Source organism: Ruegeria sp. BHSA162 (genome assembly GCF_059613385.1).
The window spans coordinates 1-55,789 of record NZ_JBXWSK010000006.1 but is presented as its reverse complement, the minus strand read 5'-3'; the positions used below and the strand labels follow the sequence as shown (position 1 = coordinate 55,789).

At 62.5% G+C, this 55,789-nt stretch carries 56 protein-coding genes, 1 tRNA gene and 1 other RNA gene (1 of these 58 cut by a window edge); 36 read left to right on the top strand and 22 right to left on the bottom strand.

Features of this window, described 5'->3' with window-relative positions:
* On the bottom strand, positions 1 to 418 hold the start of the coding sequence (gene mgtE / locus AC2FM5_RS03730; protein ID WP_170357218.1) for a magnesium transporter. The gene continues 977 nt to the left of window position 1, outside the view; 418 of the gene's 1,395 nt are visible here — the first part of the coding sequence; the start codon lies at positions 416 to 418; its stop codon lies beyond the left edge, outside the window.
* A 138-nt stretch (positions 419 to 556) separates the two neighbouring features.
* On the opposite strand from mgtE, the gene guaD reads away from it, so the two are divergent.
* Entirely contained in the window at positions 557 to 1,846 is a 1,290-nt protein-coding gene (gene guaD / locus AC2FM5_RS03725; RefSeq protein WP_170440699.1) for a guanine deaminase, read from the top strand.
* A gap of 7 nt (positions 1,847 to 1,853) precedes the next feature.
* Here guaD and AC2FM5_RS03720 read toward each other — a convergent pair whose 3' ends face one another.
* The 3 genes from AC2FM5_RS03720 to AC2FM5_RS03710 all read right to left on the bottom strand — a co-directional run bounded on the left by AC2FM5_RS03720 (position 1,854) and on the right by AC2FM5_RS03710 (position 4,509).
* A complete protein-coding gene (locus AC2FM5_RS03720; protein WP_496733989.1) occupies positions 1,854 to 3,188 on the bottom strand; it encodes an 8-oxoguanine deaminase in 1,335 nt (444 codons plus the stop codon).
* A gap of 113 nt (positions 3,189 to 3,301) precedes the next feature.
* Positions 3,302 to 4,093 (bottom strand): histidinol-phosphatase, encoded by a 792-nt coding sequence (gene hisN, locus AC2FM5_RS03715; RefSeq protein ID WP_496733987.1) that lies wholly within the window; start codon positions 4,091 to 4,093, stop codon positions 3,302 to 3,304.
* Positions 4,094 to 4,137: 44 nt separating this feature from the next.
* A complete protein-coding gene (locus AC2FM5_RS03710) occupies positions 4,138 to 4,509 on the bottom strand; it encodes a helix-turn-helix domain-containing protein (RefSeq protein ID WP_093964756.1) in 372 nt (123 codons plus the stop codon).
* A gap of 301 nt (positions 4,510 to 4,810) precedes the next feature.
* On the opposite strand from AC2FM5_RS03710, the gene AC2FM5_RS03705 reads away from it, so the two are divergent.
* Positions 4,811 to 5,767 (top strand): NADPH:quinone oxidoreductase family protein, encoded by a 957-nt coding sequence (locus AC2FM5_RS03705; protein ID WP_496733984.1) that lies wholly within the window; start codon positions 4,811 to 4,813, stop codon positions 5,765 to 5,767.
* Between the two features lie 5 nt (positions 5,768 to 5,772).
* Here AC2FM5_RS03705 and AC2FM5_RS03700 read toward each other — a convergent pair whose 3' ends face one another.
* Positions 5,773 to 6,654 (bottom strand): LysR family transcriptional regulator, encoded by an 882-nt coding sequence (locus tag AC2FM5_RS03700; protein ID WP_093965049.1) that lies wholly within the window; start codon positions 6,652 to 6,654, stop codon positions 5,773 to 5,775.
* A 196-nt stretch (positions 6,655 to 6,850) separates the two neighbouring features.
* Between AC2FM5_RS03700 and AC2FM5_RS03695 the strand changes: the two genes are divergently transcribed.
* Both AC2FM5_RS03695 and AC2FM5_RS03690 read left to right on the top strand, forming a co-directional pair.
* Positions 6,851 to 6,997, top strand: a complete 147-nt coding sequence (locus AC2FM5_RS03695; protein ID WP_496733981.1) for a DUF1127 domain-containing protein — start codon at positions 6,851 to 6,853, stop codon at positions 6,995 to 6,997.
* A gap of 173 nt (positions 6,998 to 7,170) precedes the next feature.
* Positions 7,171 to 7,908: a Bax inhibitor-1/YccA family protein gene (locus tag AC2FM5_RS03690; RefSeq protein WP_170340154.1), complete on the top strand. Its 738-nt coding sequence runs from the start codon at positions 7,171 to 7,173 to the stop codon at positions 7,906 to 7,908.
* Between the two features lie 139 nt (positions 7,909 to 8,047).
* Here the strand turns inward: AC2FM5_RS03690 and AC2FM5_RS03685 are convergent, their stop codons facing one another.
* Positions 8,048 to 8,554, bottom strand: coding sequence for a lipoprotein (locus AC2FM5_RS03685; RefSeq protein WP_170340151.1), 507 nt, complete (start codon positions 8,552 to 8,554; stop codon positions 8,048 to 8,050).
* A 219-nt stretch (positions 8,555 to 8,773) separates the two neighbouring features.
* On the bottom strand, positions 8,774 to 8,941 hold the full coding sequence (gene rpmG, locus AC2FM5_RS03680) for a 50S ribosomal protein L33 (RefSeq protein WP_007799108.1): 168 nt from the start codon (positions 8,939 to 8,941) through the stop codon (positions 8,774 to 8,776).
* A 292-nt stretch (positions 8,942 to 9,233) separates the two neighbouring features.
* Here rpmG and AC2FM5_RS03675 point away from each other — a divergent pair, with 292 nt between their 5' ends.
* The 3 genes from AC2FM5_RS03675 to AC2FM5_RS03665 all read left to right on the top strand — a co-directional run bounded on the left by AC2FM5_RS03675 (position 9,234) and on the right by AC2FM5_RS03665 (position 11,120).
* Entirely contained in the window at positions 9,234 to 9,869 is a 636-nt protein-coding gene (locus AC2FM5_RS03675) for a DUF1326 domain-containing protein (protein ID WP_496733978.1), read from the top strand.
* A complete protein-coding gene (locus AC2FM5_RS03670; protein ID WP_496733976.1) occupies positions 9,850 to 10,710 on the top strand; it encodes a DUF2182 domain-containing protein in 861 nt (286 codons plus the stop codon). The genes AC2FM5_RS03675 and AC2FM5_RS03670 overlap by 20 nt, the downstream gene beginning before the upstream one ends.
* Before the next feature lie 77 nt (positions 10,711 to 10,787).
* A complete protein-coding gene (locus AC2FM5_RS03665) occupies positions 10,788 to 11,120 on the top strand; it encodes a GYD domain-containing protein (protein ID WP_170390952.1) in 333 nt (110 codons plus the stop codon).
* A 7-nt stretch (positions 11,121 to 11,127) separates the two neighbouring features.
* On the opposite strand, the gene rnpB is transcribed toward AC2FM5_RS03665, so the two are convergent.
* From rnpB to gatC, 5 genes are all read right to left on the bottom strand, one after another.
* Positions 11,128 to 11,543, bottom strand: an RNA gene (gene rnpB, locus AC2FM5_RS03660) — RNase P RNA component class A.
* Between the two features lie 12 nt (positions 11,544 to 11,555).
* Positions 11,556 to 12,278: an N-acetylmuramoyl-L-alanine amidase gene (locus AC2FM5_RS03655; protein ID WP_496733973.1), complete on the bottom strand. Its 723-nt coding sequence runs from the start codon at positions 12,276 to 12,278 to the stop codon at positions 11,556 to 11,558.
* Complete coding sequence (locus AC2FM5_RS03650; protein WP_093964748.1) at positions 12,262 to 12,960, bottom strand: hypothetical protein; 699 nt, start codon at positions 12,958 to 12,960, stop codon at positions 12,262 to 12,264. Before AC2FM5_RS03650 ends, AC2FM5_RS03655 begins: the two co-directional genes overlap by 17 nt.
* 40 nt (positions 12,961 to 13,000) lie before the next feature.
* Positions 13,001 to 14,488 (bottom strand): Asp-tRNA(Asn)/Glu-tRNA(Gln) amidotransferase subunit GatA, encoded by a 1,488-nt coding sequence (gene gatA, locus AC2FM5_RS03645; RefSeq protein WP_496733970.1) that lies wholly within the window; start codon positions 14,486 to 14,488, stop codon positions 13,001 to 13,003.
* Positions 14,489 to 14,491: 3 nt separating this feature from the next.
* Positions 14,492 to 14,779: an Asp-tRNA(Asn)/Glu-tRNA(Gln) amidotransferase subunit GatC gene (gatC, locus tag AC2FM5_RS03640; RefSeq protein ID WP_005981734.1), complete on the bottom strand. Its 288-nt coding sequence runs from the start codon at positions 14,777 to 14,779 to the stop codon at positions 14,492 to 14,494.
* Positions 14,780 to 15,005: 226 nt separating this feature from the next.
* Between gatC and AC2FM5_RS03635 the strand changes: the two genes are divergently transcribed.
* The 3 genes from AC2FM5_RS03635 (at position 15,006) to AC2FM5_RS03625 (ending at position 16,697) form a co-directional block, all read left to right on the top strand.
* Complete coding sequence (locus AC2FM5_RS03635) at positions 15,006 to 15,167, top strand: hypothetical protein (RefSeq protein WP_170340142.1); 162 nt, start codon at positions 15,006 to 15,008, stop codon at positions 15,165 to 15,167.
* A 201-nt stretch (positions 15,168 to 15,368) separates the two neighbouring features.
* The gene (locus AC2FM5_RS03630; RefSeq protein ID WP_496733968.1) at positions 15,369 to 15,932 is read left to right on the top strand and encodes a DUF4202 domain-containing protein; all 564 of its coding nucleotides are present in this window, start codon (positions 15,369 to 15,371) and stop codon (positions 15,930 to 15,932) included.
* 6 nt (positions 15,933 to 15,938) lie between these two features.
* On the top strand, positions 15,939 to 16,697 hold the full coding sequence (locus tag AC2FM5_RS03625) for a class I SAM-dependent methyltransferase (RefSeq protein ID WP_496733966.1): 759 nt from the start codon (positions 15,939 to 15,941) through the stop codon (positions 16,695 to 16,697).
* On the opposite strand, the gene AC2FM5_RS03620 is transcribed toward AC2FM5_RS03625, so the two are convergent.
* A complete protein-coding gene (locus AC2FM5_RS03620) occupies positions 16,657 to 17,343 on the bottom strand; it encodes a ceramidase domain-containing protein (protein ID WP_496733964.1) in 687 nt (228 codons plus the stop codon). The two genes, AC2FM5_RS03625 and AC2FM5_RS03620, sit on opposite strands and share 41 nt — an antisense overlap.
* 57 nt (positions 17,344 to 17,400) lie before the next feature.
* Between AC2FM5_RS03620 and AC2FM5_RS03615 the strand changes: the two genes are divergently transcribed.
* Positions 17,401 to 18,093 (top strand): metal-dependent hydrolase, encoded by a 693-nt coding sequence (locus tag AC2FM5_RS03615; protein WP_496733962.1) that lies wholly within the window; start codon positions 17,401 to 17,403, stop codon positions 18,091 to 18,093.
* Complete coding sequence (locus AC2FM5_RS03610; RefSeq protein ID WP_496733960.1) at positions 18,090 to 19,268, top strand: M24 family metallopeptidase; 1,179 nt, start codon at positions 18,090 to 18,092, stop codon at positions 19,266 to 19,268. The genes AC2FM5_RS03615 and AC2FM5_RS03610 overlap by 4 nt, the downstream gene beginning before the upstream one ends.
* A 7-nt stretch (positions 19,269 to 19,275) precedes the next feature.
* Here AC2FM5_RS03610 and AC2FM5_RS03605 read toward each other — a convergent pair whose 3' ends face one another.
* A complete protein-coding gene (locus AC2FM5_RS03605) occupies positions 19,276 to 19,746 on the bottom strand; it encodes a nucleoside deaminase (RefSeq protein ID WP_170525123.1) in 471 nt (156 codons plus the stop codon).
* Here AC2FM5_RS03605 and AC2FM5_RS03600 point away from each other — a divergent pair.
* The 16 genes from AC2FM5_RS03600 (at position 19,745) to AC2FM5_RS03525 (ending at position 37,037) form a co-directional block, all read left to right on the top strand.
* A complete protein-coding gene (locus tag AC2FM5_RS03600; protein WP_496733957.1) occupies positions 19,745 to 20,620 on the top strand; it encodes a pseudouridine synthase in 876 nt (291 codons plus the stop codon). The genes AC2FM5_RS03605 and AC2FM5_RS03600 overlap by 2 nt on opposite strands.
* 176 nt (positions 20,621 to 20,796) lie before the next feature.
* Positions 20,797 to 21,711 (top strand): 5-bromo-4-chloroindolyl phosphate hydrolysis family protein, encoded by a 915-nt coding sequence (locus tag AC2FM5_RS03595; protein WP_496733955.1) that lies wholly within the window; start codon positions 20,797 to 20,799, stop codon positions 21,709 to 21,711.
* 30 nt (positions 21,712 to 21,741) lie between these two features.
* On the top strand, positions 21,742 to 22,932 hold the full coding sequence (locus AC2FM5_RS03590; RefSeq protein ID WP_496733953.1) for a toxic anion resistance protein: 1,191 nt from the start codon (positions 21,742 to 21,744) through the stop codon (positions 22,930 to 22,932).
* A gap of 13 nt (positions 22,933 to 22,945) precedes the next feature.
* On the top strand, positions 22,946 to 23,899 hold the full coding sequence (locus tag AC2FM5_RS03585; protein WP_496733951.1) for a DUF2927 domain-containing protein: 954 nt from the start codon (positions 22,946 to 22,948) through the stop codon (positions 23,897 to 23,899).
* Between the two features lie 22 nt (positions 23,900 to 23,921).
* Positions 23,922 to 25,070 (top strand): SPFH domain-containing protein, encoded by a 1,149-nt coding sequence (locus tag AC2FM5_RS03580; RefSeq protein WP_170357198.1) that lies wholly within the window; start codon positions 23,922 to 23,924, stop codon positions 25,068 to 25,070.
* A 9-nt stretch (positions 25,071 to 25,079) separates the two neighbouring features.
* On the top strand, positions 25,080 to 25,397 hold the full coding sequence (locus AC2FM5_RS03575) for a CPCC family cysteine-rich protein (protein ID WP_170357197.1): 318 nt from the start codon (positions 25,080 to 25,082) through the stop codon (positions 25,395 to 25,397).
* Positions 25,398 to 25,403: 6 nt separating this feature from the next.
* Entirely contained in the window at positions 25,404 to 26,519 is a 1,116-nt protein-coding gene (locus AC2FM5_RS03570; RefSeq protein ID WP_496733948.1) for a TFIIB-type zinc ribbon-containing protein, read from the top strand.
* A 99-nt stretch (positions 26,520 to 26,618) separates the two neighbouring features.
* A complete protein-coding gene (locus AC2FM5_RS03565; protein ID WP_496733946.1) occupies positions 26,619 to 27,299 on the top strand; it encodes a nitroreductase in 681 nt (226 codons plus the stop codon).
* 24 nt (positions 27,300 to 27,323) lie between these two features.
* Positions 27,324 to 27,761, top strand: coding sequence for a D-aminoacyl-tRNA deacylase (gene dtd / locus AC2FM5_RS03560; protein WP_170434522.1), 438 nt, complete (start codon positions 27,324 to 27,326; stop codon positions 27,759 to 27,761).
* The gene (locus AC2FM5_RS03555) at positions 27,761 to 28,864 is read left to right on the top strand and encodes a DUF4147 domain-containing protein (protein WP_496733943.1); all 1,104 of its coding nucleotides are present in this window, start codon (positions 27,761 to 27,763) and stop codon (positions 28,862 to 28,864) included. The genes dtd and AC2FM5_RS03555 overlap by 1 nt, the downstream gene beginning before the upstream one ends.
* A 51-nt stretch (positions 28,865 to 28,915) precedes the next feature.
* Positions 28,916 to 30,910 (top strand): CocE/NonD family hydrolase, encoded by a 1,995-nt coding sequence (locus AC2FM5_RS03550; RefSeq protein WP_496733941.1) that lies wholly within the window; start codon positions 28,916 to 28,918, stop codon positions 30,908 to 30,910.
* Positions 30,911 to 31,037: 127 nt separating this feature from the next.
* A complete protein-coding gene (locus AC2FM5_RS03545; protein WP_170340108.1) occupies positions 31,038 to 32,624 on the top strand; it encodes an ABC transporter substrate-binding protein in 1,587 nt (528 codons plus the stop codon).
* Between the two features lie 15 nt (positions 32,625 to 32,639).
* Entirely contained in the window at positions 32,640 to 33,596 is a 957-nt protein-coding gene (locus AC2FM5_RS03540; protein ID WP_170340107.1) for an ABC transporter permease, read from the top strand.
* Complete coding sequence (locus AC2FM5_RS03535; protein WP_170340106.1) at positions 33,593 to 34,408, top strand: ABC transporter permease; 816 nt, start codon at positions 33,593 to 33,595, stop codon at positions 34,406 to 34,408. The genes AC2FM5_RS03540 and AC2FM5_RS03535 overlap by 4 nt, the downstream gene beginning before the upstream one ends.
* Positions 34,405 to 36,042 carry an ABC transporter ATP-binding protein gene (locus AC2FM5_RS03530; protein ID WP_496733938.1) on the top strand — a complete coding sequence of 546 codons (1,638 nt, stop codon included), beginning with the start codon at positions 34,405 to 34,407 and terminating at the stop codon, positions 36,040 to 36,042. The genes AC2FM5_RS03535 and AC2FM5_RS03530 overlap by 4 nt, the downstream gene beginning before the upstream one ends.
* Before the next feature lie 158 nt (positions 36,043 to 36,200).
* The gene (locus AC2FM5_RS03525) at positions 36,201 to 37,037 is read left to right on the top strand and encodes an alkaline phosphatase family protein (RefSeq protein ID WP_496733936.1); all 837 of its coding nucleotides are present in this window, start codon (positions 36,201 to 36,203) and stop codon (positions 37,035 to 37,037) included.
* 6 nt (positions 37,038 to 37,043) lie between these two features.
* On the opposite strand, the gene AC2FM5_RS03520 is transcribed toward AC2FM5_RS03525, so the two are convergent.
* The 4 genes from AC2FM5_RS03520 to AC2FM5_RS03505 form a co-directional block, all read right to left on the bottom strand.
* A complete protein-coding gene (locus AC2FM5_RS03520; protein ID WP_170364716.1) occupies positions 37,044 to 37,967 on the bottom strand; it encodes an alpha/beta hydrolase in 924 nt (307 codons plus the stop codon).
* A 12-nt stretch (positions 37,968 to 37,979) separates the two neighbouring features.
* The gene (locus tag AC2FM5_RS03515; protein WP_170340702.1) at positions 37,980 to 39,869 is read right to left on the bottom strand and encodes an acyl-CoA synthetase; all 1,890 of its coding nucleotides are present in this window, start codon (positions 39,867 to 39,869) and stop codon (positions 37,980 to 37,982) included.
* A gap of 154 nt (positions 39,870 to 40,023) precedes the next feature.
* On the bottom strand, positions 40,024 to 41,844 hold the full coding sequence (locus AC2FM5_RS03510; protein WP_170369562.1) for an ABC transporter transmembrane domain-containing protein: 1,821 nt from the start codon (positions 41,842 to 41,844) through the stop codon (positions 40,024 to 40,026).
* A gap of 128 nt (positions 41,845 to 41,972) precedes the next feature.
* Positions 41,973 to 42,046, bottom strand: a tRNA-Gly gene (locus AC2FM5_RS03505).
* 307 nt (positions 42,047 to 42,353) lie between these two features.
* Here AC2FM5_RS03505 and AC2FM5_RS03500 point away from each other — a divergent pair.
* Complete coding sequence (locus tag AC2FM5_RS03500; protein WP_496733933.1) at positions 42,354 to 44,243, top strand: PhoX family protein; 1,890 nt, start codon at positions 42,354 to 42,356, stop codon at positions 44,241 to 44,243.
* 54 nt (positions 44,244 to 44,297) lie between these two features.
* Here AC2FM5_RS03500 and AC2FM5_RS03495 read toward each other — a convergent pair whose 3' ends face one another.
* Complete coding sequence (locus AC2FM5_RS03495) at positions 44,298 to 44,864, bottom strand: tetratricopeptide repeat protein (protein WP_496733931.1); 567 nt, start codon at positions 44,862 to 44,864, stop codon at positions 44,298 to 44,300.
* A gap of 30 nt (positions 44,865 to 44,894) precedes the next feature.
* A complete protein-coding gene (locus tag AC2FM5_RS03490; RefSeq protein WP_170357186.1) occupies positions 44,895 to 45,383 on the bottom strand; it encodes an Lrp/AsnC family transcriptional regulator in 489 nt (162 codons plus the stop codon).
* A 102-nt stretch (positions 45,384 to 45,485) separates the two neighbouring features.
* On the opposite strand from AC2FM5_RS03490, the gene putA reads away from it, so the two are divergent.
* From putA to AC2FM5_RS03475, 3 genes are read left to right on the top strand one after another with little or no spacing between them, the layout of a single operon-like run.
* Positions 45,486 to 48,884: a bifunctional proline dehydrogenase/L-glutamate gamma-semialdehyde dehydrogenase PutA gene (gene putA / locus AC2FM5_RS03485; RefSeq protein WP_496733929.1), complete on the top strand. Its 3,399-nt coding sequence runs from the start codon at positions 45,486 to 45,488 to the stop codon at positions 48,882 to 48,884.
* 41 nt (positions 48,885 to 48,925) lie between these two features.
* Complete coding sequence (locus AC2FM5_RS03480) at positions 48,926 to 49,669, top strand: rhomboid family intramembrane serine protease (protein WP_170340691.1); 744 nt, start codon at positions 48,926 to 48,928, stop codon at positions 49,667 to 49,669.
* Positions 49,666 to 50,037, top strand: a complete 372-nt coding sequence (locus AC2FM5_RS03475) for a GFA family protein (protein ID WP_170585528.1) — start codon at positions 49,666 to 49,668, stop codon at positions 50,035 to 50,037. Before AC2FM5_RS03480 ends, AC2FM5_RS03475 begins: the two co-directional genes overlap by 4 nt.
* On the opposite strand, the gene AC2FM5_RS03470 is transcribed toward AC2FM5_RS03475, so the two are convergent.
* On the bottom strand, positions 50,013 to 50,852 hold the full coding sequence (locus AC2FM5_RS03470; protein WP_170436545.1) for an IclR family transcriptional regulator: 840 nt from the start codon (positions 50,850 to 50,852) through the stop codon (positions 50,013 to 50,015). The genes AC2FM5_RS03475 and AC2FM5_RS03470 overlap by 25 nt on opposite strands.
* A 196-nt stretch (positions 50,853 to 51,048) precedes the next feature.
* Here AC2FM5_RS03470 and bhcA point away from each other — a divergent pair, with 196 nt between their 5' ends.
* The 4 genes from bhcA to bhcD are packed head-to-tail and all read left to right on the top strand — an operon-like array spanning position 51,049 to position 55,397.
* On the top strand, positions 51,049 to 52,239 hold the full coding sequence (gene bhcA / locus AC2FM5_RS03465; protein WP_496733926.1) for an L-aspartate--glyoxylate aminotransferase BhcA: 1,191 nt from the start codon (positions 51,049 to 51,051) through the stop codon (positions 52,237 to 52,239).
* Between the two features lie 10 nt (positions 52,240 to 52,249).
* The gene (gene bhcB / locus AC2FM5_RS03460; protein ID WP_496733924.1) at positions 52,250 to 53,236 is read left to right on the top strand and encodes a beta-hydroxyaspartate dehydratase BhcB; all 987 of its coding nucleotides are present in this window, start codon (positions 52,250 to 52,252) and stop codon (positions 53,234 to 53,236) included.
* Positions 53,233 to 54,396 (top strand): 3-hydroxy-D-aspartate aldolase BhcC, encoded by a 1,164-nt coding sequence (bhcC, locus tag AC2FM5_RS03455; protein ID WP_496733922.1) that lies wholly within the window; start codon positions 53,233 to 53,235, stop codon positions 54,394 to 54,396. Before bhcB ends, bhcC begins: the two co-directional genes overlap by 4 nt.
* Before the next feature lie 14 nt (positions 54,397 to 54,410).
* Positions 54,411 to 55,397, top strand: coding sequence for an iminosuccinate reductase BhcD (gene bhcD, locus AC2FM5_RS03450; protein WP_496733920.1), 987 nt, complete (start codon positions 54,411 to 54,413; stop codon positions 55,395 to 55,397).
* Between the two features lie 76 nt (positions 55,398 to 55,473).
* Here bhcD and AC2FM5_RS03445 read toward each other — a convergent pair.
* A partial coding sequence (locus AC2FM5_RS03445; RefSeq protein ID WP_496733918.1) for an inositol monophosphatase family protein occupies positions 55,474 to 55,789 on the bottom strand: 316 nt, incomplete at its 5' end.

Genomic DNA, 55,789 nt, shown 5'->3' with positions numbered 1-55,789 from the left:
CCGCGATCCGTTCCGAGGCCTCAAGGGCCTCCAGCACCGCTTCCTGCTGCGGCTCCTCCAGATCCTCCAGAAGGTCCACGACATCGTCGCTTTCCATCTCTCGTACGGCCTCGGCCAGAACGTCGGGCCGCAGAACTCCAATGACCTCTTCGCGGACGGATTCGTCCAGTTCAGACAGAATGTCCCCGTCGAATTCCCGGTCATACAGGCGGATCAGCCGCGCCCGGTCGTAGGGGTTGATCTGTTCCAGAAGGTCGGCAATATCGGCCGCGTGCAGCGGCTCCATCAGCTCGATCAGCTTCTCGCGATCCTCGACATCCACGGCGTAAAGGATTGCGGCCACCGTTCGCCGGTCCAGCGCATAGACGTCATCATCGCGGGAGGGGTCGGTTCTGTTGTCTTCGGTGCCGGTCGTCATGCGCTGCCCCTTGTTCTGGGAATTGGCCCCTAAATAGAAGAAGCTGCTACCGGAAAACAATGACAATGGTGCGATTTACCCGCATCTTTCACATGCCTATGCTGCAAGCCGGATTCACCAAGGCGGAGATCACGGCGGATGGCGCAAAAGACGCTTCTGACAGGGCGCGTACTGAGTTTCGAACACTCCCCCTTCGAAACGCAACCGGATCAGGCGGTCCGGCTGCACGAAGCCGTTCTGATCGAGGGCGGGAAAATCCGGGAGTTGGGAAGTACCGCTGATTTGCAAACCGCGCACCCCGAGGCGGCCATTCATCACCATGGCGAAAACCTGATCCTGGCTGGTTTCATCGACCCCCATGTCCACTACCCCCAGACGGCGATGATCGCGAGTTGGGGCAAACGGCTGATTGATTGGCTGAACACCTACACTTTTCCAGAAGAGATGAAGTTCGGTGATGCAGACTACGCTGCCGAGATTTCGAACCGATATCTTGACCTGACCGCCGCACACGGCACCACGACCATGTGCAGTTTCTGCACCATTCATCCCGAAAGCGTCGATGCCTTTTTCACGGCCGCCCAGCAGCGCGGTCAGCGTGTCGTGGCCGGGAAGACCTGCATGGACCGCAACGCGCCCGAAGGTCTTCGGGACACGGCCCAAACAGCCTATGACCAGTCGAAGGCTCTGATCGGAAAATGGCAAGGTGTCGACCGGATTTCCTATGCGATCACGCCGCGGTTTTCCCCGACCTCGACCCCCGAACAACTTGAGGCGATGGGTGCGCTGTGGGCAGAACACCCAGATTGCCTCATGCAGACGCATCTCAGCGAGCAGACGGACGAAATCGAATGGGTTCGGTCGCTGTTCCCCGAGGCGCGCGACTACTTGGACACCTATGAAAAATTCGGACTGCTCGGCGCGAACGGCCTCTATGGTCACGTGATCCATCTGGAACCGCGCGAGCGAGACCGCCTGCGTGAGGTCGATGCGTCGCTGATCCATTGCCCCACCTCGAACACTTTCATCGGTTCGGGTCTGTTCGATTTGCACGGGCTGATGCGGGATGGCCATCGTATCGGCCTGGCAACCGACACCGGCGGCGGGTCCAGCTTTTCCATGTTGCGGACCATGGCGGCCGCCTATGAAATCGGCCAATTGCGCGGACATCCGCTGCACCCGGCGCAACTGCTGTGGCTGGGCACCGCAGGCTCGGCCCGGTCGCTGCGGATGGACGACCGCATCGGCAATATCGCCCCCGGAATGGAGGCGGACCTGATCGTGCTCGACCTCGCCTCGACCCCCGCGATTGCCCAGCGAGAGGCCAATGCCGAGTCCCTTTGGGAGGCGGTGTTCCCGACAATAATGATGGGAGATGACCGCGCCATCGCCGATGTGTGGATCGGCGGACGGCGCGTTTCGACCTGAAGGCAGATCAGCCCTGCAATGCGAGGGCCAACCTGTTCTGCCGTTCGATCGCGCGCGGCAGGTCGAATGTGGCAATGTTGCCGTCCCGGACGACCTGTCGCCCCTCGACAAACAGGTGTTTGACGTGCACCGGACCTGCCAGCAGCAAGGCGGCCGGGTCCCAACTGCCCGCGCATTCCACACCCCTTGTGTCCCAAACAGCGATATCCGCGCGTTTGCCCGGCATCAGGCGGCCGCAGTCCGGCCGGTTCAGCACGTCCGCCCCACCCCGCGTCGCGATTTCCAGAGCTTCGCGCGCCGACATGGCATCGGCACCGTTCGCCACACGTTGCAGTAGCATCGCCTGCCGCGCCTCGGCCATCAGGTTGCCGCTGTCGTTGCTTGCGGAACCGTCAACGCCCAAGCCAACCCTTACCCCGTTGTCACGCATCGCGCGCACCGGCGCGATCCCCGAGCCCAAACGGCAATTCGAACAGGGACAGTGCGCCACCCCGGTGCGTGACCGTGAGAACAGGTCTATCTCTGCCCCGTCCAGCTTCACGCAATGGGCGTGCCAGACATCGGGGCCGGTCCAGCCAAGTTCCTCGGCATACTGGCCGGGTCGACAGCCGAACTGGGACTCTGAATACAGGATATCCTCGTCGTTTTCCGCCAGATGGGTGTGCAGCATGACCCCCTTGTCCCGTGCCAGCAGTGCGGCGTTGCGCATCAGATCCCGACTGACCGAGAAGGGCGAACAGGGCGCAAGTCCAACCCTGCACATTGAGCCTTCGGACGGGTCATGGAACGCATCGACCACACGGATCATGTCATTCAGGATATCGGCCTCGGCCTCGACCAACGTATCGGGCGGCAGACCGCCGTCGCTTTCGCCGATGCTCATCGCGCCGCGGGTCGGATGGAACCGCAGCCCCACCTCTGCAGCGGCCGCGATCGTGTCATCCAAGCGTGACCCATTCGGATACAGGTACAGATGGTCGGAACTGAGCGTGCAGCCCGACAAGGCCAACTCGGCCAGACCGATCTGAGCCGAAGTGAACATCTCGTCGGGACCGAACCGCGCCCAGATTGGATAGAGCGTCTGCAGCCAGCCAAAGAGCAGCGCATCCTGGCCCGCCGGAACAGCTCGGGTAAGTGTCTGGTAGAGATGGTGGTGGGTATTGACCAATCCCGGCGTCACGACACAGCCGCTGAGGTCATGCACCTCTCCGTCGGTGGTCAAACCTTGGCCGATGCGGGCAATTTGCCCGTCACGGATCAGCAAATCGGCGCTGGCCAATTCTTGCCGGTTGTCGTCCATGGTTAGGATCGCTTCGGCGTTTCTAAGAAGGATTTCGGGCATCTCGCACTCCTGCATCTGCCCGCCTCATGCCAGAAATGCGTGTGCCGGTGGAAAACGGGCGCAAGAACCGACGCTCTGACCCTAGTCAATCGCGGTCGCAGCGGCAACCGTCGTCAGAAGTCGCGCAGAATCTCGAGGGCCGCGGCGTGGATCTCAGGGTTCGCAGCCGCCAGTGCCCGCCCCCCCTGATGGGCAGGCCCGCCCTGCCAGTCGGTCACGACGCCACCGGCCGCCTCGATCACCGCGATCGGGGCCTGAATGTCATACGCGTTCAGTCCAGCCTCGATCACCAGGTCGACCTGCCCGGCCGCCAGCAGCGCGTATGCGTAGCAGTCCATGCCGTAGCGTGTCAGTTGCACCTGTCCGGCCACGGCGCGAAAGGCGTCTCCTTCGGCTGTCGTGCCAACTTCGGGGAATGTCGTGAACAGAATTGCGTCCCGCAAGGCATCCGTCCGACGGGTCGCCAAGCTGGTTCTGCCCAGAGGACCGGCCATGAACGCACCGTCTGCATGACCCACAAACCGTTCGCCGATATAGGGTTGGTCAATCACCCCCATGATCGGCCCGCTATCGTCGCCTAGCGCGATCAGAACGCCCCATGTCGGTGTGCCGCTGACAAAACCGCGGGTGCCGTCGATCGGGTCCAACACCCAGGTTCGCCCCGATTTGCCTTCGACCGCACCGTACTCCTCGCCCAAGATGCCGTCGTCGGGGCGCAACTCGGCCAGAACGGATCGCATGGCCTGCTCGGCTTCGCGATCGGCCACGGTCACAGGGTCATACCCGCCTTGCAGCTTGTTTGAGGTTTCAAGATTCGACTGGCGAAAATACGGCAAAATGGCCGCACGCGCCGCGTCGGCCATTTTCTCGGCAACTTCAAGGTCACTTGCAGAGGCTTTGGTCATGCGCCACTGGTGCGCTCAGCCCTGTGCGAAGTCAAGCCCCGGTCTCAGGCCACGTCGCTGAGAACGCGCGCAAGCTCAAACAGGCGCCGGCGCTGGTTTTCCGGGATCGCGTAGTAGGACCGAACCAGATCCAACGCTTCCTTGTCGCCCATCAGATCAGCAGGAACCGATTTCTTGCCCGAGTCTTCCTTTTGGGCGTCCTCCAGACCTTCAAAGAAAAAGCTGACCGGAACGTCCAGAGCTTCAGCAATGTCCCACAGGCGTGAGGCGCTGATGCGGTTGGCCCCGGTTTCGTATTTCTGGATCTGCTGGAATTTGATACCGACCTGCTGTGCCAGCTGCTGCTGCGTCATGCCAATCAACCAGCGGCGATGCCGTACGCGCTTGCCCACATGGACATCGACGTGATGGGTCATTGGTATTCTCCTCTGTTACACACAACCGCCCGGGAAAACGCTAACTGAACCATGACCGCACACTAGCGAGACGCTTGTAAAGAACTCTCTAATACGGAACGTGCCCCCCGAAACAGCACTGACAAGCAATATTGCCGCTTTTTGGAAAATTTTCAAGATGGTTGAATCTGCGCGCCTGAAGGAAGGTTTACGGTTGTGCACGATTTGGCCTGTGCGACAAAGACGCCCCGGCCATTCCCTTCCGGAATGATTGACAAGTCAGGGGCGGCCCCGATCAATGGCACCAACATGGAGATTTGAGATGCTGGCCTACCAGATCCAGTCTGCCGGAGAGCAGGCCAAATTGCACGAGTTACCCGTTCCCGCACCCGCCGAAGACCAGATCCGCGTGGCCATTCGCGCCTGCGGGCTGAACTTTGCCGATCTTCTGATGCAGAAGGGCACGTACCAGGATACGCCAGCGGCCCCTTTCACATTGGGGCTTGAGGTTGCGGGGGTCGTAGACGCGATCGGCGCAGGGGTCAGCCATCTGAAACCCGGAGACCGGGTCGCGGTTTACTCAGGCCAGGGTGGATTGGCGCAATACGGGGTTTTTGACGCCGACCGAGCCGTACTCATCCCCCAGTCGTGCAGCTTTGAAGACGCGGCGGCCATCCAGATCGCCTACGGAACCAGCCATATGGCGCTGGACCATCGGGCGCGGCTGCAGACGGGCGAGACCCTCTTGGTGACCGGTGCCGCCGGCGGGGTCGGGCTGACGGCGGTCGAGATTGGCAAGCTTATGGGCGCGACGGTGATCGCACAGGCCCGGGGCGCCGATAAACTGGCGGTCGCCCGCGCGGCCGGGGCCGATCACCTGATCGACGCGGACGAAGATCTGCGCGAGCGCGTGCTGGCATTGGGCGGCGCAGACGTTGTCTATGACGCCATCGGTGGCGATGTATTCAAGGCTGCCTTCCGGGCGACCAATCCCGAAGGCCGCCTGCTGCCGATAGGTTTTGCCGGCGGCGAAGTCCCGCAGATACCGGCCAATCACTTGCTGGTGAAGAACCTGACCGTGATCGGGTTCTACATCGGTGGCTATCTGAGGTTCCGGCCCGAGGTCGTTCGCACCAGCTTTGAGACCCTCTTCGCCTGGCATGCCGAGGGACGCATCCGGCCCCATATCAGCCATACCCTGCCGTTGTCCGAAGTGGCGCAGGGCATGGCTCTGCTCAAGGAACGAAAGTCGACCGGGAAAGTCGTCATCACGATCTGACCGGATCAGCCCACCACGGCGCGCAGCGGTGTTCCGCCAAGCATGTGGAAGTTCTGCCGCACCAGCGCGGCGAGGGCCTCAACCACTTCGCCGCGCCCCTGATCGCCTCCGTAAAGGTTGATCATATGCGCCGGCAATTCGGGCAGAACCCCACCTGAATCGATCTTCTCCAGATGTGCCGCCTCGGTCCCCTCAAGCATGGCGTGGACGGCGAGGTCCGCGCTGACGGTTGCCTCGATCGTGCGGTCGTTCTCGGTTTCGACCGACAGCTCCCATGGAATGCCTGCTGCATCCAAGGCGGCAATGACCTGAGGCCGGAAAAGGCAGCGCCGACCCAGCGCCAAAGGAAGCGGCCGGCGCCGCCAAGCCGAGCCTCCTGACGCGCCGATCCAGCGCAGAGGCAGCTCTGCAATGGTTTCACCGCCATCCGAATTCGCAGCCTCGGTCGTCAGAATAACATCGCATTCGCCACGCCGAAACATCTCTTTCAACTGGATGGAATAAGACGAAACCAACTGCACGCGCACGCGCGGGAAGTCGGCATTGAACCGCTGCAGAACCCGTGGAATAGCCGGGTAGACGATATCGTGCGGCACCCCGAGCACCACCTCGCCTTCAAAGGCCTGATCGGTCAGCTTCGAGATGACCTCATCATTCAACGCCACCATTCGCCGGGCATATGCCAACAGCTGTTCGCCAGAGGCCGTCAACGCGATGGTGCGCCCAGACCGGTCCAGCAATTCCAAGCCCAACAGCTCTTCCAGACGCTTCAGCTGCATGGACACAGCCGACTGTGTCAGATGCAGGAAACCAGCGGCGCGCGTTACGCCCCCGTGGTCCGCGACCGCCACGAATGAGCGCAGGGTGGTGATGTCCAAGTTCCGCATCATCAACAATCCTTATGGATGAATTCAAAAACATTCATTTTTAAAATATGCCACAACCCGCCATATAGTTCAAGGAAGTTGATGCGAAAACATCTTTACATCACCAACCGATGAAAGGACCTAAGTTATGACCCAAATTGCAGCACACCGACCCTGTGCCTCGGCATCGATCAGAACGGGCAATTGGTTTCAGCGTATGCTTGCGGCAGCTCATCAACGGCGGGAGCTGGCCCGGCTGGATGACCGCGCCCTGCAAGACATCGGGATCACCCGATCAGAGGCCCTGACAGAAGCATCCCGCCCGTTCTGGGACGCGCCTGAAACCTGGCGCAAGCGGCCCTGAATGCGCAGCCTGCAACGGATTTCAGCGCCACCTTCCAAAGCGGCGCTGAAATTGTTGACCATATTGCTGAGTTTTGGCCCCAAAACCCTTGAAACATGCGCTACACTCTCCGATATTTGCAGGGAAATCGCCCCGCAACCGGGGGCTGAAAGCTGAATCCAAGGGAGACCTCTATGGCACAATTCGATACGATCCGGACGGCGACTGGCGCGCGCGCTGCCGAGATTGACGAGGGCCTGCGCGCCCACATGAACAAGGTCTACGGCACGATGTCCGTGGGCATGCTGATCACCTTTGCGGTTGCATGGGCCGTCGGCACCAGCCCGCAGCTGCTGTCGGTATTCCGCGATCCGGTGACCCTCAGCCCGAACATTCTGGGCTGGATCGTCATGTTCGCCCCGCTGATCATGGTGTTTGCCTTCGGCGCGGCCATCAACCGCCTCAGCGCAGCTGGCGCCCAATTGTTCTTCTACGCCTTCGCGGCGGTGATGGGCCTGTCGCTCAGCTGGATCTTCGTGGCCTTCACCGGCATTTCGATCGCCCAGGTCTTTCTGGTGACCTCGATCGCCTTCGCCGGTTTGTCGCTGTACGGTTACGTCACCAAGAAGGACCTGTCCGGTATGGGCACCTTCCTGATGATGGGTGTGATCGGCCTGATTGTGGCCATGGTCATCAACCTGTTCCTGCAATCGCCAGCCATCATGTTCGCCGTCTCGATCCTGGGCGTTCTGATCTTTGCGGGCCTCACCGCTTATGACACCCAGAAGATCAAGACCACCTACATCCAGATGGCCCATGCGGGCGATCAGGAGTGGCTGGGCAAGGCCGCCATCATGGGTGCGCTGAACCTGTACCTGGACTTCATCAACATGTTCATGTTCCTGCTGCAGCTGCTCGGCAATCGCGAGTAAGGCTGCCGGAACACCAAATCAAAGGGCGGGCCCGAAAGGCCCGCCCTTTTTTGTTCCGGCGTCAGCAAAGCCAGCCCAAAGAAAAAGGCCCCAGCCAAATGGCAAGGGCCTTACATCATTGTAATCGCAACGGATCCGATCAGCTGCAGTTCAGCGGAACCGCGAAACCCGAGCTGCGCGACGACCCGCCCTTGCGGTATACGTCGCCGGCAGGCAGACAGCCGGTAAAGCGCTCGGTCTGGCTGCCGAACGCGGCCCCAACCGAGTTGTCCACCTTGGTGCTGTTGTTTTCGGTGCGCAACACGCCGAACAGGGTTCCGTTCACGCTCACCGTGCTCAGGAACATGGTGCTGCTGCTGCCGGTCAACTGTACGGCCGTGGTGTCGGACCGTCCGCCATTGTCGATGGCAACGCCCGCGACCTTGTCGAATTCTGTCTTGTCAGTGCTGGCCTGAATGGTCGGCAATTCAGCCAACTCAGCTGGGACGTTCGTCGCAGGCGGAACAAAGGCAACGGCGCCTTTGACGTCCGAAACGGTTCTTGGTTCGCCATCAATGCCGGTGAACCCGACGCCTTGGCGGTTGAACGGGTCCTCACAGGCCGAAAGTGTCAGAATGGCGATTGCGGGCAACAAGATTTTTTTCATGGCGCTCAACATTTTGTGGCGGTTTGCTGAACCGTACTGGCAGGCGGGGCAAAAAAGCAAGCCAACACCAATCAGAATACCTGTCGGCCTGATGCGCCTCTGCAACGGCCCGAAACGGCCGGATCGGGCGGCGTCAGGGCTACACGACACGGTCAAAACAACGAAAAAGGGTCCTGCCGAAGCAGAACCCCCTAAGCTTTCGCGTCGAAAAAAGGCAGATTACTTGATCTTGCCTTCCTTGTACTCGACATGCTTCCGAACGACCGGGTCGTACTTACGAACGGTCATTTTCTCGGTCATGGTGCGAGCGTTCTTTTTGGTCACGTAGAAGTGGCCCGTGCCCGCGGTCGAGTTCAGACGGATCTTGATTGTCGTCGGCTTCGCCATGGTTATCTCCTGCGTCCGGAAAGGCAGGGGCCTTTCGGTTGAATTCCTATGAGCGTGCGCTTTTACCCGGTCGCGCGCCCGAGTCAACCGGAATCGGCGGTGTTTCAACACAAATCACAGTATCCGACACACAGTGGATCAGCGCCCGGTTTGGACAGATCACGGTTTCGTGATATGATCGCGTCACAGCATCCCAGAACGCCGCGGTCCAAGGTTGTGCGGCGTGAGGCAGCGAAACCGGGCAAGACCCTCTGTCAGCAGAGTTTTCTTGTACGTCTGCTTGGGGGAAATCATGACAGAATGGAGACTTCAGGGCGAGACTCTGGCCAATTGCAACTGTGATTTCGGTTGCCCCTGCCAGTTCAGCAGCCTGCCCAGTCACGGGAATTGCGAGGCCGTGGTCGTCTTTGACATCACAAGCGGCCACTACGGGGACACGGATCTTTCCGGCCTGCGGGCTGCGGGTGTCTACCACTGGCCAGGCCCGATTCACGAGGGCAACGGGCAGATGCAACTGATCATCGACGAACGGGCGGACGCCGATCAGCGGGCCGCCCTGCAGGCCATCATGTCCGGTGAGGACACCGATGAAATGGCCACCATGTGGTATGTCTACAGCGCCATGGCGCCGACCAAGCATGAGACACTGTTTGCTGAAATCGACGTGAACTGGAGCCGCGAAGACCGGACCGGCTACACGAAGGTCAAGAACGTGTTCGATGTGGACGTCAAGCCGATCGCCCATATCGTCTCGGGCCAACCGCATCGCGCGTCGATCCAGTTGCCACATGGCTTCGAATACCGCCACGCCGAGGTCGCCTCGGGAACGGCCAGGACAAGCGGTTCAGCCATAGACCTGACCTTCGAGTCCTCACATGCCCATCTGGCGCATTTAAATATCTCAGGTCATGGCGTTGTCGGGCCATAGTGCAGACGCGTCGGAACAGGCCCGCCCTGCCCGAACGATCAGCCTCGAGCGAGTACTGCGAAAAGAACGTCTGATCGTCGCTGGAAGTGTCCTTCTGATCGTTTCGGGTGCGGTCTGGTACACGGTCGCCGGTGTCGGGATGCAGATGTCGGCCGTCGAGATGACTCGGATGGCCGGTCCAATTGGCCAGCCCATGCCGATGGGGGCCGATGCCGTCTGGACGCTTTGGTACGCCGCATTGGTCTTTGCCATGTGGTGGGTGATGATGGTCGCAATGATGACGCCCAGCGCGGCCCCGACTGCCCTATTGTTTGTGGCGTTGAAACGGGTTGGACCCGACAGGCAGCGCAGCGCCAGCTTCGGATTGGCCTTTCTGTCGGGGTATCTTTTTGCCTGGGCCGTGTTCAGCCTTGGGGCAACCGGACTGCAATGGGGCCTGCAACAGATCGGAGCGATGGATGGCCCGATGATGACCATCCGGTCCGGAATCCTGGCGGGCATCGTTCTCTGTGCTGCCGGGATGTATCAGTTCAGCGGGTTGAAATCCGCGTGCCTCCGCCATTGTCAGAGCCCGGCTGCCTTTCTGACCCGCTACAACCGGCCCGGGCATTGGGGTGCGTTTCGATGCGGCGCCCTGCACGGAGCCTACTGCTTGGGCTGCTGCTGGGCCTTGATGGCACTGCTGTTCGTCGGCGGCATCATGAACATTTGGTGGATCGTCGCAATCGCCGTCTATGTCGCGCTGGAAAAGCTGTCGCCCCGGGCGGGATGGCTGACGCCGGTCGCCGGTGTCGTTTTGATCGGATTGGGAGCCTGGGTGTTGATCACCGCATTGGTTTGATGCGGCAAGCCTGTCTTCCGGGCCAAGGAGCCGGCCAATTGGAGCGCTCTGCACATTTCGTTCACGAGGAGATCGTCATGCCTGTCTTCATCACCTATGCCTCTTATTCCAACGCCGGTGTCAAAGGGATGCTGAAGAAACCGGAAAACCGCACCGGGCCGGTGTCGGCGCTGCTGGAGAAGGTTGGCGGCAAACTGCTGGCCTTCTACGTGACGACCGGAAGCAATGACGTGGTGGTCATCAGCGAAGCTCCGGACGGAACGGATGCCGTGGCAGTCGGTATGGCCGTTGCGGCTTCGGGGGCGGTTTCGCGGGTCGAGACGGTTCGGGCCTGGTCGGCCGACGAATTTGTTGCCATCACCGAGAAAGCCGCGAAACTGGTCGCGGCCTACACGCCGCCCGGAGGATGAAGAAAATACGCGCGGAGGGCCTGTAAGCCGGATCCTGTTCCGGGGTTGCCCCCTTCGATGACCATTCCTCTAGGCCGAGCATTGCTGCGCGGCTCGAGCTGCCAACCCGGTCCCTCTCGGCCAAGGCGAGCCTAGCGGCGGTATCGGCTGACGCCGACCGGCCCGCGCGGGGACCCTATTCGGCATTGCTCCCGGTGGGGCTTGCCGTGCCGCCGCTGTTGCCAGCGGCGCGGTGGGCTCTTACTCCACCGTTTCACCCTTGCCATGATGTGCCAGAGGCGAACCTCCGATCCGTCATGGCGGTCTGTTTTCTGTGGCGCTTTCCGTCGGGTTTCCCCGCCCGGGCGTTACCCGGCACCGTTGCCTTGTGGAGTCCGGACTTTCCTCTCGGGCCTGAGCCCCAGCGGCCATCCGGCCCTCCGCGCGGTTGTCGGGTTAAACGTCCACCCGAATACCGTCAAGGTGTTCCATCAAACCAGCCAGTCGTTCGATGTCGCCCATATCCTTCTTGGACAGGGGCCCGCGCCGCCACGGGGCAAACCGGCTTCGGAACGCTTTCAGCAGATCCGCAGCAGGGGCTTTGGGGTACCCGGCCCTCTTGGCAACCAATGCAAAGTATTGGTCGTCTGGCGGCAATTCATCAAGGCATATACCCTTCAGAACGGCCGGCCCCGCTGCCATTTTTTGTTGCGCGAGACGATCCCAATCAAACTTGGGACCGGGATCAAGCTTTCGCTCGGGGGCCATGTCCGAATGGGCGATAACGTTCCAGGGCTTGATCCCCAACCGCTCTTGCAGATGTGAAAGCAGGTTTTCCAATACCGCCATCTGCGGTTCGGAGAAAGGATGATCGCCGCGATTGTCGAGTTCGATCCCGATGGAGCGGGAATTGATGTCGCTGAACCCCCGCCACGCACCTGCACCGGCGTGCCAGGCGCGATCTTCCTCACGGACCATCTGCCAGAGCGTTCCGTCGCAGCCGATCAGATAGTGAGCCGACACCTCGGAGTCCGGGTCGCACAAACGCTCGAGTGCGGCTTGAGCGCTGTTCATCGCGGTGTAGTGAAGCACCACCAGCGACGGCTTCAACCCATCCCGGCGGGGGCCGAAATTGGGAGATGGGTGCCAGATCGGCGAGAGTTCAGTTGCCGACGGCACTGCGGAACGGGCTGGGGTCCCAGCCGCAGGCAAATCCGTCGCCATCCGGGTCCAGGCCCTTGCGGTCGCGCTGGGGGCCTCCATTGGCCAGGAAATCGATCTGAGCCTGGTCGGGCGATGCGTAGCCTGCGCAGTTGCGCTGTGCCTTGGCCTGCAAATTGAACCCAGCTCGGCTGTAGAGCTGTGTTCCAACTGGATTGGTCGTAGTCAGAGCATATTGGACGATATTGGGCTGTCCGTCCGACCCGCGCTGAGGAACCGCCGTCGGCGCGACAACCTCGTATGTCTGACGGTTCTGCTGAATCAGCGCGGCATCATCCTGGATGCTGCGGCTGCTTGAAACCGCTGCGAAATCCTGCTCGTTCGAAATGCCGTTTGAGCTTACGGCCACCGGTGCAGTCGGCTGCGCCGATGTGCTCGCCAATGCCGCCGCGGTCTGGTTGGCAATGTCCGTGGCGCTATCGCCCGTCGTGAAGGGGGCAGGACCGGCTTCGGCATTCAACTGCTCCTGCGAAATGGCCGGGGGCGGCAGCAGCGGGTTGCCTGCTGCGCCCTGCCCGGCCAGCTGCGCCTCGCGTTCGGCCTGATACTGCGGCGTATTGAAGCCGGAGTCCGTGACTGGTGCCACGGTATCGCAAGCCGCGACGAACCCGAAGGCCGGAATGAGAAGCATTTTGCGCATGGAACTGCTCCGTCCTCGCGTTGTTACCGCTGCCTGAGGGTTACCACCATTTGCCCGGCTTGGCCACAAACCCGGCGGCATTCTCAAGCGCGTAGGCGGTATTCAGAAGGTCACCTTCTTCCCACGGACGACCGATCAGCTGCAGCCCCAGCGGCAAGCCCTGCCCGTCAAGACCGGCGGGAACCGAGATACCCGGAAGACCCGCGAGGTTGACGGTCACGGTGAACACGTCGTTCAGATACATCTGCACCGGGTCAGCCTCGGTCATTTCGCCCAGACCGAACGCCGCCGAAGGTGTCGCCGGGGTCAGGATCGCATCGACGCCTGCGGCAAAGACATCCTCGAAGTCTTTCTTGATCAGGGTCCGCACCTTGCGCGCGCGGTTGTAATAGGCGTCATAGAAACCGGCCGACAGAACGTATGTGCCGACCATGACGCGGCGCTGCACCTCGTGGCCAAAACCTTCGGCGCGGGTCTTTTCATACATCTCGGTGATGCCGTCGCCCTGCGCCGGCTGCGCACGGCGGCCATAGCGCACGCCGTCATAGCGCGCCAGGTTCGACGACGCCTCGGCCGGCGCGATCACGTAATAGGCGGGCAGCGCGTATTTGGTGTGCGGCAGCGAGATGTCGACGATCTCGGCCCCCGCATCACGCAGCATTTCGGCCCCATCGGCCCAGAGCTTTTCGATCTCGGCGGGCATGCCATCCATCCGGTATTCCTTTGGAATGCCGATTTTCTTGCCCTTGATGTCTCCGGTCAGCATGGCCTCAAAATTCGGAACAGCCAATTCTGCGCTGGTCGAGTCCTTCGGGTCGTGCCCGCACATCGCCTCAAGCATGATGGCCGCATCGCGCACGTTCTTGGTCATCGGCCCGGCCTGATCCAGCGAGGACGCAAAGGCCACGATGCCCCAGCGCGAGCAACGGCCATAGGTCGGCTTGATGCCGGTGATTCCGGTAAAGGCGGCGGGCTGCCGGATCGAGCCACCGGTGTCGGTTCCGGTCGCTGCCAGGCACAGATCGGCTGCGACGGCAGACGCCGAACCACCCGAGGAACCGCCCGGGGTCAGCTGCGCGTCATCATTGCCGCGCCGCCAAGGGTTCACCGCATTGCCATAGACCGAGGTTTCGTTGGACGAACCCATGGCAAACTCGTCCATGTTCAGCTTGCCCAGCATCACCGCGCCCGCATCGGCCAGTTGCTGCGAGACGGTGGATTCGTATTCGGGCTTGAACCCGTCCAGAATCTTGGACGCAGCTTGCGAGGGCACGCCCTTGGTGCAGAACAGATCCTTGATGCCGATCGGCAGGCCACACATGGCGGGCGCGTCCCCGGCCTTGAGGCGCTCATCGGCGGCCTTGGCGCGCTCCAGCGCGATTTCCGGGGTCTTATGCACGAAAGCGTTCAGTACATCGGCTGCGTCGATCGCCTTCAGGCAGGCCTCGGTCAGCTCGACCGAGGTCACATCTCCGTTGCGCAGGGCGTTGCGGGCCTCGGCAAGGCTCAGTTTGTTCAGATCGGACATGTCTTACTCCACCACCTTGGGAACCGCGAAAAAGCCCTCGCGCGCGTCGGGAGCGTTGGACAGGATCTTGTCCTGCATGTTCCCGTCGGTCACCACGTCCTCGCGGCGCTTGAGCCGCATCGGCGTCACCGAGACCATCGGCTCGACCCCTTCGACGTCAACTTCGTTCAGCTGTTCGATGAACCCCAGGATCGTATTGAATTCCGAGGCCAGCGCGGGCAACGCGTCATCCTCGACCTTGATCCGGGCCAGTTTGGCCACCTTGGCGGCGGTGCTTTGGTCAATCGACATGGGAAACCTCATATGCGTTACAGGGGCATTTACCCGTCTGATGCAGCAGTCGCAAGACCACTGAGCCACAGCGATTTGTCCAAAGTCCACGCGGTTGCCGCAAACCAAACAATTTTGAATACCCGCTATGCAAAAAAGTAAACGAATTAGTTCACTTTGACGATTGAAGCCGACGCAAAAAGTTACTTTATGTACTGAACGAAACAGTTCAGTCCGGAGAATAATCATGAAACGCATGTTGATTGCTGTGTCCGTTGTTCTGACAACCGCTGCCGCGCCGGCGCTCGCGCTGGGGGTTCCCATGGGCGACCTGACACCGACGCTGACCTTCCCCGATCAGCACCCCTCGGACCAGGTGAGCCAGGAGAAATCTTCGCTCCGCAACTAACCCTACCGCTTCCCTGTTGGATCGGGCCGGTTCTCCCCCCTTTTTCCGCCCCGATCCTGCACCTGCCCTCGTGGCGCCGCCGGCCCTGAATGGGTCGGCGCTTTTTTGTTGAAGCACGGTGCTCTATCGTTCATTCACTCAAGAGTTTCAGGTCAGCATGACCGAATGTCCCGAGGTGCCGTTGCCAAAGCAGGAGATGCCATGACAGAGCGCAAGCAGAAGGTTCTGGATGCAATTGATACGGCCAATTCGGCCGATCCCACCCAGGAAGACGGCCGCCCCGCTGCGCTGCTTTATGGCGAACGGATGAGCGCTGAGTTGGATCGACTGTTCCCCGACGCCTCCGAGCCGTTGCAGATCGCCGCCCGCGGCCAGCATGTCGAGCGCTGGAAGCTGGCCCGCTCGGAATACCCTGAAGGGCGCGCGGGTTATCTGGCCTGGCGCAAGGCCCAGGCCGAGCATCACGCGCAGGTCGTGGCCGAGCTGATGTCCGAGGCCGGTTACGATCAGGCCGAGATCGACGCCGCCCGTCGCATGTTGCGCAAACAGGGCATCAAGCGCGACGGCGACGTTCAGGCGCTGGAGGACGTGATCTGCTTTGTCTTTTTGAAATGGTATTTTGCGCCCTTCGCCACGAAACACTCGGACGAAAAGATTCAACGCATCGTCGAAAAGACCGCCCGCAAGATGTCGGCCGAGGCGTGCCGACGCGTGCTGGACGAGTTCGACCTGCCCGAAGACTTGGCCCGCGCCTTCAAGGATTGACGCGCCATGACTGATGACATGCAGCTGTTGATCGACCTGCACCTGCCCAACGATCGGCAAGGCCCCGGCAGCGACGCGACAACGCAACTGGCGCTGAAGCTTTCGGGCGTGCAAGCCGATCCCGGACTGAAGGTTGCCGACATTGGCTGCGGCACCGGAGCCGCGGCCTTCTGCCTTGCGCGCCATCTGGGCGCATCGGTGACGGCAGTGGATTTCCTGCCGGAGTTTCTGGCCGAGTTAAACAGGCGTGCACAGGACTTGGGTCTGGCGGCCCGGGTTCAGACGCTTGAGGCGTCGATGGAGGACCTGCCCTTCGACGATGCCAGCCTTGACGTGATCTGGTCGGAAGGCGCGATCTACAATATGGGGTTCGAGAACGGCCTGAACGCCTGGCGTCGGTTCCTGAAACCCGGCGGGCTCCTGGCTGTGTCCGAGCTGACCTGGCTGACCGATCGACGCCCCGAACCGCTGACAAGGCACTGGGATGCCGCCTATCCCGAAGTTGCAACCGCCGGAGAGAAGATCCGCCAGATCGAGACCGCTGGCTATGAACCAGTCGGCTATTTCCCGCTGGGCACCGACTGCTGGATGGAGAACTACTACCTCCCCCTTCAACGCAGCTTCCCTGCCTTCCTCGACCGGCATGGCCATTCCGAGCAGGCCAAGGCGCTTGTCGATTCCGAACAGGCCGAGATCGCATTGTATGAAACCTTTTCCGACTTTGTCAGCTATGGGTTTTATCTGGTGCGGCGTCTGCCGGACTGACCGCATCCGTCATGGCCCGGCGATAAACCTCGATCATCCAGCCCAGCATGGTGGCGTTCAGGATGTGCCACATGAAATGCGTTCCCATCGGGATGCGGGCGCAAAGCGGGGCATCGAGCGCGCGAAAAGTGATCGACGCAATCAGGATCACAGCCCCGAGCGCCAGATCCTGTGCCACTTGCGGCCTGCGCGCGCGTAAAAGATACGCATAGATCAGGATCAATAAAGGCACTGGAGCATACGCGGCCGACCCACCCAGCCCGGGAAGCAGTTGAAACACCGGAATGGTCAGCGCCGCATAGGGGATGAACAAGGCCGTCAGCCCCGCCGCCTTCGGCGTGGATAGCTGCCAAATTTCCCGGTTCACCGCGAAGATATAGACCAGGATGAACAGCAAAATCGGCGTCGTATCCGCCAGCGCGGCCCAGACCTGCGCATGGGTGTGGAACAGATAGCTGCCAATACCGATCACCGCCAGAATGGCGACCAGCAGGTTGGCCAAGGGCAGACCCTGCCCCCGCACCCGCCGCCACATCACCCATGCCGCCAGCAGAAAGGCCGCGTTGGTCACGGCGTTTACGGGTTCGGCCCAATAGGCCGGCGACAGGCGCTCGCAATAGCCGTCGATTTCTCGCATCCAGTCCATGGATTTTTACATAGCCGATGCTAGGCTGACCCTGAACCGGTTTCAGGAGGGTCTTTCATGAAAATCATCTGGTTGGGGCATGGCAGCTTCCGAATTCACGCGGCGGGACAGGTCCTGCTGATCGACCCCTGGCTGAGCGGGAACCCGATGCTGCCCGAGGATCAGCACGAGGCCGCCGTGCAAGGTGCCACGCATATCCTGCTGACCCACGCACATTTCGACCACGTCGCCGACGTTCTGCCGCTGGCCAAACGCCTGAATATTCCCGTGGTTGGCCAATACGACGTCATGGCCCATTGGGCCGAGGCCGAAGGGGTCGAGACCATCGGCTTCAACAAGGGCGGCCGGGTCGACCTGAACGGGATCAAGGTCGACATGGTGCCGGCCTCGCACAGCTCGACCTTCGCCACACCCGATGGCCCGCGCGCCGGCGGGTCCGAGGTGGGGTTCATCCTGTCGGCCGATGGTCACACGGTCTATGTCTCGGGCGACACGACGATCATGGCCGACATGGAGTGGATCGGCGACTATTACAAACCCGATATCGGCATCCTGTCGGCGGGCGGTTATTTCACGATGGACATGAAAGCCGCCGCCTATGCCTCCCGGCGGTATTTCGACTTCAAGACGGTGATCCCCTGCCACTATCGGACTTTCCCGATCCTGGAACAATCCGCCAATGACTTGGCGGACGGGCTGCCGGGCGTAACCGTCATCGAGCCCGAGGTCCTGCAGGAGATCGAGCTTTGACACCCGCGCTGGCCTTCTCGGCGGAAGAATACGCGGCGCGGCTGGCCAAGACCCGGTCCGCGATGGCCCAGCGGGGTATCGAGACCCTGCTGGTTGCGGACCCGTCGAACATGGCCTGGCTGACGGGCTATGACGGCTGGAGCTTCTACGTCCCGCAGATGGTGGTCGTCCCGCGCGACGGCGCGCCTCTGTGGTGGGGCCGGACGCAGGACAAGCCCGGCGCGGCGCAGACCACCTGGCTGGACCCCGCCGACCTGTTCGACTGGCCCGAAGAACATGTGCAGCACCCCGACCATCACCCGGTCGAGTCGTTGGCATCGCTGCTGCGCGACCACGGCTGGACGACCCATCTGGGTGTCGAGATGGACAATTATTACTACTCGGCCGCAAGCCACCGGATCCTTGAGACCGCGTTCGGCCGCGATGCGCTGGTCGACGCGACCGGGTTGGTGAACTGGCAGCGTGCGGTCAAGAGCGAGGCCGAGATTGCCTTGATGCGCAAGGCCGGGCAGTTGACCGCGCACATGCACACGGTGCTGCGCGACGGTTTCCGCGCCGGGGTTCCCAAAAACGTGCTCGTGGCCGAGGTTCAGGCGGCGGGCATCGCCGGGCTTCCAGGGCTTGCGGGCGACTATCCCGCGATCGCGCCCATCGCGCCTTCGGGGGCCGAGGCCTCGGCCTCGCACATCACCTGGAACGACCGTCCGCTGACACCGGGCGAGGCGACCTATTTCGAAATCTCGGGCTGCCACCGCCGCTATCACTGCCCGGCCAGCCGCAGCCTGTTTCTGGGCGACCCGCCTGCCGATATCCGGCGCGCGGAAACCGCGATCCTGACCGCGATCGAGGACACGCTGGCCGCCGCCCGCCCCGGCGCCACCTGCGAAGAGGTTGCCGCCTGCGTCTATGACAGCTTTGCCCGGGCCGGCTATGTCAAAGGCAATCGCACGGGCTATCCGGTGGGCCTGAGCTATCCGCCCGATTGGGGCGAGCGCACCATGAGCCTGCGCCCGGGCGACAGCACCGTTCTGCAGGACAACATGACCTTTCACCTGATGCCGGGTCTGTGGACCCCCGACTGGGGGCTGGCCATCACCGAAACCTTCGTGGTCACGCCGACGGGCGGGCAACCCTTGGCGGACATACCCCGCGAACTGGTCGCGAAACCGGCCTGAGCGCGCCTCAGCCCTTGGACCCGCCACCACCGCGCTGCGCGGCAAAGAAATCGCGCAGCAACCGGGCGCAGTCCTCGGCCGCGATGCCGTCATAGACGTCCGGCCTGTGATGGGCCTGAGGATGCGAGAACACCCGCGCCCCATGCGCCACGCCGCCCGATTTCGGATCGGCGGCCCCATAGTAGATCCGCCGGATCCGCGCCGCCGCCAGCGCCGCGGCACACATGGCGCAGGGCTCCAGCGTGACATACAGGTCATGCCCCGTCAGACGTTCGGACCCGACGGCGCGGCAGGCGGCGCGCAGGGCCAGGATCTCGGCATGCGCGGTCGGGTCGTGCAACTCGCGCGTACGGTTGCCGTCCGCCGCGATGATCCGCCCATCGGGCGACACGATCACCGCACCCACCGGAACCTCGCCCCGATCACCCGCCGCGCGCGCCTGTTCAAGCGCCTTGTCCATATGCGTTCTGAAGACCATGCCCCTGACTGCCCCAGAAACCCACCTTTCGCAAGCCGCGCCGATGCGCTATGCGCAGGGCATGAGCAACACCCCTCCTCCTGGCGACCGGATCGCCAAAGTGCTGGCCCGCGCCGGCATCGCCTCGCGCCGCGAGGCCGAACGCATGATCGAAGCGGGCCGCGTGACCGTGAACGGCAAGACCATCGACAGCCCGGCGCTGAACGTCACGCCCAGCGACAGGATCACCGTCGACGGCAAGCCCGTGGCCGAGCCCGAACCCGCGCGTCTTTGGCTGTATCACAAGCCAACCGGCCTTGTGACCACGAACCGCGACGAAAAGGGCCGCCCTACGATCTTCGACAATCTGCCCGAGGACATGCCCCGCGTCATGAGCGTCGGCCGGCTGGACCTGAATTCCGAGGGCCTGCTGCTGTTGACCAATGACGGGGCCATCAAGCGCAAGCTTGAACTGCCCTCGACCGGCTGGCTGCGCAAATACCGGGTGCGGATCAACGGCCGCCCCAAGGACGAGGATTTCGCCCCCTTGCGTCAGGGTCTTGTGATCGAGGGCGAAAGGTTTCAGCCCATGACCGTGACGCTGGATCGCCAGCAAGGCGCGAATGCATGGCTGACGATCGGACTGCGCGAGGGCAAGAACCGGGAAATCCGCCGCGCGATCGAAGACATCGGCTTTACCGTGAACCGGCTGTTGCGCGTGTCCTACGGGCCGTTCCAGCTGGGCAATCTCAAACCTGGCGAGGTCGAGGAAATCCGCCGCCGCGTTCTGCGCGATCAACTGGGTCTGGAACCCGAAACCCCACCGGCTGCTGCGAAACGCCCAAGCCGCCCTCAAAGATCCCGCAGGCCGGGCGGCAAGAAATCACGCAATTGACGCCGGCAAGCGAACCTTCCCCCTAGCGCCAAGCCCCTTGATCCACTAGATTTTCAAGGGACCGCCGCAGATGGAGGACACCATGTCCGGGACCGGAGTGCAAAAAATGGCCTACGCGGCCCTGCTGGTGCTGTTGTTCGGCGTCTGCACCGGTTGGCTTGGGGGGCTCTGACGCCATGGCCAAGCGATACGGCGGAAAGTTCAGCCCCGACGGCCAGTCCGAAACCGACGCGCCCGCCCCGCGCGGGCAATACGATGGTGCCCGGGTGAACCCGGTCGGCGCACGCGCCAATGTGATGTTCGTTCCGGCGATCCCGCTGGTCTTTCTGTCGCTCAACGACGGCGCGATCGGGATGACCCTTGGATTGGTCGCCGCCGGCATTCTGACCGCTGCGGCCTTTCTGCTGCGGGAAGGGCTGAAAGCCGAGGATGCCTACAACGCACGCCGCTCCGCGCGCCGCCCAGCCTTTCCCCGCAAGATCTTTTCGTCGGTGCTGACCGGGCTGGGGGTGGGTCTGGCCGCTTATCGCAACGACTATCTGGATGCCGAGGCCGCCAGCCAGGTCAGCCTGCTGGCGCCGGTCTTGTTCGGCGGTGTGGCAACGGCCCTGCATTCCGTCGCCTTCGGGCTCGACCCGATGAAAAACAAAGGCATGGAGGGTGTGGACACCTATCAACAGGACCGGGTCGCCCGCGTGGTCGAAGATGCCGAAGCCCATCTGAACCAAATGACGGATGCCATCAAACGGGCCGGCGACCGCAGGATCGAAGCCCGGGTCGAGCGGTTTCAGACCACCGCTCGCGATCTGTTCCGCACGGTCGAGGAGGACCCGCGCGATCTGGCCGGTGCCCGCAAATACCTGACCGTCTATCTGCAGGGCGCCCGCGATGCGACGATCAAGTTTGCCGATGTCTATGCGCGCACCCGCGACCCGCAGGCTCTGTCCGATTACTCGGCGCTGCTGGACGACCTCGAGCAGAATTTCTCGGCCCGCACCCGAAAGATGCTATTGGATGACCGCAGTGATCTGACGGTCGAAATCGACGTGCTGCGTGAACGACTGCAGCGCGAAGGCGTCCGGCTGGACTGACCGGCCAAACCAAGAACAGGGAAGCTTCTCATGTCTGACGAAATCAAGAAAAAGGCGGCCGAGGCCGAAACGCTGGTTCAGGAAGTTGTGGCCGTCGCGTTGCCCGAGCCGAGTTCCGAGATCGTGCCTTTGGAAGAAGCCGACGAACCGGTCGGCGCCGAGATCCGCAAGCGCATGGCCGAGATCGACATGGGCGACACCAACTCGATCGTGTCCTTCGGGTCGGCTGCGCAGGCCGAGCTGCAGGAAATCAGCCAGGCCATGCTGGCTGACGTGCGCAACAAGGATGTCGGCCCCGCCGGTGACAGCCTGCGCGACATCGTCACCACGATCCGCGGCTTTTCCGTGTCTGAACTGGACGTGCGCCGCGAGCGCAGCTGGTGGGAGAAACTGCTGGGCCGCGCCGCGCCTTTCGCCAAGTTCACCGCGCGTTATGAAGAGGTGCAGGATCAGATCGACCGGATCACCGACAACCTTCTGTCGCACGAGCACACGCTGCTGAAGGATATCAAGTCGCTGGACCTGCTGTATGAGAAGACGCTGGATTTCTACGATGAACTGGCGCTGTACATCGCGGCCGGCGAAGAGAAACTGACCGAGCTGGACAGCCATGACATCCCCGAGAAAGAGGCCGAGGTGCAGGCCGCCCCGGAAGATCAGCAGGTGATGAAGGCGCAGGAACTGCGCGACCTGCGGGCTGCCCGCGACGATCTGGAACGGCGCGTGCACGACCTGAAGCTGACGCGGCAGGTGACGATGCAATCGCTGCCTTCGATCCGGCTGGTTCAGGAAAACGACAAGTCGCTGGTGACCAAGATCAACTCGACTTTGGTGAACACCGTGCCGCTGTGGGAAACCCAGCTGGCGCAGGCGGTCACCATCCAGCGCAGCGCCGAGGCCGCTGCCGCCGTGCGCGACGCCAACGATCTGACGAACGAGCTACTGACCTCGAACGCCGCGAATCTGCGCCAGTCGAACAAGATGATCCGTGAGGAAATGGAGCGCGGCGTGTTCGACATCGAAGCCGTCAAGAAGGCCAACGAGGATCTGATCGGCACGATCAATGAAAGCCTCGCCATCGCTGACGAAGGCAAGGCGAAACGGGCCGCCGCAGAAGAAGAGCTGAAGAAGATGGAAGCCGAGCTGCGGGACACCTTGGCTTCGGCCAAGGCTCGGAAAGACGGGCTGGGCGACACGGCCGGAACCGCCGTTCCGGGCTGAGGAGAGATCGCAGGTGCGGCTTCGGAGATTTCTAGGGCACGGGTTGGGGGCAGCTGCATTGCTGATCTTGGCCAATTGCGATGACGCGCTCGAGTCCTCGATTGCCCCGCAGGCGCGCCCGACCCAGCCGCAGTTGGCCAATGCTTATGTCGAACCTTCGGCCGCAAGCCGGGATCTGGCGCGATATTATCAGCGCGTCGAGCGCGACCTGTTGACCCGTGGTCTGATGCGTACAGACGGTGGCGGGCCGGACACCCCGTTTGATGCGGATGATTTGGCGCGGAATTTCGAAGCCATCGCGTTCTACAGCGAGTATCCCGGCGCCGCCGTATCCGGCAGCAGCCAACGTACCATCGGAAGGCTAAGCCGCTGGTCTGGGCCGGTCCGGATACAGGCAGAGTTCGGGCCATCAGTATCGCCAGACCAACGTGCGGCCGACAAGGAACAGATCCGGGCCTATTCCGAACGCATGTCGTCCTTGACTGGCCACCCGATCTCGACCGTAACCAGAAACGCGAACTTCCATGTGTTCGTCTCCGGCGATGACGATACGGAATTCGTGCAAACGCGACTGCGCCAGTTATTTCCCAATATCGGACAGGCTCAGTTGAACCTGTTTCAAGATTTACCGCGCTCGTTCTATTGCTTTGTCTTCGCCTCGGCGTCCAACGGGGCACCCAACACCTATACTGGTGCGGTTGCGTTGGTGCGGGCCGAGCACCCTGACTTGATGCGGCTGAGCTGCATCCATGAGGAAATCGCCCAGGGGCTGGGCCTGCCCAATGACAGCCCACGGGCGCGGCCGTCGATCTTCAATGATGACGACGAATTCGCCCTGCTGACCAGCCATGACGAAAAGCTGCTGACGATGTTGTATGATCCGCGCCTGAAACCCGGCATGACCGCGCAAGAGGCCGCGCCGGTGGTGCGGATCATCGCCCGTGAATTGATGGGGCAGTCGCTCTGACCCCGATGACAGGAGAACCCAGATGGGAATTTTCGATTTTCTGACCGGAGAATTCATTGATGTCATTCATTGGGTGGACGACACCCGCGACACGATGGTCTGGCGGTTCGAGCGCGAAGGCCACGAGATCAAGTATGGCGCCAAGCTGACCGTGCGCGAGGGCCAGGCGGCCGTATTCGTGCACGAAGGCCAGCTGGCCGACGTGTTCACGCCCGGCCTCTACATGCTTGAGACCAACAACATGCCGATCATGACGACGCTGCAGCACTGGGATCACGGGTTCCAGTCGCCGTTCAAGTCCGAGATCTACTTCGTCAACACGACCCGGTTCAACGACCTGAAATGGGGCACCAAGAACCCGATCATGCTGCGCGACCCGGAATTCGGCCCGACCCGGATCCGCGCCTATGGCACCTACACGATTCGTGTCAAGGACCCGGCCCGTTTCCTGGTCGAGATCGTCGGCACCGATGGCGAATTCACCATGGACGAGATCAGCTTTCAGATCCGCAACATCATCGTGCAGGAATTCAGCCGGGTCATCGCAGGCTCGGGCATTCCGGTTCTGGACATGGCCGCCAACACCGCCGATCTGGGCAAGCTGATCGCGGCGGAGGTCTCGCCTGTGCTGGATGGCTACGGGCTGGAAATGCCGGAATTCTACATCGAGAACATTTCGCTGCCACCGGCGGTCGAGGCGGCGCTGGACAAGCGTACTTCAATGGGGCTGGCGGGGGATCTGGGCAAATTCACCCAGTATTCCGCGGCCGAGGCAATGACGGCGGCCGCCAGCAACCCGAACGGAGGCGGTGGCATGGGTGCTGGCCTTGGTATGGGAATGGGCATGGCGATGGCGAACCAGATGTCGAACATGGCAGCGGGTCAGCCGTCTGGCCCGTGGGGCGCGCCCGCGCCCGCTGCCCCGCAACCATCAGCGCATGCGGCCCCGCCGCCCCCGCCGCCAGTCGAGCATGTCTGGCATATCGCGGTGGATGGCCAGACGAGCGGTCCGTTCTCGAAGGCCAAGATGGGCCGCATGGCCAGCGAGGGAGAAATTACGCGGGACACTTTCGTGTGGACGCCCGGTCAGGACGGCTGGAAGAAAGCGGGCGAGGTGCAGGAACTCGCGCAGCTGTTCACGATCCTGCCGCCTCCGCCGCCCGGGGCGTGAGGCATCGGCATGCCCGCATCGCGGAAACGCTCGAAGACAGGCGGGCGCAAAGCGCCGCAGCCGCCGCAATTCATCTGCCCGTGCTGCGGTTATGTCACCCTGGCCAAGCGCGGGGCCTACTTGATCTGCGCGATCTGCTTTTGGGAGGACGAGGACATTCTGTACGACAAGAACCCCCGCGAGCCCTCTGCCGCCAATCACGGCCTGACGCTGGCCGAGGCGCGCGAGAATTTCAGGGCGATCGGGGCCTGCGAAGCGGCGATGCTGCCGCATGTCCTGCCTGAGGAGCAGCGCGCAGCCTATCTTCACTTTCCCCTCGACACGTGACCACCCATGACACAGCCCCCTGCTCCGCCACCCGGTTCTGCGGAACATCGTTTTCCATGTGACAATTGCGGCGCGGACTATCGGTTCGACCCGCAATCCGGCACGCTGACCTGTGACCATTGCGGCCATTCCGAACCGATCGGGGCTGGCCCCTGGGGCGGCGCCAGCCTGCGCGAACTGGACTTCGACGCCGCCATCGCCGACCGCTTGCCCGACAGCGAGATCGAAGAGACGCGGGTTCTGACCTGCCCCAACTGCGCGGCGCAGGTCGAGTTCGACCCCAACACCCACGCCGCGGAATGCCCGTTCTGCGCCACCCCGGTGGTGACCGATACCGGCGTGAACCGGCACATCAAACCGCGCGGCGTTCTGCCCTTTGCGCTGGACGAACGCGCCGCGCACAAGGCTATGAGTGACTGGCTGGGGCGGCTGTGGTTCGCGCCGAACGGACTCAAGGACTATGCCCGCAAAGGCCGCAGGATGCAGGGCATTTATGTGCCCTACTGGACCTTCGACGCCGACACGAAATCGGCCTATCGCGGCGAACGCGGCGTGGTGTATTACGAAACCCGGACGGTGATGCGTGACGGCAAGCGGGTGCAGCAGCAGGTGCCCAAGGTGCGCTGGACACCGAAATCCGGCCGGGTGGCCCGGTTTTTCGACGACGTGCTGGTGCTGGCCTCGCAATCGCTACCCAAATCATACACCGACGCGCTGCAACCCTGGGACCTGCCCGCGCTCGAGCCCTATCAGCCCGAATACCTGGCCGGGTTCCGGGCCGAGGCCTATACGGTCGATCTGCAGCAAGGCTATCAGGAGGCCCGCGGCCACATGGCCCGCGTGATCGAGCGCGACGTCCGCTTTGACATCGGCGGTGATCGGCAGCGCATCCACGCGATCGAAACCGACATCCGCGACGTGACCTTCAAGCACATCCTGCTGCCCGTCTGGATGGCCGCCTACAAGTATCGCGGCCAGACCTATCGCTTTGTCGTCAACGGTCGCACCGGTCAGGTGCAGGGTGAACGGCCCTGGTCGGCGATCAAGATCACGATTGCGGTCGTCCTGGGCCTGCTGGCGGCAGCCGGCATCGGGTATCTGGTGGCGACCGGACAGCAATGACCGCTGGGTTCCGCCGCCGAAAACTCTGCCGCGGAACCCCTTGAACATCCCCGGCTTCTCACCCATCCTGCCGCCGGCTGCCCCGGAGGAGAGGACGACGTGACCCTGGCCGATCTGAACACGCTTCTGACTGCGCGCCATTCCTGCCGCGCCTTCCGGCCCGATCCGGTGCCGCGAGGTGACATCGAACAGATCCTGACCAGCGCCGCCAGAGTGCCCAGCTGGTGCAACGCGCAGCCCTGGCAGGTGGTCGTGACCAGTGGCGCAGAAACCGATGCATTCCGCAGCGCCTTGCGGGCCGAAGCCGAGACCGGCCAGGCGCAGCCCGACCTGCCTTTTCCGACCGGCTATTCCGGCGTCTATCAGGACCGGCGCCGCGCCTGCGGATGGGCCCTGTACGAGGCAGTCGGCGTTGAGAAAGGTGACCGCGCCGGATCGGCCCGGCAGATGATGGAAAACTTCAACCTGTTCGGTGCCCCGCATTGCGCCATCCTGTCCAGCCCGGCGGAACTCGGTCCCTATGGCGCGATGGATTGCGGCGGGTTTGTCACGGCTTTCACCTTGGCGGCACAGGCCTTGGGTTTCGCCACGATCCCACAGGCGGCGGTGGCCGCCTATGGGCCGTTCCTGCACCGCTATTTCAACATCCCCGATGACCGGCTGATCCTGTGCGCGATTTCCTTCGGCTATCCGGATGCCGATCATCCGGCCAACCAATTCCGGACCGAGCGCGCCACGCTGGACGAGTTCGTCACCTGGCGTGGGGCTTGGACCGAGTAAGCGAACTTTGAGAAAAACATCGACATGCGCGCATTGATACAAAGGGTGTCCGAGGCATCGGTCTCGGTCGAGGGGGAAGTCATCGGCCAGTGCGGGCCGGGGCTACTGGTGCTGGTCTGCGCCATGCAGGGCGACGACGACTCGCACGCCGAGCAACTGGCGGCCAAGATTGCCAAGCTGCGGATCTTCAAGGATGACGCGGGCAAGATGAACCGGTCGGTGTTGGATATCGGCGGCTCGGCCCTTGTGGTCAGCCAGTTCACCTTGGCCGCCGACACGTCGCGCGGGAACCGGCCCGGATTTGCGGCGGCGGCCGATCCGGCAACCGGTGAACGCCTGTACGAACACTTTGCCCGCGCGCTGGCCGCGGTTGGGGTTCCGACCGAAACCGGGTCTTTCGGAGCGGATATGGCGGTGTCCCTAGTCAATGACGGCCCGGTCACGATCTGGATGGACATGTGATGACGATGCAGGATCAGGCGATCGCGATCTGGAAGGCGGGCGTTGCCGCCGTTGGCGGCTATGGCGCGCTCAAGGCGGCACTGCCCGATATTCCGCGCCCCGATTTGATTCTGGCGGTAGGCAAGGCCGCGGCGGCGATGATGAATGCGGCGCAAGACCATTTCGGCAAAACACCGGGCCTTGTGGTCACGAAAGACGGCCATGCCGACGGACTGGCGTCGCACTTACAGGTCATCGAAGCCTCTCACCCCGTGCCCGATGCCCGCAGCCTGAAGGGCGGCCAGGCTCTGCGCGCGGCGGTTCAGGCCATGGAGCCCGGCACGCATCTGTTGCTGCTGGTCTCGGGCGGTGCGTCTTCGCTGGCCGAGGATCTGGTCCCGGGGGCCACCCTCGAAGATCTGGCGCGGCTGAACGCGCAGCTGCTGTCCGAGGGGCTGGACATCACCGCCATGAACGCCCGCCGGCGCGAGATGTCGCGGATCAAGGGCGGCGGTCTGCTGGCCGGTTTCGGCGGAGCGCGCGCGACGGTCCTGGCCATCTCGGACGTGCCGGGGGACGACATCGGCGTCATCGGATCGGGCATCGGCGCCTTGCCCGACGCCCCGCAATTCGAAGCGAATGCACAGATCATTGCCTCGAACGCCCATGCGCGCTGCGCCGCAGCAGACGCGGCACGTGCCGCCGGTCTGGACGTTTTGGCCGAGGAAGAGGCCCTGCACGACGACTATCTGTCCGTCGCGGCAGATATCGGCGCGCGGCTGCGCCAGATGCCGCCGGGCGCGATGATCTTTGGCGGAGAGCCGACGGTTGTCCTGCCCGAAAACCCGGGCCGAGGCGGGCGCAACCAGGCGCTGGCACTGGCGTTGGCGCGCGAGATTCAGGGATGCGAGGGGCTGTGCGTCGTGGTCGGCGGAACCGACGGCACCGACGGGCCGACCAATGCGGCCGGCGGTGTCGTGACCGGCGCGACATGGGCCGATGGGGCGGACCAAGCCTTGCGCGCGGCTGATGCAGGGTCGTTCCTTGACCGGGTCGGTGCTCTGCTAGTGACCGGCCCCACGGGAACCAATGTCATGGATCTGCTTGTCGCAACGAAGGAATGAATTGACGCTTTTCCTCGCACACCATCCGCCGATGCGCCTGAGACTAGGCACATGACTCAGGCGAAGAACTCACTGGCCGAGATCGAAGACGTTCCGGATCAGGGCATCATTCTGTCGGACGGCTGCCGCCTGTCGGCGCGGATCTGGCGTCCTGTCGATGCGGCGCAGCGCCCGGTGCCCGCCATTCTGGAATACCTGCCTTATCGCAAGCGCGACGGCACGACGGCGCGCGATGCCCTGACCCATCCCTGGTTTGCCAAACGGGGTTACGCCTGCATCCGCGTCGACATGCGCGGCAACGGCGACAGCCAGGGACTGATGGAGGATGAATACACCCAGCAGGAACTGGACGACGCCGTCGAGGTGATCGAATGGCTGGCCCAACAGCCATGGTGCAGCGGCGCAGTCGGGATGATGGGCATCAGCTGGGGCGGCTTCAACGCGCTGCAGGTGGCGGCGCTGCAGCCCGCACCCTTGAAGGCCATCATCACCTTGTGTTCGACCGCCGACCGTTATGCCGATGACATCCACTACAAGGGCGGCTGCCTGTTGAACGAGAACCTGGGCTGGGGGGCCACCATGTGGTCGTATTCGTCCCGCCCGCCCGACCCGGCGCTGCGTGACGACTGGCGCGAGATGTGGTTGCAGCGGTTGAAGGCAGAACCCTTCCTGCCCTCGGTCTGGCTGCGGCACCAGACCCGCGATGCCTATTGGCGACATGGGTCTGTCTGCGAAGACCCCGGAGCGATCCGCGCCGCGACGCTGGCGGTGGGCGGCTGGGGCGACGCCTACAAGAACACGGTGCCCTGGCTGGTCGAGAACCTGAGTGCGCCGGTCAAGGGCATCGTCGGCCCCTGGGTGCACAAGTACCCGCATTTTGCCGTGCCCGAACCACGCATCGGCTTCCTGCAAGAGGCGCTGCGCTGGTGGGACCGCTGGCTGAAGGGCAAAAAGACCGGAGTTGAACAGGACCCGGCCTATCGCGCCTATCTGATGGATGGCGTGCGCCCGGCGCGCTGGTATGCCGAACGCCCGGGTAGGTGGATCGCCGAGGATGCCGGCGCCACGTCCCACCTGCCGACGGTCACCCTTCCGCTTTCCGAAGCCGGGCTGGGTAAGGACGGCCCCTTGGATACCAAAATCCGCTCGCCGCATCATTGCGGCATGGATGGCGGCGAATATTGCGCCATCTGGCTGGGTCCGGACATGCCGGGCGACCAGCGAGCAGATGACGCTCTGTCCGCCTGTTTCGACACGACCCCTCTGACCGCAGATCTGGACATTGTCGGTGCCCCGCGCCTGCGCTTGAAGCTGAGTGTCGACAAACCACAAGCCCAGATTGCCGTTCGGCTGAACCACATCCACCCCGACGGAGCTGCGACTCGGATCACCTATGGTGTATTGAACCTGACCCACAGGGAGGGACATTCGTCCCCCAAAACGTTGATACCCGGACAGGTCTACGACATCGAAGTTGTGCTGGACCACATCGCCTACCGGGTTCCCGAGGGCCACCGCCTGCGCGTTGCCGTCTCAAGCGCCTATTGGCCGCTGATCTGGCCTTCGCCGGAAACAGCGGAGCTGCACCTGACAGGCGGCACGTTCACGATCCCCCAGCGCGACAGGTCGGATCGGGATGAATGGCAATTTGCCCCGCCCGATGCGGACTCTCCGTGGCAAGTGACCCAATTGCGAGAGGCGGCCCATGCGCGGCGCGTCGAAACAGACATGACGACCGGCGTCATCGATCTGGTCATCGAAGATGATTTCGGCCTGGTCGAAGACGCGGATCATGGTCTGGTCAGCGGCGGAACCGCTTTTGAACGGTGGTCCATCCATCCGGACGATCCGCTGAGCGCGCGGGGCCGCTGCGAATGGGTACAAGAGACCCGGCGCGACGGCATCCAACTGCGAACCGAGGCCAATTGCGAGATGTGGTCGGACCGATCCAACTTTCATCTGCGCGCGACGCTTGATGCCTTTGAAAACGATGTGAAGATTTTTTCCAAAACCGTGGAGGACACCATACCTCGTGATCAGATGTGATTTTGCTGGTGGCAAGTCCCCGAGATTTGACCTTGCCCGCCGCGACGAAATGCGCCAACGTTGACTCATGCGTCAATAAAAAGCCCGTAAAACGGGCACACAAAACACTCAACTGGGAGATATCCGAATGAACGAACAACTCACTCACATGGCCAGCCAGGTGACCGCCGGGAAGCTGACCCGACGTGAATTCATGGGGAAGGCAGCCGCACTGGGTGTATCGGCTGCCATGGCCAGCACCGTCTTCGCCGACGCGGCCCGCGCCGCCGGCGCTAAGAAAGGTGGCGATCTGAAACTGGGCCTGCAGGGCGGTGAATCCACAAACTCGCTGGATCCGGCCACCTATGCCAGCTCGGTCCCGTTCCAGAACGGCAAGCAGTTTGGTGACCAACTGGTAGAAGTCGCCCCCGACGGCACGATCGAGCCGCGCCTTGCCGAAAGCGTTGAAGGCAGCGCCGATGCCAAGGTGTGGACGTTCAAATTGCGTCAGGGGGTCGAGTTCCACAACGGCAAGACCATGACCAGCGAGGACGTGCTGAAAACGATGCAGCGCCACTCGAACGAAGATTCGAAGTCGGGCGCGTTGGGCATCATGAAGGGCATCGAGTCGATGAAGGCCGATGGCGAATATTTTCAAGTCACCCTGAACGAGCCGAACGCCGATCTTCCCTACCTGATGGCCGACTACCACCTGATCATCCAGCCGGACGGCGGAATGGACAACCCGGGCGCCGGTATCGGCACCGGTCCGTACAAGCTGGAAGCGGACGAACCCGGTGTGCGCCACCTGTTCTCCAAATTCGAGAACCACTGGAACCCGGATTTCGGCAACTTTGACAGCGTCGAAGTGGTGGTCATCAACGATGCCACGGCCCGGACGGCTGCGCTGCAGTCGGGTCAGGTCCACGCGATCAACCGGGTTGAGCCCAAGGTTGCCGACCTCTTGGGTCGTGCGCCCAACTTGACCGTACACTCCACGGCAGGACGCGGCCACTACGTGTTCATCATGCATTGTGACACGGCGCCGTTCGACAGCAACGAGCTGCGGACCGCTCTGAAATACGCGATCAACCGCGAAGAGCTGGTCGAGAAGGTACTGCGCGGCTATGGCTCGGTCGGGAATGACATGCCGATCAACGCAGCATACCCGCTGTTCGATGAGACGATCCCGCAGCGTGAGTTCAGCGTTGAAAAAGCCGCCGAACACTACAAGAAGTCCGGTCATGACGGGTCGCCCATCATTCTGCGCGTGGCCGACGGAGCCTTCCCCGGCGCCGTGGATGCCGCAGCCCTGTTCCAGCAGACCGCCCAGCAGGCCGGCATCCCGCTTGAGATCAAGCGCGAGCCAAATGATGGCTACTGGTCCGAAGTCTGGAACGTACAGCCGTTCTGCGCTTCCTACTGGGGCGGCCGTCCGGTGCAGGACCAGATGTACGCAACTGCCTATCTGTCCACCGCCGACTGGAACGACACCCGGTTCAAGGTCAAAGAGTTCGACGACCTGCTGTTTGCCGCGCGTGCCGAGCTGGATCCGGCAAAGCGCAAGGCAATCTACAGCCAGATGGGCATGATGGTCCGTGACCAGGGCGGCCTGATCTGCCCGATGTTCAACGACTTTGTCGAAGGCATCAGCAACCAGCTGGATGGCTGGGAAACTGATCCGACCCAAGAGATGATGAACGGCAACATGTCCCGCAAGATGTGGTTCGTCTAACTCGGATCGACAGGTATGCATCCTATCATCAAACTGGTTTCCCAGCGCCTGGCGCTGGGATTCCTCTTGCTGTTTGGCGCTTCGGCCCTGATTTTCGGGTTGACCGAGGCCCTACCCGGAGACGCCGCGCAAGCCGTCCTGGGGCAGTCCGCCACCCCTGAATCCCTTGCCAACCTCCGTGAGGAGATGGGGCTGAACCGTCCCGCCTTGACCCGGTATTTCGAATGGCTTGGCGGAATTGTCCAAGGTGACATGGGCACGTCCCTGACCAACAAGCTGGACATCGCCGAGTCGGTCAGCAACCGATTGGGCAATACGTTGTTTCTTGCCTTCTGGGCGGCCATCGTCTCGGTGCCCCTTGCAATTTTTCTTGGCCTCGTCGCGGTACGCTACCGCAACCGCTGGCCCGACAAGCTGATCTCAGCCGTTACTCTGACGACAATCTCGATCCCGGAATTCCTGATCGGCTACGTCCTTGTCTATTTCATCGCGGTCAAGCTGGGCATGTTCTCGCCGCTGGCGATGATCAATGACAGCATGTCCTTTTGGCAAAAGCTGAACTCGATCGCGCTGCCCGTCATCGTGCTGACCATGGTGGTTCTGGCGCATATGATGCGCATGACTCGCGCCGCAATTTTGAACGTAATGCAGTCGGCTTATGTCGAAACGGCCGAACTCAAGGGCCTGAGCAACTTCAAGGTCATCTGGCGCCATGCCTTCCCGAACGCCATCGCCCCCATCGTGAACGTGGTGATGCTGAACCTGGCCTATCTGGTCGTCGGCGTCGTCGTGGTCGAGGTGGTGTTCGTCTATCCCGGCATGGGACAGTATCTGGTGGACCATGTGACCAAACGCGACGTGCCGGTGGTTCTGGCCTGCGGCGTCATCTTCGCCGCAATCTACATCGGGCTGAACATGGTTGCCGACATCGTCGCAATCCTGGCCAACCCAAGGCTGAGGCACCCGAAATGAAGAACATCCCAATCTCTGCAATGATCGGGCTGGCCTTCACCGCCCTTTATTTTATCATCGCCGTCTTTGCACCCTTCCTGGCGCCCTACGGCATGGCCGAGGTGGTAGGCGACGTGTGGGAGCCCTCGAGTTCGCAATTCTGGCTGGGCACCGACAATATCGGCCGCGATCTTCTCAGCCGCATGATCTATGGCGGGCGCACCACGATCTTCATCGCCACCGCCGCCACCATCCTCAGCTTCGTCACCGGTTCGATCCTGGGCTTTCTGGCGGCCGTGCTGGGAGGCTGGGCCGATCAGGTGATGTCGCGGACCGTGGACCTGATCATGTCGATCCCGTCGCTGATCACCGCGCTGGTGGTTCTGGCCATGGTGCCGGTCACCATCCCGGTTCTGATCGTGGTCATGGGCCTGCTGGACGCCACCCGCGTCTATCGTCTGGCCCGGGCCGTGGCCGTTGACATCGAAGTCATGGACTATGTCGAGGCCGCCAAGCTGCGCGGTGAGGGCCGCGGCTGGATCATCTTCCGCGAGATCCTGCCCAACGCGCTGTCCCCGCTGGTGGCCGAACTGGGCCTGCGCTTCATCTTCATGGTGCTGTTCGTCTCGACCCTGTCGTTCCTGGGCCTGGGCGTTCAACCTCCGCTGGCCGATTGGGGCGGCATCGTGAAGGAAAACAAAGACGGCATCGTCTATGGCATCGGCGCGGCACTGTACCCGGCGGTGGCCATCGCCACGCTGGCCATCTCGGTCAACCTGGTGGCCGACTGGATCCTGAACCGCACCACATCGCTGAAAGGAGGCCGGGGATGAGCGATACCCTTCTCAAGGTCCGTGACCTCAAGATCGGCGCAACCGTCTACCCGCCGGGCGAAAAGCCCCGCGACATCGAAATCGTGCACGGGGTCAGCTTTGACCTCGAGCGCGGCAAGGTGCTGGGGCTGATCGGGGAATCCGGTGCGGGCAAATCGACCATCGGGCTGGCATCGATGGCTTATGGCCGGGGCGGCGTTAAGATCACCGGCGGTGAGGTCTGGGTGAACGGGCGCGACATCCTCAAGACGTCGCTGTCGGATATCCGCAAACTGCGCGGCGGCGAGGTGACCTATGTGTCGCAATCGGCGGCGGCGTCCTTCAATCCCGCCAAGAAGATCATGGATCAGGTGGTCGAAGCCGCGGTCGAGCAGAAGAAGTTCAGCCGCAAAGAGGCCGAGGCCCGTGCGCGTGAGCTGTTCGCCAAGCTGGGCCTTCCCGACCCGGACAACATCGGCAACCGCTATCCGCACCAGGTCTCGGGCGGGCAGCTGCAGCGTTGCATGACGGCGCTGGCGCTGTGCCCCGAGCCGGATCTGGTGGTGTTCGACGAACCCACGACCGCGCTCGACGTGACCACCCAGATCGACGTCCTGATGGCGATCAAGGAAGCAATCCGCGACACCGGCGTGGCCGCGCTGTACATCACCCACGATCTGGCGGTCGTGGCGCAGGTCAGCGATGACATCATGGTGCTGCGCATGGGCGACACGGTCGAATACGGCACCACCGACCAGATCATCAACAACCCACAAGAAGAGTACACGCGGGCGCTGGTCTCGGTCCGTTCGATCGAACACGAGGAAAAACAGCCCACGCCCGAACCCGTGCTGCAGGTCGATGGCATCACGGCCCGTTACAAGGGGCTGAATTTCGACGTGCTGCACAACGTCAATGTCGAGGTACATCCGGGCCAGACGCTGGCGGTCGTGGGGGAATCGGGGTCGGGCAAGTCCACGCTGGCCCGGGTGATCACCGGCCTGCTGCCCCCGCGCGACGGCGAGATCACCTTTGCCGGGCGCAAGCTCAGCCCCGATCTGGCCGGACGCTCGCGCGAGGACCTGCGCGAGTTGCAGATGATCTACCAGATGGCCGATGTTGCGATGAACCCGCGCCAGACGGTGGGTACAATTATCGGCCGGCCGCTCGAGTTCTACTTCAACATGCGCGGCACCGAGAAGCGCAAGCGCATCGTTGAACTGCTGGACGAGATCGAACTGGGCGAAGGTTTCATCGACCGGTACCCGGCCGAGCTGTCCGGCGGTCAGAAACAGCGTGTGTGCATCGCCCGCGCGCTGGCGGCCAAGCCCAGGATGATCATCTGTGACGAGGTCACCTCGGCGCTGGATCCTCTGGTAGCGGACGGTATTCTCAAGCTGTTGCTGGACCTGCAGAAGATCGAGGACGTGGCCTATCTGTTCATCACCCATGACCTGGCGACGGTGCGCGCGATCAGTGACAGCATCGCCGTGATGTATCAGGGGCGCGTGGTGCGCTATGGGCCCAAATCGCAGGTGCTGAGCCCGCCGTTCGACGACTATACCGATCTGCTGCTCAGTTCGGTGCCGGAAATGCATCTGGGCTGGCTGGAAGAGGTCGTGGCCCACCGCAAGATGGAGAGCGCCGGCAACTGAGCCGCTGGCTGTGCAGGCCGACAAAACACTCTGAAATCCCGACACTTTGTTTCTATCGAAGTGTCGGGATTTTCTCAGTTCTGGCGGGAACAGGCAGCCTTGGCTGACCGAATCTCCTAGGGTGGGCCAAATAAGCCATCCAATACGAGGGCCATGCGATGGACCGCAAGCTTCTGCTCATCATTCTCGACGGGGTTCCCTGGCGCAATTTCCGCCGGCTATTCGGCAACCTCGAGGGCTGGGTCGACAGCGGCGAGGCGCGGGTTTGGAAGCTGCGTTCGGTGCTGCCTTCGATCTCGGCCAGCTGCTATGCCTCGATCCACACGGGCGTGACACCACAGGAGCATGGCTGCACCGGAAACGGCAACGTGTTCCGGCTGGACCACAAGGACATATTCAGCCAGGTGCGCGAGGCCGGCGGCGTGACCGGGGCCGTTACCCACAGCTTCTGGTCGCAGTTCTTCAACCGCCACCCTTTCGACTATGTGCGCGACATCGAATACGACGAGCCGGACAGCGCCACCATCAACCACGGCCGCTTCCACTCGATGACGGGCTATGGCAAGGCCAACCAGATGACGCCGTCGGATGTCGACCTGTTCGCGACCCTGACCAACCTGTGCCTGCGGTTCGGGCTGGATTACGGCATTCTTCATACCTGTACGCTCGACAGCATGGGCCACCGCTTCTACCACGACTGTGAAGAGATGGATCACGCCTGCTTCGTCTTGGACGAGATGCTGGCCCCTTTCATCCCCCGCTGGCGGCAGTTGGGATACGAGGTGATCGTGACCGCCGATCACGGCCAGGACGAGCGCGGCCACCACGGCGGGCGCAGCGCGCTGCAGCAGGAAACGGCGCTGTACTACTTCGGCGATGTCGAGGGTCCCGATGCGGAAACGGTCATTGACCAATTACAGTTGGCGCCCACGATCCTGACCCGCATGGGCGCACCGGTGGCCGAGACGATGAAGGCCAGGCCGTTCCTGCGCTGAGCGCGGTCAGTCGTAGTTCCACAACCCCTGCCCCAGCGCCTCGACCGCGATCGAGATCCGTTCGAAGCTGTCGGCGGCGCGGGTCACCGAATGGCGGGCGCGCAGGTAGCCATGCACGAGTCCGGCCTCGTTGATCCAATGCGCCTGCCCGCCGGCGGCGGTGATTTTGGCGCAGTACGCGGCTCCGTCATCACGCAGGGGATCGCAGTCGGCGGTCACGACTACCGTCGGCGGCAGCCCGGAAAAGTCGGTATCGTGCAGGGGTGCGAATGTTGGGTCATGTTCCGGGACGGCGCCGCCGCAGCGGACCTTTTCATAGAACAGGACCTCGTCGCGCGTCAGCATCGGGGCGTGGGCGTGTTCGATGTACGATCCCTGGTTCGGGTCGCCGCCCAAACCGGGATAGATCAGAACCTGCCCCAGGATGCTCCCGATGCGCCCGCGCGCGTGATGGGCGACGGCTGCGGCCAGGTTTCCGCCCGCGCTGTCCCCGGCCAGAACCAGCGGATCGCCGAATTCGGATTCCACCCAGTTCACCGCGGTCCAGCAATCCTGGAACTGCGCCGGATGAACATGTTCAGGACACAGGCGGTAGTCGACCGCCACCACCCGATAGCCAGTTTGGGCGCACAGTTCGGCGCAGACGTCATCGTGGCTGTCCAGCCCGCCCACGACGAACCCGCCGCCATGCATGTAGACGACGGTTCGGGTGGGATCTCCGCAGGAATAGATGCGCACCCCGACCCCATCGGCCGAGCTGTCCCGCGTTTCGACGCCCGGTGGACGCGGCTGCCGAAACGCGCGGCACATGTCGTCGTAGACGCGGCGCTGGTCCTCGATGGACCGATCCACCGCGTCTTCGGGATAGCTTTCGGCGGTGCGCCGGATGAACGCCCAGGTCTCCTCGTCAATCAGACGTTCATAGTCCATTGCCCCTCCGGATCAGTCGGCCCACTCCCACGGCCGGGTGAAGTTGCCCAGCACCTGGTTCACATCGTCTTCGGATGCGCCGTTCGCGTCAAGCTGCGCGACAAGGCCGCGCTTTTTGTCGTCGATGACCGACACGACCCGCGCCGCAACGCCGGCGGTTTCCAACGCCTGGTTGTAGACCCGCGTGATCGCCTGTTTGCGCAGTTCCGGCTTGAAGACCTTGCCCACCGCGGTTTTCGGCAGTTCCGGCAGGATGGTCATGTGCTTGGGATGCGCCGCGCGTTCGTGCACGTGCACCTTGCAGTATTCCAGCAGTTCTTCCTCGGTCACGCTGGCGCCTTCGACCAGTTCGACAAAGGCACAGGGAACCTCGCCCGCATGGGCGTCGGGCTGGCCGATGGCGCCGGCAAAGGCCACCGCGTCATGGCCCAGCAAGGCCTCTTCGATCTCGGCCGGGTCGATATTGTGGCCGCCGCGAATGATCAGATCCTTGGCCCGGCCCGTGATCCACAGATACCCGTCCGCATCGAACCGACCCAGGTCGCCGGTGCGCAGGTACTTGTCGAAATAGTAGAGATCGACGTTCTTGTCTTCCTCGGTATAGGTGTTCCCGGCATAGACACCCGGGTTCGACACGCAGATCTCGCCCACTTCGTCCACCGCGCATTCCTTGGGGCCGTCGGGACTGTCGCGCAGGATCTTGACGTCAGTGTACGGGAACGGAATCCCGATCGAGCCGATTTTCTTCTCGCCATCCACCGGGTTGCAGGACACCAGGCAGGTGGCCTCGGTCAGGCCATAGCCTTCGACGATGGTCACACCGGTCGCTTTCTCGAACCGGCGGAACAGTTCGACCGGCAGCGGGGCCGAGCCCGAGAAGGCCGTCTTGACGGTTGAAATGTCGGCATCCACCGGACGCTGCATCTTGGCCGAGATCGCCGTGGGCACGGTGATGATGAACGACACCTTCCAGCGCTCGATCAGCTTCCAGAAGTTGTCGAACACTCCGTCGCCGCGATACCCGGCGGGGGTCGGGAACACCACATGGGCGCCCGACGACACCGCTGCCATCACGATCACATGGCAGGCAAAGACGTGGAACATCGGCAGCGGGCACATGATCACGTCCTCTTCCGAGAACAGCAGCGTGTGGCCCAGCCAACCATTGTAGATCATGCCGGAATATTTGTGCTGCGCGACCTTGGGCATACCTGTGGTGCCGCCGGTATGGAAATAGCAGGCAACCCGGTCCTCTTTGCTGTCCTCGAAGGTCAGCGTGGTGGGTTGCTTCGCCAGTTCCTTGTTGAAATCCAGATAATCGGCGTGGGCCAGATGCTCTTTGTCGGCCATCTTGGGCCGGACCAAAGGCACGATCCACGATTTCGGCGGCGTCAGGTACCGGTTCAGGTCAATCTCCAACACGGTGTTGACACCCGGCGCGTGGCGCACGGCCTCGGCGACCTTCTGCGCGACGTCCGTTTTCGGGAATGGCTTCAGCGTGACCACGACCTTGGCCTTGGTCTCACGCAGGATCGACGCGATCTGCTCTGGCTCGAGCAGCGGGTTGATCGGGTTCACGATCCCGGCCACCGCGCCGCCCATCATGGTGACCAGCGTCTCGTTGCAGTTGGGCAGCACATAGGCCACCACGTCGTTTTCCTTGACCCCCAAAGAGCGGAACAGGTTGGCCGCCTGGTTCGTCTTGGTCAGCAGTTGCGACCATGTCAGGGTTTCGGCCTTGTCCTTGGGGCCGGACAGGATCTGGAAACTGATCGCGTTGCGATCCGGGAACTTGGCGGCCGTGCGCGAGAGCAGTTGATGGAACGTGACGGGGACGTCGCGGTCCTCCCACGGCATTTCCTGCTCCATTCTCAGTTTGTCTTCCTTGCCCACAAAGGCCATGTGGTTCCTCCCCTTTTTTACCCTGCATTTTTGCAGGCTGTCTTGCGTCCAAGATGTAAGCAAATGCAGCCCTGCGCAAGCGAGGGCTTACCCTCGGGCAAGGGGAAAAAGTAGAATGACGCTACGGCGGTTCGCGAAATGCCCGCGCGTCACTTCACTCGGCGGCCACACCATCGGTGAACTGGAGACGCGCCAGACGCGCATAAAGCCCATCTTGCGCCACCAGATCGTCATGGGTGCCCTGCGCCACGATCCGGCCGTTCTCCATCACCACGATGCGATCGGCCTTTTTCACGGTGGCCAGACGGTGCGCCACGATCAGGGTGGTGCGCCCGGCGCGCATCTGGTCGACAGCGGCCTGAACGGCGCGCTCGCTCTCGGCGTCCAGCGCCGAGGTCGCCTCGTCCAGCAGCAGAACCGGAGCGTCGCGCAAAATCGCCCGCGCGATGGCGATGCGCTGTTTCTGACCGCCCGACAGCATCACGCCGCGTTCGCCGACGAAACTGTCATAGCCTTCGGGCAGGGCCGAGATGAAGTCATGCGCCGCGGCGGCACGGGCCGCGGCCTCGACCTCGGCATCCGAGGCGTCCAGCCGTCCGAACCGGATGTTTTCGCGCGCCGAGGCCGCAAAGATCACCGGATCCTGCGGAACCAGCGCCATGTGCTGCCGGAAATCCGCCCGGCGCATGTCGCCCAGATCGATCCCGTCTAGGCTGACCTGACCGGCCTCGGGGTCGTAGAACCGCTGGATCAACTGGATCACGGTCGTCTTGCCCGCGCCCGAGGGTCCGACGAAGGCCACGGTCTCGCCCGGGTTCACTGTCAGCGACAGGTCGTCCAGTGCCAGAACGTCTGGCCGGGCCGGGTAGCGGAAGGTGACGTTGTCAAAGGTGATCTGTCCCTTGATCGGCTGCGGCAGCGCCTTGGGTTGTGTCGGGTCGTTGACCGTATCTTCGGCGTTCAGCAACTCGACCAGCCGCTCGGTGGCGCCTGCGGCACGCTGCAGCTCGCTCCAGATTTCGGAAAGGGCGGCTACGGACCCGGCCATGATGATCGAATAGATCACGAACTGGATCAGCACGCCTTCGGTCATCACGCCGTTGCGCACATCGTTCGCCCCCATCCACAAAACTCCGACGATCCCCGAGAAAACCAGAAAGATCACGATCACCGTCAGAACCGCCCGCGTCTGGATACGGCGCAGGGAAACATGGTACGAGGTCTCGGTCATGTCGCCGAACTGGCGGCGGCTGGCGTCCTCATGGGTGAACGCCTGTACGGTCTGAACGGCGCCCAGCGCCTCGCCTGCATTGCCCGACGAGGCGGCGATCCAATCCTGGTTTTCGCGGCTTATGACCCTCAGCCGACGCCCGAGAACCAGGATCGGCACCACCACCACCGGGATCAGCAGCAAAACCAGCCCGGTCAGCTTGGCCGAGGTCAGCAACATCAGCACAAGCCCGCCGATGAACATCAGGAAATTCCGCAATGCGATCGACACTGACGAGCCCAGAACGGATTGGATCAGCGTGGTGTCGGTGGTGATACGGCTCAGGACCTCACCGGTCATGATGCGTTCGTAGAAGGCGGGGCTCATGCCGATGACGCGGTCAAAGACTGCCTTGCGGATGTCAGCCACGACCCGCTCGCCCAACCGGGTCACCAGCATGTACCGGATACCCGTTCCCACCGCCAAAACCGCCGCGATGCCCAGAGCCGCCAGGAAATACCAATCGAGCAGTTCACCGTCTTCGATGCGGAAGTTGTCGACCACGCGCCGCACCGCCAAAGGCAAGGTCAGGGTCATGCTGGCCGTCAGAACCAGCGCTAGCGTCGCCCCAAGCATCAGCAGCCGATAAGGTTTCATGAACGGCCACAAAGAGGCCAGCACGCCCAGCTTCCGGGATCCGGGTCGATCTTCATGAGCACCGGGCGCCTGCACGTTTGCTTGGTTGGCGGAGCGTGTTCTTGCCATGCCTGACCCTTTTTACCTTCTGGGACTCGCGATATGGCTTCTTGGCGGCGCAGGCGCGCCGGGTCAAGGAGACTGCGCGCAATAGCACCCCGACAAGGGCTTTTTGACGCAACTTATTCCGGAGAGTTTGGAGCGGGTAGACGGAATCGAACCGACATAGCCTGCTTGGAAGGCAGGGGCTTTACCATTAAGCTATACCCGCTTGGTGAAGGGCTGAGTAGTCCATGCCCGGGCCGTCGTCAAGAACCGAAATCCACCTACGCATCGCTTTTGCGACTGCCTGCGTGCGGTCAACCATTGCAGACTGCGCGGCCAACCGCCCATCGCTCTGAATTGCACTTGTTTTGGGGTCGCGCACTGGCGCAGCATACGATTGCAGTGCTTGCCGTTCGCGAAAACCTGCCTAGCGTGTGTACCGCCCCAAACGGTTAATGGGGTTGTTAAGTACCTGTAACAATCAGTTCCTAAATCCGTTTCACAAATTCATTCCGACAGCGAGGAATCATCCAATGCAAGACGTTGATCCAGCCACCCTTTCCGCCGACGATTGGGACGAACTGCATTTTCCCCGCCCCGACGAAAACGACTTTGACCGCGTCGTCGAAAGCGCCCTGTCGCGACGCGGCTTTCTGGGCGGAGTGTTGGCCTTCGGGTCGGGCGCTGCGGCCATGGGCAGCGGTCTGCTGGGGTCGACCTCAGCCTACGCACAGACCGCTTCTCGTTTTGCCTTCACTCCGATCGCGGCCCAGACCGATGGCACCGTGCATGTACCCGAGGGGTATGAATGGAAAGTCCTCATGCGCTGGGGCGATCCGCTGTTCTCCGAGGCTGACGGGTATGACATCACCGATGGTGGACCGGTCGAAAACTCGGACAAGGTTTTTGGCGAAAACACTGATGGTATGGAAACCTTCTCGTTCCAAGGGCACCAGTTGATCGCCATCAATCACGAGTATCCCAATCGCAAAATCAACCTGCCCGCAGCGCAGGAAGGTGTGCCCGCAAACGCGGATGACGTTCGAAAGTTGCAGAACCTGCAGGGTGTGACGGTGATGGAAATTGCCGAAACCCCGGATGGCTGGACCGTGGTCAAGGACAGCCCTTTCAATCGCCGAATTCACCACAACACCCCCATGAAGATCGTGGGGCCGGCAGCTGGCCACGACCTGCTGAAGACCGAGGCCGATCCGACCGGCACAACGTCGCTGGGCACGATGAACAATTGCGGCTCGGGCAAGACACCTTGGGGCACCTACCTGACCTGCGAAGAGAACTTCAACGGCTACTTCGGCTCCAGCAACGAAAGCGCGACATATACTCCAAAGGTCGCGGATGGCTTCAAGCGATACGGCATCAAGGCCGAAAGCTGGAACGGGTACGAATTGTTCGATCCGCGGTTTGACACCTCGAAGAACCCCAACGAACCACATCGCGTCGGCTGGGTGGTCGAAATCGACCCGACCGATCCCAACAGCACCCCGGTCAAGCATACCGGACTTGGGCGGTTCAAACATGAAAACGCCGCGGTCGAGTTGGCCAAGGATGGTCGCATTGTCGTCTATATGGGCGATGATGAGCGGGGCGAATACCTGTACAAATTCGTCTCGAACGGCGTCTACACCCCCGGCGGGGATACCGAAGGTCTGCTGGATGACGGCACGCTGTATGTTGCCAGATTCAACGACGACATGTCCGGTGAATGGGTGCCGCTGACACCGGAAACCACCGGCATGGACGAAGCCGAGATTCTGATCTTTGCCCGCATCGCGGCGTCTGAGGCCGGTGGAACCACGATGGACCGACCGGAATGGGTTGCAACCAGCCCGGTTCTTGCCGAGGCCTATTGCTGCCTGACCAACAACAAGAACCGTGGCGTCAAACCCAACGCGGGTGGCGATGATACTTCGGTCAATGGCCCCAACCCTCGGGAAACCAACAAATACGGGCAGATTGTTCGCTGGCGGCCAGCCAACCAGGATCATGCAGAAACGGCGTTTCAGTGGGATCTGTACGTCATGGCCGGCAATCCGACAGTGCATTCCGATGCGTATGCCGGGTCCGAGAACGTAAACGAAGGCAACCTGTTCAACTCGCCCGACGGGATGATGATCGACAGCACCGGCGTGGTCTGGATCCAGACCGACGGGAACGACGACAACGAAGGCGATTTTGCAGGCCATGGCAACAACCAGATGCTGGCTGGCGACCCGATCAAGGGTGAAATCGTTCGATTCATGACCGGCCCGAACGGCTGCGAGGTGACCGGTCTGACATGGTCGGCCGACCGCCGGACCATGTTTGTAGGCATCCAGCACCCCGGTGGATCCTGGCCAGATGGGGGCACGCCGCGTTCCTCGATCATCGCGATCAAACGCAAGGACAACGGACAGGTCGGCTGAACCGTCTTACCTCAGCGATCACCCCCGGCGAAGCGTCGGGGGTGACAGTGCTGTTCAGAGATCTTGGCCCGGCATCGCCAAAGGCCCACCATCGGCTGCAAGGTGACGCTCGGGCAGCCACGGGTTCAGTTCCAGCGCCTCTGCCAGTGCAACGCGGGCTTCTTCCATTCTCTGCAGACCCATGAGGGTCAGCGCACGACCGCTCATCGCTGCGATATGGTTCGGCGACAATTCTAGTGCGCGGTCCAGATCGGTCAGGGCCGTTTCAAAATCCTGACGCAGGAAATTCACGAATGCGCGCTGGTTGTAGCCCTCGGCATACTCGGGGCAATATGCAATCAAACGGTCGAAATCCTGCAGCGCCCCCAACAGATCCCAGGCATTACGTCTGGACATGCCCTGATCCAATACGGTCTGCGCGGCCTCGTCAGGTGCGTCGGCCCACAGCTCCCACATCTGGTTCGAGATCTCGCGCGCGGCCATCTCGGTCTCGGCCTGCTGGATCTGACCGATAAGTTCACCCAGCCGGGCGGCGTGATCGGGCGCAGGCGGGCAGGTCTCAGCAATTGCCGGGATCCCAACGCCCGCGCTCAGAACTGCGGAAAGAATAAGGTGTCTCATAGTTCAATGGTGACGCGGATCGCCCTTTCGTCAACCCGCGCCATCGATGGCATCGGCCAGCCCGGTCTCTTTCACCGCCTCCATCGCCACGAAGGTTGAGGTGCTGGCCACATGCGGCAGCGACGAAATCTTTTCGGCCAGAACCGCGCGATATTCCGTCATCGACCCGGTCCGCACCTTCAGCAGATAGTCGAAATTCGACGCGATCATATGCGCTTGTTCGATCTCGGGCACTTTGCGGACAGCCGCGTTGAACTCAGCCAGCGCCTTTTCCCGCGTGTCGGTCAAGCGCACCTCGACAAAGGCCACATGGTCCAGCCCTAGGCGGATCGGATCCAGCATGGCGCGATAGCCGGTGATGACCCCCTCGGACTCGAGCCGTTTCAGCCGCGCCTGTGTCGGCGATTTCGACAGCCCGATCCGCCGAGCCAGATCAGCGACCGAGATCCGCCCGTCCTCGGCCACGATGGACAGAATCGCGCGGTCAAACCGGTCCAAACCCGGAAAGTCGTTTCGCATGGAGTTTGATCCAAAATTCAGGACGATATATGCCTAGTAGAACAATTTCGGTCCGTTGTCCCGCAAAATCACCGGTATATTAATCGAAAGACCGGAGGACACATGACTCACAGCCTGCGCCACACCATCGACTCCATGACCTACGCGGACCAGACCGCGTTGCTGAACTCCCTGACCGATCAGGCCGCCCTGACCCAGGCAGACAGGGCTGCCATCTGCTCGGCCGCGGCGCAGTTGGTGCGCGACATCCGGTCCAGCACGTCGCCGGGGCTGATGGAAGTGTTTCTGGCGGAATACGGCCTGTCCACCGATGAAGGCATCGCGCTTATGTGCTTGGCCGAGGCACTGTTGCGGGTGCCCGACGCCGAAACCATCGACGCGCTGATCGAAGACAAGATCGCACCGTCGGATTGGGGCAAGCACCTGGGCCACTCGTCGTCGTCGCTGGTCAATGCCTCGACCTGGGCGCTTATGCTGACGGGCAAGGTGCTGGACGAGGGCAAGGCCTCGCCGGTCAGCGCTCTGCGCGGCGCCATCAAGCGGCTAGGCGAGCCGGTCATCCGCACCGCCGTCGGGCGCGCGATGAAGGAAATGGGCCGTCAGTTCGTTCTGGGTGAAACGATCCAGTCCGCCATGAAACGCGCCGCCGGGATGGAGGCCAAGGGCTACACCTATTCCTACGACATGCTGGGCGAGGCCGCGCGCACCGAGGCAGACGCCGCGCGCTATCACCTTTCATATTCCCGTGCCATCGCGGCGATTGCCGATGCCTGCACGCAGGACGACATCCGCGCCAACCCCGGCATCTCGGTTAAACTTTCGGCGCTGCATCCGCGCTACGAAGTAGCCCAGGAACAGCGCGTGATGCACGAACTGGTGCCGCGCCTGCGGGCGCTGGCGCTGCTGGCCAAGGCCGCCGGAATGGGCCTGAACGTCGACGCCGAAGAGGCTGACCGCCTGTCGCTGTCGCTGCAGGTGATCGAGGCGGTTCTGTCCGAGTCAGCGCTGGCCGGATGGGATGGGTTCGGCGTGGTGGTACAGGCCTATGGACCGCGTGCCGGGCTGGTGCTCGACACGCTTTATGAGATGGCCGAGCGGTATGACCGCAAGCTGATGGTGCGTCTGGTCAAAGGCGCCTACTGGGACACCGAGATCAAGCGCGCGCAGGTCGAGGGCGTCGACGGCTTCCCGGTCTTCACCAACAAAGCGGCAACCGACATCTCTTACATCGCCAATGCCCGCAAGCTCTTGGGCATGACCGACCGGATCTATCCTCAGTTCGCGACCCACAACGCCCACACGGTCAGTACGATCCTGCACATGGCCGAGGGTCAACCCTTCGAGTTCCAGCGCCTGCACGGCATGGGCGAGACCCTGCACCAGATCGTCAAGGACCAACGCGATACCCGCTGCCGCATCTACGCGCCAGTTGGCGCGCATCGCGACCTGCTGGCCTATCTGGTGCGGCGGCTGCTGGAAAACGGCGCCAACAGTTCGTTCGTCAACCAGATCGTGGACGAAAACGTGGCCCCCGAAGTGGTGGCAGCCGATCCGTTCGAGGTCGTGCGGAAACCTGCACGCCACATCCCAACCGGCCCCGAACTGTTTCAACCTGAAAGACCAAACTCGCAGGGTTTCGACCTGCATCACACGCTGACTTTGGACCGGATTGATGCCGGCCGCGACGCCTTTCGCGCACATCACTGGTTCGCGCAGCCCCTGCTGGCCGGTGACGCAGCGCCCGAGGCCGAGAAACCTGTCATCAACCCCGCCCTGCCCGAGGACCGGCCCGGCGCGGTCGCCCCGGCCAGCGCCGCGGATGTGGAGCTGGCGCTGGCCGCAGCTGCTCCGTGGCAGGTCCCGGAGGCCGAGCGCAGCCGCATCCTGAATGCCGCCGCCGACCTCTACGAGGAGCAGTATGGCGAGCTCTTCGCCCTTCTGGCGCGTGAGGCCGGCAAATCGCTGCCCGATGCGGTAGCCGAACTGCGCGAGGCGGTGGACTTCCTGCGCTACTACGCCGCCAACATCCCCGAGGGCGAGCCTGTGGGCACCTTCACCTGCATCAGCCCGTGGAACTTCCCTCTGGCGATTTTCACCGGGCAGATCTCGGCTGCGCTCGCCGTAGGCAATGCGGTTCTGGCCAAGCCCGCGCCGCAGACTCCGTTGATCGCCCACCGCGCCGTGCAGCTGCTGCACCAGGCCGGAGTACCGCGCGACGCGCTGCAATTGCTGCCGGGCGGGCCATCGGTGGGCGCCGCGCTGACCTCGGACCCGCGGGTTTCCGGCGTGGCCTTCACCGGCTCGACCGCGACGGCGTTGAAAATCCGCGCCGCGATGGCCCAGAACCTCAAACCCGGAACGCCGCTGATCGCCGAAACCGGCGGGCTGAACGCGATGATCGTGGACAGCACCGCCCTGCCCGAACAGGCCGTGCAGTCGATCATCGAAAGCGCCTTCCAGTCGGCGGGGCAGCGGTGCTCGGCCCTGCGTTGTCTGTATCTGCAGGACGACATCGCCGATGACGTGCTGACCATGCTCAAGGGCGCGATGGACGCCCTGTCGGTGGGCGACCCGTGGCTGCTCTCGACCGATTGCGGCCCGGTGATCGACGAACAGGCCCGACAGGGCATCGCCGACCACGTCGCCAAGGCCCGCACTGAGGGTCGTGTTCTGAAGGAACTGGCGCTGCCGCCCGAGGGGATCTTCGTGGCGCCCACGCTGATCGAGGTCCCCGGCATCAATGCGCTGGAACGCGAGATCTTCGGCCCCGTCCTGCATGTCGCCCGGTTCAAGTCACACGAGATCGACCAGGTGATTGCCGACATCAACGCCACCGGCTACGGCCTGACCTTCGGCCTGCACACCCGCATCGACGACCGGGTGCAGCACGTCACCGAGGCGATCCACGCCGGAAATATTTACGTGAACCGTAACCAGATCGGCGCGATCGTCGGCTCGCAGCCTTTCGGCGGCGAAGGCCTGTCCGGCACCGGCCCCAAGGCGGGCGGCCCGAACTATCTGGCCCGTTTCTGCGCCCCGGACCGACAGGTCGTGGCCGCGGAATTGTCCGCCCCAGCCGACCTGCCCGCACCGGTCGGGCAGCCTGCCGCGCCGACGACCCGTTCGATGCCCGGACCGACCGGCGAATCGAACCGGCTGACCGAGTTTCCCCGCGCGCCGTTCCTGTGCCTGGGCCCCGGCCCCGAGGCGTCCAAGGCACAGGCAGACGCCATTCTCGCGCTTGGCGGCACCGCGATTCAGACCGAGGGCGCGCTTGACCTGCACCGGCTTGAGAACCTGCCGGGAATATCGGGGGTTCTGTGGTGGGGCGATGCGGACACCGCGCGTCAGATCGAGCGTCATCTGGCTCGGCGAGGCGGCCCCATCCTGCCGCTGATCCCCGGCTTGCCCGACCGGTCGCGGGTGATGGCCGAGCGCCATGTCTGCGTCGACACCACGGCCGCCGGAGGGAACGCCGCACTTCTGGGCGGTTCGGCATAAGCTGACTTGACGCTGGGCCGGGAAAAGCCCAGCGTCCCCCCATGTTTCCAATTCGAGACCACAACCCTTCGGGCCGCACACCCTATGTCGTCTATGCGCTGATCGCGGCGAATGTCCTGGTTTTCCTCAGCTATGTCGGAATCATGGACGATGCCCGGCTGATCAACCGGTTCTATTTCGACTATGCGATCATCCCCGCCCGCATCAGCGACGGCGTGGCGCTCGAGACGTTGGTGACGTCGATGTTCCTGCATGGCGGCTGGATGCATCTGATCGGCAACATGCTGTTCCTGTGGATCTTCGGCGACAACATGGAAGACGAGATGGGCCACCTGCCCTTCCTGCTGTTCTACATGGTCGCGGGTATCGGCGCCGGGCTGGTCCATATCGTTACGGCTCCCGGGTCGCTGGTACCCACCATCGGCGCGTCCGGCGCAATTGCCGCAGTGATGGGTGGGTACCTGCTGATGTTCCCAAAGGCGCGCGTCGATATCCTGCTGATTCTGATCATCTACTTCCGGGTCTTCACCATCCCGGCCTTCGTGATGCTGGGCGTCTGGCTGGGCATGCAGTTCCTTGGCAGCGTGTCCAGCAACCCTGACGCCGGCGGTGTGGCCTATTGGGCGCATACGGGCGGTTTCGTGATCGGTTTGGTACTGTGCATCCCACTGTGGCTGAAACGCGGCGGGCCGGCCTATTGGAACCGCACCCACGGCCACCCGCCGCATCCCGAACACCGCTACAAGCTCAGCCAGTCCCGCATACCAAGAGTGCCACGCCGATGAGCCAAATGACCGCCACCTGCCATTGCAGCGCCGTGAAGATCGAGGCCGAGTTCCCCGGTGGCCTGTCCACGGCTGCCCGATGCGACTGTTCCTTCTGCATCCGCCGCGGGGCCGCCGCCGTGACCGCCATAACCGAGAGCCTGCGCATTCTTGAAGGCGCCGAGAACCTGAGCCTCTACACGTGGGGAACGCATACGGCGAAACACTATTTCTGCAAGACTTGCGGGATTTACGTTTATCACCAAAGACGCTCGGATCCGGCGGAGTGTGGCGTCAACCTTGGCTGCATCGAGGGCGCAAACCCCAGAACCCACGGGCCGATTCCCTGGAACGACGGGGTCAATCACCCCTCTGATCGGCCTGACTGATCCGGACTTTGACCACCGCTCAACCGCGTGATCTCTTGCGCAGCCTGAACGACGTGGGCGGCAAGCTCGGGTGCCCGGTCCGGATTGAATCGCGCGGTCGGCCCAGAGACAGAGATTCCGGCACAAGGCTCCTGCTTGTCGTTGAAGATTGCGGCTCCGATGCAGGACATGCCCGAGTGGCGCTCCTCTCGATCATAAGACCATCCGCGCAGCCGCGTTTCGGTCAGATCCTCGCGCAAGGTATCCAATGTGGCGCAAGTATTGGGCGTATATGGCACAAGCTGGGTGTCGGCCAACACCTTGGCCCGGGATGCCTCGGTCATGGCCGCCAGGATCGCTTTGCCCGTACCCGAGGCATACATCGGCGTACGAGCGCCCGGCGGAAAGAACGCCCGGATCGGGTTCGATGTCTCGACTTGCCCGACAAACACAACTTCCGACCCGTCGGGAACTGCAAGGTTCGCAGTTTCTCCGCTGTCCTGCATCAGGCGTCTAAGAACTGACCGGCCGATCTCGACAACGCTGTTGTGCCGCAGAAACGAAGCGCCTGTGCGATAGGCTTCGACTCCGATCATCCATTCCTGACGTTCTTCGCTGAAGCTGACGAACCCATGCTTTTGCAAGGTCGTCAGGATGCGATGCGTGGTTGCAGTAGGCACGTCGATCTCACGCGCGAGGTCGCTGAGCGCGGTGCGTTCAAGCCGTGCGACTGTGGTCAGAACCCCCAGCGCACGGTCCAACGCCTGCATGGTTCCGGCCGAGCTTTCCTTGAACAACGACTTGGGCCGTCCGCGCGGCCGCTTCTGGGCTGACATTGTGATTCTCCCTCATTTTGGCCGAACGGCCGTCTGGCTTTCTCAGCTGATCACAAACACTCAGCGAAATGAGAAAGTGAATATCCTGCATTTATGGCAGGTTACGCATTTTAACAAAATAATGAAAATATTTTTCAAGAAAATTGCATCACCGCCGACGCGGAGACAGACTTGGGGCAAAGCGGAGGACATGATGATGTCAAAACAGAACCCGGTCTTCATTCCCGGCCCGACGAATATCCCGGATCGCCTCCTGCGCGCGATGCAGGTCCAGACCATTGACCACCGCGCGCCGGATTTCGTTCAGGCCTTTGCTCCGGTACTCGAGGGCCTCAAGCAGGTCTTCCGGTCGACCACGGGTCAGATTGTGACCTTTCCATCCAGCGGCACAGGTGGGTGGGAAGCTGCGATCAGCAACACACTGAGCCCGGGCGACAAGGTTCTTGTGGCCCGCCATGGCGTATTCAGCCACCGCTGGATCGACCTTTGCCAACGGCATGGGCTGGACGTGCAAGTCATCGATTGCCCTTGGGGCAGCGGAGCACCTGCCGATCGGTTTCAGTCGATCCTCGCCGACGACCGGAATCACGACATCCGGGCGGTTCTGGTGACGCATAATGAAACGGCCACCGGCGTGCGATCCGATATCCTGTCGGTCCGATCGGCGATGGATGCCTCGGCGCACCCTGCCCTGCTGATGGTCGATTGCGTCAGTTCGCTGGCCTCGATGCCGTTCGAATTCGATGGCTGGGGCGTCGATATTGCGGTTTCGGGGTCGCAAAAGGGGTTCATGCTGGCCGCTGGAATGGCAATCCTGTGCGTCAGCCCCAAAGCGCTGGCAGCGATGGATGGTGCGCGGCTGCCCCGCACCTATTTCGACTTTCGGGACATGTTGGACGCCAATGCCTCGGGCGGGTTTCCTTACACGCCGCCGCTGCAACTGATCTGCGGACTGCAGGAAAGCCTGTCCATTCTGTTTGACGAAAGCCTGGACAACGTCTATGCCCGTCACTTCCGTCTGGCTGAAGGCGTGCGTCGGGCCGTCGACGCGTGGGGATTGAACCTGGTCGCTCAATCGCCGGACCTCTACTCGGACACTGTCAGCGCAGTCTATGTACCCGATGGGTTCGACAGCAATGTCCTGACTAACCATACCTATGACACCTATGGAGTGTCCTTCGGGATCGGCCTGGGCCAATTGAACGGCAAGGCGTTTCGCATCGGGCACCTTGGCAGCCTGACGGACGTCATGGTTCTGTCCGGCCTCGCCACGATCGAGATGGCGATGGCCGATCTGAACTACCCGATACAACTGGGCAGCGGCGTGGCGGCAGCGCAGGAATACTTCCGTGCAAACGGCACCAACCGCTCGCGTGCTGCGGCTTGAGGAGATCGGTATGTTGGACACGCTTTCGGCTGCAGAGCTGACGATCGACGACATGCGCGCTGCGCATGAACGGATCAAACCACATATCCGGCGTACACCCGTCCTGTCGTCGGAGTATCTGAACGCACAAACTGGCGCGCGGCTCTTTTTCAAGTGCGAGAACCTGCAGGAGGCCGGAGCCTTCAAGGTCCGCGGCGCCTGCAATGCGGTATTTGGATTGCCCGACGAGATCGCCGGCAACGGCGTCTGCACCCACTCCAGCGGGAATCATGCACTGTCCCTGTCATATGCGGCCGGTCGGCGCGGTATTCCCTGCAACGTCGTCATGCCGCGCACCGCACCTCAGGCCAAAAAAGACGCGGTCCGCAGGTTTGGCGGCACGATCAACGAATGTGAGCCTTCGACATCATCGCGCGAAGCGACCTTTGCCGAGGTGCAGGCCAAAACGGGTGGCGAATTCGTGCACCCCTACAACGATCCGCGTGTCATTGCAGGACAGGCCACATGCTCGGCCGAGATGCTGGAACAAACAGGTGGGCTTGATGCCGTTATCGCTCCGATCGGCGGCGGCGGTATGGTGTCGGGCACGTGCCTGACAGTATCAAATCTGGCCCCTGACACCGCGATCTATGCCGCGGAACCTCAGCAGGCTGATGACGCATACCGATCTTTCAAAGCCGGTCGGATCATCGCCGACGACGCACCCAAGACGGTGGCCGATGGCCTTCTGGTTCCGCTCAAGGAAAACACCTGGCACTTCGTGTCGCGGAACGTTGCCGACATCTTCACGGCCTCCGAAGACGAAATCGTGGCGGCCATGAAACTGGCCTGGAAACACCTGCGACTGGTGATTGAGCCATCTTCGGCCGTTCCGTTGGCAACCATTCTCAACAAACCCGAGGTTTTTCGAGGCAAACGCGTCGGCGTGATCCTGACCGGCGGCAATGTGGATTTGGACAAGCTGCCCTGGCTGGCCGGGCAAGGAGGAGAAGGATGAACAGACCCGTGAACATCGATCAATTGGACGTCGGCTTCGACATCCCCGCAGCAATCGGCATGGATGAGAGCGAAATCCAGACTCCTTGCCTGATACTGGACCTCGACGCGCTGGAGCGGAACATCCGCAAGATGGGCGACTACGCCAAAGCGCACGGCATGCGCCATCGGGTGCATGGCAAGATGCACAAGTCCGTGGACGTCGCGCGCCTGCAGGAAAAACTGGGTGGCGCAGTTGGTGTGTGCTGTCAGAAGGTCTCGGAGGCCGAGGTTTTTGCGCGCGGCGGGATCAAGGACATCCTTGTGTCCAACCAAGTGCGCGATCCGGCCAAAATTGACCGCTTGGCTCGGCTGCCGAAGCTGGGCGCGCGAACGCTGGTCTGCGTGGACGACATCGAGAATGTGCCCGAGCTGTCCTCTGCGGCGCAGACCCACGGAACGCAGCTGGAGATCCTGGTCGAGATCGACTGCGGCGCGGGGCGCTGTGGGGTGACCAGTACGGCTGACGTCATAACCATTGCCCGCGCGGTCGAGGCGGCACCGAACCTGAAGTTCACCGGCCTTCAAGCCTATCAGGGCGCGATGCAACATCTCGACAGCTATGACGCGCGAAAGGAAAAACTGGATGCAGCAATCGCCATGGTGCGGGACGCTGTCGACGGGTTGAAGGCGGGCGGGATTGAGTGCGAACTGGTCTCGGGCGGCGGGACGGGATCCTATTATTTCGAAAGCAATTCGGGCGTCTACAACGAATTGCAGTGCGGATCCTACGCGTTCATGGATGCCGACTATGGGCGGATTCTGGACCGGAATGGCCAAAGGATCGATCGGGGCGAATGGGAAAACGCCTTGTTCATACTCACCAGCGTCATGAGCCACGCCAAACCGGACAAGGCGATCTGCGACGCAGGGCTCAAGGCGCAGTCGATCGACAGCGGTTTGCCGGTGATTTTTGGCCGCGATGATGTCGAATACCTGAAATGTTCGGACGAACACGGTGTGATCGGCGACCCCAATGGCGTGTTGCGGGTGAATGACAAGTTGCGTCTGGTCCCCGGGCACTGCGATCCGACCTGCAACGTGCACGACTGGTATGTTGGCGTGCGCAACGGAAGGGTCGAGACCCTGTGGCCGGTCTCTGCTCGCGGCAAGGCGTTTTGATCATGAGGGACGAGATGAACGCTGAAACCAATCTGATACAGATCGTTGGCGAAGACCTCTGCAAACAACTGGTCAACCGCGAGCTAGCGTTTGAGGCAATCCAAGACGTGTTCTCAGCGATGGCACGCGGCGGAGCGCGCAACTTCCCCGTCATCCGCGAAGGGCTGGGTCATGCCGGCGCCGTATATGGGTTCAAATCCGGCTTTGACGCCGAAGGGCTGGTTCTGGGTGTCAAATCTGGTGGCTATTGGCCGGGAAACGCCGATCGCGGGCTGACCAACCACCAATCCACCGTCATTCTGTTCGATCCCGATACCGGACAGCCTTCCGCGCTGGTCGGTGGAAACTATCTTACGGCTATCCGCACGGCTGCGTCCTCGGCAGTGTCGATCGCGCACCTGGCCCGCAGGGACGCCAAGGTGCTTGGCATGGTCGGCGCGGGCCATCAATCGGCCTTTCAGTTGCGCGCCGCCGCCTATCAACGCGACTTCGAAAAGGTGGTGGCATGGAACCCCCATCCCGAAATGCTTCCGAAACTGGCCGCCGTCGCGCAGGACATCGGACTGGATTTCGAATCCGTCTCGCAGCGGGAACTGGGGGCACAGGCCGACGTCATCATCACGATCACATCGGCGTTCGAACCGTTGTTGATGCGCGATTGGATCAAGCCCGGAACGCATCTGGCCTGCATGGGCACCGACACGAAGGGCAAGATGGAAGTCGACCCCGAACTGGTTGCTTCGGCTCAGGTCTTCACCGACGAGGTTGCCCAGTCCGTCACCATCGGTGAGGCGCAACATGTCGCGGCTTCGGGCGAGCTGGATCCTGACGCCATCACGCCGATTGGAGCGGTGATCAATGGCGATCATCCCGGCCGAACAAAGGCTGACCAGATCACCTTGTTCGATGGGACCGGTGTTGGGTTGCAGGACCTGGCCGTGGCATCCGTGGCCGCGCGGCTGGCTTCCGAGGCCGGTTTGGCAAGTACTGTACGGCTTTGAAACAAAACGCGCGGCCCATTCGGCCGCGCGAACTTAGAAATTGGTTCTGGTCGTTTCCAGCCGCCGTATAGGCGGATCAGCCGCGGATCACCTTGGCGAACTGGTCGAAAATCGGTTCGTTGGCGCAGATCACTTCCCCGTCAGACAGAATGCTGCCTTCGGGGTTCAACGGTTGAACGAACCCACCCGCTTCTTTCACGATGATGATGCCGGCGGCCAGATCCCAGGCGTTCAGGCGACGCTCCCAGAAGCCTTCGTAGCGGCCAGCGGCAACATAGGCCATATCCAGCGCAGCTGCACCCCAGCGGCGCACACCCGCGCAGGCGGGCATCAGACGGGCCAGGTCCTGCAACGTGGCCGGCAGGTCCGAGCGGCCACCAAACGGCAAACCG

Coding starts and splice junctions, on each gene's coding strand:
- guaD (WP_170440699.1), top strand. CDS start 557: ATGGCGCAAAAGACGCTTCTGACAGGGCGCGTACTGAGTTTCGAACAC.
- AC2FM5_RS03720 (WP_496733989.1), bottom strand. CDS start 3,188: ATGCCCGAAATCCTTCTTAGAAACGCCGAAGCGATCCTAACCATGGAC.
- hisN (WP_496733987.1), bottom strand. CDS start 4,093: ATGACCAAAGCCTCTGCAAGTGACCTTGAAGTTGCCGAGAAAATGGCC.
- AC2FM5_RS03710 (WP_093964756.1), bottom strand. CDS start 4,509: ATGACCCATCACGTCGATGTCCATGTGGGCAAGCGCGTACGGCATCGC.
- AC2FM5_RS03705 (WP_496733984.1), top strand. CDS start 4,811: ATGCTGGCCTACCAGATCCAGTCTGCCGGAGAGCAGGCCAAATTGCAC.
- AC2FM5_RS03700 (WP_093965049.1), bottom strand. CDS start 6,654: ATGCGGAACTTGGACATCACCACCCTGCGCTCATTCGTGGCGGTCGCG.
- AC2FM5_RS03695 (WP_496733981.1), top strand. CDS start 6,851: ATGCTTGCGGCAGCTCATCAACGGCGGGAGCTGGCCCGGCTGGATGAC.
- AC2FM5_RS03690 (WP_170340154.1), top strand. CDS start 7,171: ATGGCACAATTCGATACGATCCGGACGGCGACTGGCGCGCGCGCTGCC.
- AC2FM5_RS03685 (WP_170340151.1), bottom strand. CDS start 8,554: ATGAAAAAAATCTTGTTGCCCGCAATCGCCATTCTGACACTTTCGGCC.
- rpmG (WP_007799108.1), bottom strand. CDS start 8,941: ATGGCGAAGCCGACGACAATCAAGATCCGTCTGAACTCGACCGCGGGC.
- AC2FM5_RS03675 (WP_496733978.1), top strand. CDS start 9,234: ATGACAGAATGGAGACTTCAGGGCGAGACTCTGGCCAATTGCAACTGT.
- AC2FM5_RS03670 (WP_496733976.1), top strand. CDS start 9,850: ATGGCGTTGTCGGGCCATAGTGCAGACGCGTCGGAACAGGCCCGCCCT.
- AC2FM5_RS03665 (WP_170390952.1), top strand. CDS start 10,788: ATGCCTGTCTTCATCACCTATGCCTCTTATTCCAACGCCGGTGTCAAA.
- AC2FM5_RS03650 (WP_093964748.1), bottom strand. CDS start 12,960: ATGCGCAAAATGCTTCTCATTCCGGCCTTCGGGTTCGTCGCGGCTTGC.
- gatA (WP_496733970.1), bottom strand. CDS start 14,488: ATGTCCGATCTGAACAAACTGAGCCTTGCCGAGGCCCGCAACGCCCTG.
- gatC (WP_005981734.1), bottom strand. CDS start 14,779: ATGTCGATTGACCAAAGCACCGCCGCCAAGGTGGCCAAACTGGCCCGG.
- AC2FM5_RS03635 (WP_170340142.1), top strand. CDS start 15,006: ATGAAACGCATGTTGATTGCTGTGTCCGTTGTTCTGACAACCGCTGCC.
- AC2FM5_RS03630 (WP_496733968.1), top strand. CDS start 15,369: ATGACAGAGCGCAAGCAGAAGGTTCTGGATGCAATTGATACGGCCAAT.
- AC2FM5_RS03625 (WP_496733966.1), top strand. CDS start 15,939: ATGACTGATGACATGCAGCTGTTGATCGACCTGCACCTGCCCAACGAT.
- AC2FM5_RS03620 (WP_496733964.1), bottom strand. CDS start 17,343: ATGGACTGGATGCGAGAAATCGACGGCTATTGCGAGCGCCTGTCGCCG.
- AC2FM5_RS03615 (WP_496733962.1), top strand. CDS start 17,401: ATGAAAATCATCTGGTTGGGGCATGGCAGCTTCCGAATTCACGCGGCG.
- AC2FM5_RS03600 (WP_496733957.1), top strand. CDS start 19,745: ATGCCCCTGACTGCCCCAGAAACCCACCTTTCGCAAGCCGCGCCGATG.
- AC2FM5_RS03605 (WP_170525123.1), bottom strand. CDS start 19,746: ATGGTCTTCAGAACGCATATGGACAAGGCGCTTGAACAGGCGCGCGCG.
- AC2FM5_RS03595 (WP_496733955.1), top strand. CDS start 20,797: ATGGCCAAGCGATACGGCGGAAAGTTCAGCCCCGACGGCCAGTCCGAA.
- AC2FM5_RS03590 (WP_496733953.1), top strand. CDS start 21,742: ATGTCTGACGAAATCAAGAAAAAGGCGGCCGAGGCCGAAACGCTGGTT.
- AC2FM5_RS03580 (WP_170357198.1), top strand. CDS start 23,922: ATGGGAATTTTCGATTTTCTGACCGGAGAATTCATTGATGTCATTCAT.
- AC2FM5_RS03575 (WP_170357197.1), top strand. CDS start 25,080: ATGCCCGCATCGCGGAAACGCTCGAAGACAGGCGGGCGCAAAGCGCCG.
- AC2FM5_RS03570 (WP_496733948.1), top strand. CDS start 25,404: ATGACACAGCCCCCTGCTCCGCCACCCGGTTCTGCGGAACATCGTTTT.
- dtd (WP_170434522.1), top strand. CDS start 27,324: ATGCGCGCATTGATACAAAGGGTGTCCGAGGCATCGGTCTCGGTCGAG.
- AC2FM5_RS03555 (WP_496733943.1), top strand. CDS start 27,761: ATGACGATGCAGGATCAGGCGATCGCGATCTGGAAGGCGGGCGTTGCC.
- AC2FM5_RS03550 (WP_496733941.1), top strand. CDS start 28,916: ATGACTCAGGCGAAGAACTCACTGGCCGAGATCGAAGACGTTCCGGAT.
- AC2FM5_RS03545 (WP_170340108.1), top strand. CDS start 31,038: ATGAACGAACAACTCACTCACATGGCCAGCCAGGTGACCGCCGGGAAG.
- AC2FM5_RS03540 (WP_170340107.1), top strand. CDS start 32,640: ATGCATCCTATCATCAAACTGGTTTCCCAGCGCCTGGCGCTGGGATTC.
- AC2FM5_RS03535 (WP_170340106.1), top strand. CDS start 33,593: ATGAAGAACATCCCAATCTCTGCAATGATCGGGCTGGCCTTCACCGCC.
- AC2FM5_RS03530 (WP_496733938.1), top strand. CDS start 34,405: ATGAGCGATACCCTTCTCAAGGTCCGTGACCTCAAGATCGGCGCAACC.
- AC2FM5_RS03525 (WP_496733936.1), top strand. CDS start 36,201: ATGGACCGCAAGCTTCTGCTCATCATTCTCGACGGGGTTCCCTGGCGC.
- AC2FM5_RS03520 (WP_170364716.1), bottom strand. CDS start 37,967: ATGGACTATGAACGTCTGATTGACGAGGAGACCTGGGCGTTCATCCGG.
- AC2FM5_RS03515 (WP_170340702.1), bottom strand. CDS start 39,869: ATGGCCTTTGTGGGCAAGGAAGACAAACTGAGAATGGAGCAGGAAATG.
- AC2FM5_RS03510 (WP_170369562.1), bottom strand. CDS start 41,844: ATGGCAAGAACACGCTCCGCCAACCAAGCAAACGTGCAGGCGCCCGGT.
- AC2FM5_RS03500 (WP_496733933.1), top strand. CDS start 42,354: ATGCAAGACGTTGATCCAGCCACCCTTTCCGCCGACGATTGGGACGAA.
- AC2FM5_RS03495 (WP_496733931.1), bottom strand. CDS start 44,864: ATGAGACACCTTATTCTTTCCGCAGTTCTGAGCGCGGGCGTTGGGATC.
- AC2FM5_RS03490 (WP_170357186.1), bottom strand. CDS start 45,383: ATGCGAAACGACTTTCCGGGTTTGGACCGGTTTGACCGCGCGATTCTG.
- putA (WP_496733929.1), top strand. CDS start 45,486: ATGACTCACAGCCTGCGCCACACCATCGACTCCATGACCTACGCGGAC.
- AC2FM5_RS03480 (WP_170340691.1), top strand. CDS start 48,926: ATGTTTCCAATTCGAGACCACAACCCTTCGGGCCGCACACCCTATGTC.
- AC2FM5_RS03475 (WP_170585528.1), top strand. CDS start 49,666: ATGAGCCAAATGACCGCCACCTGCCATTGCAGCGCCGTGAAGATCGAG.
- AC2FM5_RS03470 (WP_170436545.1), bottom strand. CDS start 50,852: ATGTCAGCCCAGAAGCGGCCGCGCGGACGGCCCAAGTCGTTGTTCAAG.
- bhcA (WP_496733926.1), top strand. CDS start 51,049: ATGTCAAAACAGAACCCGGTCTTCATTCCCGGCCCGACGAATATCCCG.
- bhcB (WP_496733924.1), top strand. CDS start 52,250: ATGTTGGACACGCTTTCGGCTGCAGAGCTGACGATCGACGACATGCGC.
- bhcC (WP_496733922.1), top strand. CDS start 53,233: ATGAACAGACCCGTGAACATCGATCAATTGGACGTCGGCTTCGACATC.
- bhcD (WP_496733920.1), top strand. CDS start 54,411: ATGAACGCTGAAACCAATCTGATACAGATCGTTGGCGAAGACCTCTGC.